Annotated in this window: 61 protein-coding genes and 2 pseudogenes (1 of these 63 running past the window's edge); 27 read left to right on the top strand and 36 right to left on the bottom strand. The window is 42.9% G+C overall.

All coding sequences use genetic code 11. The features are described from left to right. Both E0698_RS06130 and E0698_RS06125 read left to right on the top strand, forming a co-directional pair. On the top strand, positions 1–1476 hold the 3' portion of the coding sequence (locus E0698_RS06130) for an aminotransferase class V-fold PLP-dependent enzyme (protein ID WP_192510952.1). 33 nt of this gene lie to the left of the window's left edge; the window shows 1476 of its 1509 coding nt (coding positions 34–1509); its start codon lies beyond the left edge, outside the window; it ends in the stop codon at positions 1474–1476. 60 nt (positions 1477–1536) lie between these two features. Beyond that, a complete protein-coding gene (locus E0698_RS06125) occupies positions 1537–2067 on the top strand; it encodes a DUF1036 domain-containing protein (RefSeq protein ID WP_238353879.1) in 531 nt (176 codons plus the stop codon). 154 nt (positions 2068–2221) lie between these two features. Here the strand turns inward: E0698_RS06125 and E0698_RS06120 are convergent, their stop codons facing one another. Next, entirely contained in the window at positions 2222–3274 is a 1053-nt protein-coding gene (locus E0698_RS06120; protein ID WP_192510951.1) for an Atu2307/SP_0267 family LLM class monooxygenase, read from the bottom strand. Between the two features lie 248 nt (positions 3275–3522). On the opposite strand from E0698_RS06120, the gene E0698_RS06115 reads away from it, so the two are divergent. Next, a complete protein-coding gene (locus E0698_RS06115) occupies positions 3523–4278 on the top strand; it encodes an AIM24 family protein (RefSeq protein ID WP_192510950.1) in 756 nt (251 codons plus the stop codon). Positions 4279–4320: 42 nt separating this feature from the next. Here the strand turns inward: E0698_RS06115 and E0698_RS06110 are convergent, their stop codons facing one another. Both E0698_RS06110 and E0698_RS06105 read right to left on the bottom strand, forming a co-directional pair. Then, positions 4321–4662 (bottom strand): zinc ribbon domain-containing protein YjdM, encoded by a 342-nt coding sequence (locus tag E0698_RS06110; RefSeq protein WP_044648825.1) that lies wholly within the window; start codon positions 4660–4662, stop codon positions 4321–4323. Between the two features lie 257 nt (positions 4663–4919). After that, positions 4920–5786: an SDR family oxidoreductase gene (locus tag E0698_RS06105; RefSeq protein ID WP_192510949.1), complete on the bottom strand. Its 867-nt coding sequence runs from the start codon at positions 5784–5786 to the stop codon at positions 4920–4922. Between the two features lie 139 nt (positions 5787–5925). On the opposite strand from E0698_RS06105, the gene E0698_RS06100 reads away from it, so the two are divergent. Then, the gene (locus E0698_RS06100; protein WP_192510948.1) at positions 5926–6816 is read left to right on the top strand and encodes a diacylglycerol/lipid kinase family protein; all 891 of its coding nucleotides are present in this window, start codon (positions 5926–5928) and stop codon (positions 6814–6816) included. 18 nt (positions 6817–6834) lie between these two features. Here E0698_RS06100 and E0698_RS06095 read toward each other — a convergent pair whose 3' ends face one another. After that, positions 6835–7377 carry a hypothetical protein gene (locus E0698_RS06095; protein WP_134911837.1) on the bottom strand — a complete coding sequence of 181 codons (543 nt, stop codon included), beginning with the start codon at positions 7375–7377 and terminating at the stop codon, positions 6835–6837. Positions 7378–7472: 95 nt separating this feature from the next. Here E0698_RS06095 and E0698_RS06090 point away from each other — a divergent pair, with 95 nt between their 5' ends. Then, positions 7473–8387, top strand: coding sequence for a phosphatidate cytidylyltransferase (locus tag E0698_RS06090; RefSeq protein WP_192510947.1), 915 nt, complete (start codon positions 7473–7475; stop codon positions 8385–8387). 107 nt (positions 8388–8494) lie between these two features. On the opposite strand, the gene pdxR is transcribed toward E0698_RS06090, so the two are convergent. Next, positions 8495–9868: a MocR-like pyridoxine biosynthesis transcription factor PdxR gene (pdxR, locus tag E0698_RS06085; protein WP_192510946.1), complete on the bottom strand. Its 1374-nt coding sequence runs from the start codon at positions 9866–9868 to the stop codon at positions 8495–8497. Positions 9869–9977: 109 nt separating this feature from the next. Here pdxR and E0698_RS06080 point away from each other — a divergent pair, with 109 nt between their 5' ends. Then, on the top strand, positions 9978–10877 hold the full coding sequence (locus E0698_RS06080; protein WP_192510945.1) for a DMT family transporter: 900 nt from the start codon (positions 9978–9980) through the stop codon (positions 10875–10877). Positions 10878–10887: 10 nt separating this feature from the next. Here the strand turns inward: E0698_RS06080 and E0698_RS06075 are convergent. After that, a pseudogene (locus E0698_RS06075) lies at positions 10888–11031 on the bottom strand (HTH domain-containing protein); the annotation flags it as partial. 150 nt (positions 11032–11181) lie between these two features. On the opposite strand from E0698_RS06075, the gene E0698_RS06070 reads away from it, so the two are divergent. From E0698_RS06070 to E0698_RS06050, 5 genes are all read left to right on the top strand, one after another. After that, on the top strand, positions 11182–11910 hold the full coding sequence (locus tag E0698_RS06070) for an SDR family oxidoreductase (RefSeq protein WP_192510944.1): 729 nt from the start codon (positions 11182–11184) through the stop codon (positions 11908–11910). Positions 11911–11936: 26 nt separating this feature from the next. Next, positions 11937–12374 carry a MerR family transcriptional regulator gene (locus tag E0698_RS06065; protein ID WP_192510943.1) on the top strand — a complete coding sequence of 146 codons (438 nt, stop codon included), beginning with the start codon at positions 11937–11939 and terminating at the stop codon, positions 12372–12374. A 91-nt stretch (positions 12375–12465) separates the two neighbouring features. After that, on the top strand, positions 12466–13341 hold the full coding sequence (locus E0698_RS06060; protein ID WP_192510942.1) for a GNAT family N-acetyltransferase: 876 nt from the start codon (positions 12466–12468) through the stop codon (positions 13339–13341). Positions 13342–13656: 315 nt separating this feature from the next. Then, the gene (locus E0698_RS06055) at positions 13657–14811 is read left to right on the top strand and encodes an RDD family protein (RefSeq protein WP_238353878.1); all 1155 of its coding nucleotides are present in this window, start codon (positions 13657–13659) and stop codon (positions 14809–14811) included. Between the two features lie 224 nt (positions 14812–15035). Next, on the top strand, positions 15036–16076 hold the full coding sequence (locus E0698_RS06050) for a CdaR family transcriptional regulator (protein WP_192510941.1): 1041 nt from the start codon (positions 15036–15038) through the stop codon (positions 16074–16076). Here the strand turns inward: E0698_RS06050 and E0698_RS06045 are convergent. From E0698_RS06045 to E0698_RS06010, 8 genes are all read right to left on the bottom strand, one after another. Next, complete coding sequence (locus E0698_RS06045; RefSeq protein ID WP_192510940.1) at positions 16070–17230, bottom strand: glycerate kinase family protein; 1161 nt, start codon at positions 17228–17230, stop codon at positions 16070–16072. The two genes, E0698_RS06050 and E0698_RS06045, sit on opposite strands and share 7 nt — an antisense overlap. 21 nt (positions 17231–17251) lie before the next feature. Continuing rightward, positions 17252–18547 (bottom strand): GntP family permease, encoded by a 1296-nt coding sequence (locus E0698_RS06040; protein WP_192510939.1) that lies wholly within the window; start codon positions 18545–18547, stop codon positions 17252–17254. A 161-nt stretch (positions 18548–18708) separates the two neighbouring features. Next, positions 18709–19596 carry a class I SAM-dependent methyltransferase gene (locus tag E0698_RS06035; RefSeq protein WP_192510938.1) on the bottom strand — a complete coding sequence of 296 codons (888 nt, stop codon included), beginning with the start codon at positions 19594–19596 and terminating at the stop codon, positions 18709–18711. A gap of 324 nt (positions 19597–19920) precedes the next feature. Then, positions 19921–20298 carry a DMT family transporter gene (locus E0698_RS06030; protein ID WP_149094390.1) on the bottom strand — a complete coding sequence of 126 codons (378 nt, stop codon included), beginning with the start codon at positions 20296–20298 and terminating at the stop codon, positions 19921–19923. A 303-nt stretch (positions 20299–20601) separates the two neighbouring features. Next, positions 20602–21558: an endo-1,4-beta-xylanase gene (locus E0698_RS06025; RefSeq protein ID WP_192510937.1), complete on the bottom strand. Its 957-nt coding sequence runs from the start codon at positions 21556–21558 to the stop codon at positions 20602–20604. 188 nt (positions 21559–21746) lie between these two features. Beyond that, positions 21747–22061 (bottom strand): hypothetical protein, encoded by a 315-nt coding sequence (locus E0698_RS06020; RefSeq protein WP_192510936.1) that lies wholly within the window; start codon positions 22059–22061, stop codon positions 21747–21749. A gap of 207 nt (positions 22062–22268) precedes the next feature. Continuing rightward, positions 22269–23207, bottom strand: coding sequence for an alpha/beta hydrolase (locus tag E0698_RS06015; protein ID WP_192510935.1), 939 nt, complete (start codon positions 23205–23207; stop codon positions 22269–22271). Positions 23208–23231: 24 nt separating this feature from the next. Beyond that, positions 23232–24293, bottom strand: coding sequence for an LLM class flavin-dependent oxidoreductase (locus E0698_RS06010; protein ID WP_192510934.1), 1062 nt, complete (start codon positions 24291–24293; stop codon positions 23232–23234). 318 nt (positions 24294–24611) lie between these two features. Here E0698_RS06010 and E0698_RS06005 point away from each other — a divergent pair, with 318 nt between their 5' ends. Further along, the gene (locus E0698_RS06005; RefSeq protein WP_192510933.1) at positions 24612–25193 is read left to right on the top strand and encodes a TetR/AcrR family transcriptional regulator; all 582 of its coding nucleotides are present in this window, start codon (positions 24612–24614) and stop codon (positions 25191–25193) included. A 374-nt stretch (positions 25194–25567) separates the two neighbouring features. Here E0698_RS06005 and E0698_RS06000 read toward each other — a convergent pair whose 3' ends face one another. Continuing rightward, on the bottom strand, positions 25568–25861 hold the full coding sequence (locus tag E0698_RS06000; protein ID WP_134911822.1) for an alpha/beta-type small acid-soluble spore protein: 294 nt from the start codon (positions 25859–25861) through the stop codon (positions 25568–25570). A gap of 396 nt (positions 25862–26257) precedes the next feature. Further along, entirely contained in the window at positions 26258–27757 is a 1500-nt protein-coding gene (locus tag E0698_RS05995; protein ID WP_192510932.1) for a malate:quinone oxidoreductase, read from the bottom strand. Positions 27758–28145: 388 nt separating this feature from the next. Here E0698_RS05995 and E0698_RS05990 point away from each other — a divergent pair, with 388 nt between their 5' ends. Next, complete coding sequence (locus tag E0698_RS05990; protein ID WP_238353877.1) at positions 28146–28418, top strand: hypothetical protein; 273 nt, start codon at positions 28146–28148, stop codon at positions 28416–28418. Between the two features lie 69 nt (positions 28419–28487). Continuing rightward, entirely contained in the window at positions 28488–29933 is a 1446-nt protein-coding gene (locus E0698_RS05985; RefSeq protein WP_192510931.1) for a DEAD/DEAH box helicase, read from the top strand. Positions 29934–30073: 140 nt separating this feature from the next. Here E0698_RS05985 and E0698_RS05980 read toward each other — a convergent pair whose 3' ends face one another. Further along, positions 30074–30709 carry a hypothetical protein gene (locus tag E0698_RS05980; RefSeq protein WP_192510930.1) on the bottom strand — a complete coding sequence of 212 codons (636 nt, stop codon included), beginning with the start codon at positions 30707–30709 and terminating at the stop codon, positions 30074–30076. A 316-nt stretch (positions 30710–31025) separates the two neighbouring features. Here E0698_RS05980 and E0698_RS05975 point away from each other — a divergent pair, with 316 nt between their 5' ends. Beyond that, on the top strand, positions 31026–31913 hold the full coding sequence (locus E0698_RS05975) for a LysR family transcriptional regulator (RefSeq protein ID WP_192510929.1): 888 nt from the start codon (positions 31026–31028) through the stop codon (positions 31911–31913). 85 nt (positions 31914–31998) lie between these two features. Next, on the top strand, positions 31999–32946 hold the full coding sequence (locus E0698_RS05970; protein WP_238353876.1) for an NAD(P)H-binding protein: 948 nt from the start codon (positions 31999–32001) through the stop codon (positions 32944–32946). Positions 32947–33125: 179 nt separating this feature from the next. On the opposite strand, the gene E0698_RS05965 is transcribed toward E0698_RS05970, so the two are convergent. After that, positions 33126–33587, bottom strand: a complete 462-nt coding sequence (locus tag E0698_RS05965; RefSeq protein ID WP_192510928.1) for a phage tail protein — start codon at positions 33585–33587, stop codon at positions 33126–33128. A 185-nt stretch (positions 33588–33772) separates the two neighbouring features. On the opposite strand from E0698_RS05965, the gene E0698_RS05960 reads away from it, so the two are divergent. Then, positions 33773–34012: a hypothetical protein gene (locus tag E0698_RS05960; protein ID WP_192510927.1), complete on the top strand. Its 240-nt coding sequence runs from the start codon at positions 33773–33775 to the stop codon at positions 34010–34012. 405 nt (positions 34013–34417) lie between these two features. Here E0698_RS05960 and E0698_RS05955 read toward each other — a convergent pair whose 3' ends face one another. Beyond that, entirely contained in the window at positions 34418–36124 is a 1707-nt protein-coding gene (locus tag E0698_RS05955; protein WP_192510926.1) for a CocE/NonD family hydrolase, read from the bottom strand. A gap of 457 nt (positions 36125–36581) precedes the next feature. Between E0698_RS05955 and E0698_RS05950 the strand changes: the two genes are divergently transcribed. Continuing rightward, positions 36582–37259, top strand: a complete 678-nt coding sequence (locus tag E0698_RS05950) for a TetR/AcrR family transcriptional regulator (protein WP_192510925.1) — start codon at positions 36582–36584, stop codon at positions 37257–37259. 263 nt (positions 37260–37522) lie between these two features. On the opposite strand, the gene E0698_RS05945 is transcribed toward E0698_RS05950, so the two are convergent. The 5 genes from E0698_RS05945 to E0698_RS05925 all read right to left on the bottom strand — a co-directional run bounded on the left by E0698_RS05945 (position 37523) and on the right by E0698_RS05925 (position 40509). Then, positions 37523–38056, bottom strand: coding sequence for a YceI family protein (locus tag E0698_RS05945; protein WP_192510924.1), 534 nt, complete (start codon positions 38054–38056; stop codon positions 37523–37525). A 227-nt stretch (positions 38057–38283) separates the two neighbouring features. After that, positions 38284–38820, bottom strand: a complete 537-nt coding sequence (locus tag E0698_RS05940; protein ID WP_192510923.1) for a hypothetical protein — start codon at positions 38818–38820, stop codon at positions 38284–38286. A gap of 226 nt (positions 38821–39046) precedes the next feature. Then, positions 39047–39154, bottom strand: a complete 108-nt coding sequence (locus E0698_RS27615) for a winged helix-turn-helix transcriptional regulator (protein ID WP_202894798.1) — start codon at positions 39152–39154, stop codon at positions 39047–39049. 265 nt (positions 39155–39419) lie between these two features. Next, the gene (locus E0698_RS27610; protein WP_192511057.1) at positions 39420–39572 is read right to left on the bottom strand and encodes an S-layer homology domain-containing protein; all 153 of its coding nucleotides are present in this window, start codon (positions 39570–39572) and stop codon (positions 39420–39422) included. Between the two features lie 40 nt (positions 39573–39612). Next, entirely contained in the window at positions 39613–40509 is an 897-nt protein-coding gene (locus E0698_RS05925) for a LysR family transcriptional regulator (RefSeq protein WP_192510922.1), read from the bottom strand. Positions 40510–40644: 135 nt separating this feature from the next. Here E0698_RS05925 and E0698_RS05920 point away from each other — a divergent pair, with 135 nt between their 5' ends. Next, on the top strand, positions 40645–41655 hold the full coding sequence (locus tag E0698_RS05920; RefSeq protein ID WP_192510921.1) for an alpha/beta fold hydrolase: 1011 nt from the start codon (positions 40645–40647) through the stop codon (positions 41653–41655). Positions 41656–41677: 22 nt separating this feature from the next. Beyond that, positions 41678–42862, top strand: coding sequence for an MFS transporter (locus E0698_RS05915; RefSeq protein WP_192510920.1), 1185 nt, complete (start codon positions 41678–41680; stop codon positions 42860–42862). On the opposite strand, the gene E0698_RS27605 is transcribed toward E0698_RS05915, so the two are convergent. From E0698_RS27605 to E0698_RS05905, 3 genes are all read right to left on the bottom strand, one after another. Then, the gene (locus E0698_RS27605; RefSeq protein ID WP_443146900.1) at positions 42803–43054 is read right to left on the bottom strand and encodes an NADPH-dependent FMN reductase; all 252 of its coding nucleotides are present in this window, start codon (positions 43052–43054) and stop codon (positions 42803–42805) included. The genes E0698_RS05915 and E0698_RS27605 overlap by 60 nt on opposite strands. 229 nt (positions 43055–43283) lie before the next feature. Further along, the gene (locus tag E0698_RS05910; protein ID WP_192510919.1) at positions 43284–44357 is read right to left on the bottom strand and encodes an ImmA/IrrE family metallo-endopeptidase; all 1074 of its coding nucleotides are present in this window, start codon (positions 44355–44357) and stop codon (positions 43284–43286) included. A gap of 15 nt (positions 44358–44372) precedes the next feature. Further along, complete coding sequence (locus E0698_RS05905; protein WP_192510918.1) at positions 44373–44687, bottom strand: type II toxin-antitoxin system RelE/ParE family toxin; 315 nt, start codon at positions 44685–44687, stop codon at positions 44373–44375. Positions 44688–44816: 129 nt separating this feature from the next. On the opposite strand from E0698_RS05905, the gene E0698_RS05900 reads away from it, so the two are divergent. Further along, a complete protein-coding gene (locus E0698_RS05900; RefSeq protein WP_192510917.1) occupies positions 44817–45623 on the top strand; it encodes a sce7726 family protein in 807 nt (268 codons plus the stop codon). Between the two features lie 8 nt (positions 45624–45631). On the opposite strand, the gene E0698_RS05895 is transcribed toward E0698_RS05900, so the two are convergent. From E0698_RS05895 to E0698_RS05885, 3 genes and pseudogenes are all read right to left on the bottom strand, one after another. After that, the gene (locus tag E0698_RS05895; protein ID WP_192510916.1) at positions 45632–46711 is read right to left on the bottom strand and encodes a beta family protein; all 1080 of its coding nucleotides are present in this window, start codon (positions 46709–46711) and stop codon (positions 45632–45634) included. 542 nt (positions 46712–47253) lie between these two features. Further along, positions 47254–47412: pseudogene (locus E0698_RS05890) on the bottom strand (lysozyme family protein); the annotation flags it as partial. Positions 47413–47543: 131 nt separating this feature from the next. Then, positions 47544–48920, bottom strand: a complete 1377-nt coding sequence (locus E0698_RS05885) for a PIN-like domain-containing protein (protein WP_192510915.1) — start codon at positions 48918–48920, stop codon at positions 47544–47546. A gap of 705 nt (positions 48921–49625) precedes the next feature. Here E0698_RS05885 and E0698_RS05880 point away from each other — a divergent pair. Further along, entirely contained in the window at positions 49626–49817 is a 192-nt protein-coding gene (locus E0698_RS05880; RefSeq protein ID WP_192510914.1) for a hypothetical protein, read from the top strand. Continuing rightward, positions 49807–50079 carry a hypothetical protein gene (locus E0698_RS05875; RefSeq protein WP_192510913.1) on the top strand — a complete coding sequence of 91 codons (273 nt, stop codon included), beginning with the start codon at positions 49807–49809 and terminating at the stop codon, positions 50077–50079. Before E0698_RS05880 ends, E0698_RS05875 begins: the two co-directional genes overlap by 11 nt. Before the next feature lie 43 nt (positions 50080–50122). Here the strand turns inward: E0698_RS05875 and E0698_RS05870 are convergent, their stop codons facing one another. After that, the gene (locus E0698_RS05870; RefSeq protein ID WP_192510912.1) at positions 50123–50464 is read right to left on the bottom strand and encodes a helix-turn-helix domain-containing protein; all 342 of its coding nucleotides are present in this window, start codon (positions 50462–50464) and stop codon (positions 50123–50125) included. Positions 50465–50601: 137 nt separating this feature from the next. On the opposite strand from E0698_RS05870, the gene E0698_RS05865 reads away from it, so the two are divergent. From E0698_RS05865 to E0698_RS05855, 3 genes are read left to right on the top strand one after another with little or no spacing between them, the layout of a single operon-like run. Continuing rightward, the gene (locus E0698_RS05865; protein WP_192510911.1) at positions 50602–50796 is read left to right on the top strand and encodes a hypothetical protein; all 195 of its coding nucleotides are present in this window, start codon (positions 50602–50604) and stop codon (positions 50794–50796) included. Then, positions 50780–52030, top strand: a complete 1251-nt coding sequence (locus tag E0698_RS05860) for an ankyrin repeat domain-containing protein (protein ID WP_192510910.1) — start codon at positions 50780–50782, stop codon at positions 52028–52030. Before E0698_RS05865 ends, E0698_RS05860 begins: the two co-directional genes overlap by 17 nt. Positions 52031–52046: 16 nt before the next feature. Further along, positions 52047–52421 carry a hypothetical protein gene (locus E0698_RS05855; protein ID WP_192510909.1) on the top strand — a complete coding sequence of 125 codons (375 nt, stop codon included), beginning with the start codon at positions 52047–52049 and terminating at the stop codon, positions 52419–52421. Between the two features lie 164 nt (positions 52422–52585). Here E0698_RS05855 and E0698_RS27300 read toward each other — a convergent pair whose 3' ends face one another. The 5 genes from E0698_RS27300 to E0698_RS05835 form a co-directional block, all read right to left on the bottom strand. Continuing rightward, entirely contained in the window at positions 52586–52714 is a 129-nt protein-coding gene (locus E0698_RS27300; protein ID WP_273041349.1) for a hypothetical protein, read from the bottom strand. Positions 52715–52803: 89 nt separating this feature from the next. After that, positions 52804–54147, bottom strand: coding sequence for a hypothetical protein (locus E0698_RS05850; protein ID WP_192510908.1), 1344 nt, complete (start codon positions 54145–54147; stop codon positions 52804–52806). 350 nt (positions 54148–54497) lie between these two features. After that, positions 54498–55013, bottom strand: coding sequence for a hypothetical protein (locus tag E0698_RS05845; RefSeq protein ID WP_192510907.1), 516 nt, complete (start codon positions 55011–55013; stop codon positions 54498–54500). A gap of 288 nt (positions 55014–55301) precedes the next feature. Beyond that, entirely contained in the window at positions 55302–55559 is a 258-nt protein-coding gene (locus E0698_RS05840; RefSeq protein WP_202894797.1) for a hypothetical protein, read from the bottom strand. 226 nt (positions 55560–55785) lie between these two features. After that, the gene (locus tag E0698_RS05835) at positions 55786–56229 is read right to left on the bottom strand and encodes a hypothetical protein (RefSeq protein WP_192510906.1); all 444 of its coding nucleotides are present in this window, start codon (positions 56227–56229) and stop codon (positions 55786–55788) included. 411 nt (positions 56230–56640) lie between these two features. On the opposite strand from E0698_RS05835, the gene E0698_RS05830 reads away from it, so the two are divergent. Further along, positions 56641–57597 carry a recombinase family protein gene (locus E0698_RS05830; protein WP_192510905.1) on the top strand — a complete coding sequence of 319 codons (957 nt, stop codon included), beginning with the start codon at positions 56641–56643 and terminating at the stop codon, positions 57595–57597. Positions 57598–57671 lie beyond the last annotated feature (74 nt).

The following is a 57671-nucleotide window of genomic DNA, read 5'->3' as shown; positions in this document are numbered from 1 at the left end:
GCGTACCAGCCTTCTGGCGAGGCTTATTTCGCACGGTATCGGGAAGGTACGATTGGATATCGTCAAACCTTTGAATCTCCATACGGGCCAAAAAAGCTGGTGTATGCGGATTGGGCTGCCAGCGGTCGTTTGTATGGACCTATTGAGTCCAAAATAACTAACCATTTCGGTCCTTTTGTGGCGAATACCCATACGGAGTCTAATTTGACAGGTACCCTGATGACCCAAGCCTACGAAGAGGCAAAGCGAATCATTAAGAACCACGTTCATGCCAACGAACAAGACATCATTCTGTTTGCCGGGTCTGGTATGACAGGGGCAATAAATAAGCTTCAACGCATGCTGGGATTGAAATTACATGAAAAATTAAAGCATCACTACCCTATCGCTGAAAAAGAACGTCCCGTTATTTTTGTCACCCATATGGAGCATCACTCGAATCATATCTCCTGGGCTGAAACGATTGGAGACGTCGTGTGCATTCCTCCCGGTCCCGGTGGTACCGTTGATCCGGCAAATCTGGAACGTTTGCTGCTTCAATTCCGTCATCGCCCTATCAAGATCGGCGCTTTTACAGCCTGTTCCAATGTTACGGGGTTTGAGCCGCCGATTTATCAACTGTCCCGCAAAATGCATGAGCATGGCGGGGTGTGTTTCATTGATTTTTCTGCAAACGCTCCTTATGCCGCGATCAACATGCATCCCGCAGAGCCGCTTGAAAGATTGGATGCTATTGTATTTTCTCCCCACAAATTTCTCGGCGGCCCCGGAACAAGCGGTGTTCTCGTTATGGATTCGAAACTAAGCCTCAACCATGCCCCGGATCAGCCTGGAGGCGGTACGGTAAGCTGGACCAATCCTTGGGGTGGGTACGAATATAAAGACAATATCGAAGCACGCGAGGATGGGGGGACTCCTGCTTTTCTACAGGCCATACGAACGGCACTCTGCATTCGGCTAAAAGAACAGATGGGACAAAAGCGCATGTTGGAGCGCGAAAATGAACTAACGTCGTTATTGTTAAACGGGTTGGATAAAATACCAGGCCTGCACGTTTTAGGTGGAAGAAGCCAAGAACGACTCGGAATCGTTTCTTTCGTTGTTGACCATATCCACTACAATCTGATCGTAAAATTACTGAATGATCGGTTCGGAATCCAGGTCCGCGGCGGCTGCTCCTGTGCAGGAACGTATGGACACTGTTTGCTGGGTATCGACCAACAAACCTCTAATGAGATGTCAGACCTCATCCATGCGGGAGACCTATCGAGAAAACCCGGCTGGGTGCGCCTGTCCCTCCATCCCATGATGACGAATCAGGAAGTCTCCTATATCGCCTCTTCCATACGGGCAATCGTGGAAAACATCATGACCTGGCAAAAAGATTATACCTATCAACCAGAATCAAACGAATGGCGATCTATGAATGAACATAACAAAATAGACATCAGCAAATGGTTCAATTTTAGCGATTAGGAGACTCCTGTCCGTTTCCTTCTTTCAAAACGCTCATAGGATACATTGTATAATTACTATATGAGGAAAGAAGTGACGACAATGGGTCTTAATTTTCGCAACAGTACCAATGCGGCTATCTTTGTAGTCTTTGCCTACCCGGACTTCAGCTGTAGTCCTGTTAACTACTCTAAAGCAGGCTGGTACCGTGTTAACCCCGGACAGACTATCCAGGTGTGGAGCGGCTTCGCAGGAGGCAATACGTTCTTTTATTACGCTGAAGATGATTTTGGACGCCAGTGGCGGGGTTCATACTTCACTCAAGTTCCTGAGACGGCCTTCGATTGGTGCTGGGATACAGGCTGTACCACTTGTAGAAGCGTGGGACTGCGGAGAATCGCAGTTAGTCCGTTCGTCTTGAACTACACCATCAACTTTATAACGAGCAGTAGTCAAAGAAAACCTGCATCATCCACACTCCGCATGACACTGCCTTCCAAAGCAACCCAAGAGAAGCCTATTTTGCGCAGAGTCCCTGCAACACCTAAGAAACTAAAACAAGGGAAACCTCTATTGCAAAAACGCATCGCGCATAAAAAACGGACCAAATAAATAATTGGGTATTTCGCAAAACAAGCTAGCTAAGCCAAGCTAAAGAATTACCTTTTCAAGCACGCACATACAGATTATTTTAGAACCAAAAAAAGGAGCGACCTCATCCCCATGGGTCTGCTCCTTTCTCTTTTATCTATTGAGGTAAATCCACTTATTTACTCTCAGCTTCCCATTTGGATATTTCCTCGCGAACCCGTGGGGCTACCTCTGTTCCCAATAGCTCAATGGCTCTCATGACATCCTCGTGCGGCATCGTGCCTACAGGTACGTGCAATAGAAAGCGTGTAATGCCTACCTGCTTGCGCAGGTGAATGATTTTCTTGGCAACCGTATCGGGATCGCCTACATACAGCGCCCCTTCAAAGCTACGCGCGGAATCAAAGCTGGAACGAGTGTAAGGTCCCCATCCACGCTCTCGCCCAAGCACATTCATACTCTGCTGGGTGGAAGGGAAAAACTTGTCGGCTGCAAGCTCGGTATTTTCTGCGATAAAACCATGGGAGTGTGATGCAACCGGAAGTAATGATGCGTCGTGCCCTGCGTGCGCAGCCGCTTTTTTATATAGCTCCACAAGCGGCGCAAACTGCACAGGACTACCGCCAATAATCGCCAGAACCAATGGTAACCCGAGCAAGCCCGCGCGAACCACGGACTCCTGATTGCCTCCGCTACCAATCCATACGGGCAACGGGTCCTGAACCGGACGTGGATAAACGCCCAGATTATTGATCGCAGGCCGATGTCCACCTTTCCAGGTGACTTTTTCCGAATCCCGTATTTTCAACAACAGTTCGAGTTTTTCATCAAACAGTTCGTCATAGTTATCTAAGTCATAGCCAAACAGCGGGAAGGATTCGATAAAAGAACCCCTGCCTGCCATGATTTCAGCCCGTCCATTCGAGATACCATCCAGCGTAGCAAAATCCTGAAATACACGCACCGGATCATCTGAGGAAAGCACCGTGACTGCGCTGGTCAGCCGAATCCGCTGGGTCTGCGAAGCAGCAGCAGCTAGTATTACCGCAGGAGCAGATGCCGCATAATCTTTACGATGATGCTCTCCCACACCATATACATCCAGCCCTACCCGATCTGCAAGCACAATCTCCTCGACAACTTCACGTATTCGTTGCGCATGACTGATGACCTCGCCCGTTAGTGTATCCGGCGTTGTTTCTACAAATGTGCTGATACCTATCTCCACTTGCCCTACCCCCTACTTCAATGTCTCGTTCCCATCGGCTGCTTTGTAAGCAAACCATTTTAAAAACAGATATCTTTATTTTGAACTTTTTTTATAACTTTTTCAAGCCCTGCTTTCTAAATATGGAACCGGCTTAAGAGAACCTGAGGATTTTCCGCAGGAAACGATATCTTTCTGTCGAATAATTTAGGGAATAAAAGAGATTTCAATCCTCACAGCGTGAATACAACAAGGGGGCTCATACATCCATGGCTTTTGTCATCAATAACCTAAAGGATAACAGCAATGTTGCCATCGCAGACCAATTAGGTGGATTTACCGTATTGGAATACATCTCGGATTTAAGCTGCACCTCGGTTGCGGCTGCGGAAGCCAATTACTATATGAGTAAAAGTAACATGCGCCGCAAGCAGCTCATGATCGAAATCAACAATAGTGAAATCATGATGAAGGCGGGCGCCATGCAATATACGGTGGGCAGTATGGAGATGACTACCGGTGTAAAAGGCGTTGGAGGCTTAATGCGAAACTTGGTGTCCGGTGCTGTAACAGGGACAGGTGCCATTAAACCGCACTATAAAGGCACGGGTACCATCATGCTGGAGCCTACCTACCAATATATTTGGCTTATTGATGTCGACAATGATGATATTGCCATCGAAGACGGCTTGTTTTTGGCTTGTGACACGACGCTAGACATATCCGTCGTTGCACGTAGTAATCTTTCCTCTGCCGCACTGGGTGGAGAGGGATTATTTAATTTAAGCGCCCGGGGAAAAGGAGTTCTTGCCCTGCAAGCGCCTATCCCATCTGAGGAAGCCGTCGTTATAGAATTGCAAAACGATGTGCTGAAGGTGGATGGTAACTTTGCCCTCATGTGGTCCAATACCTTACAGTTCACCGTCGAAAAATCCGGGAAAACCAAAATGGGCTCGGCTGCTTCCGGCGAAGGTCTGGTCAATGTGTACAGGGGAACAGGAACCGTATGGTTAGCACCATTATAAACATAAAAAAGGAGAAGCCCTCGGCTTCTCCTTTCTTACATTTTAGTTCTTTTTCACAAACTCGGATTTTAATTTCATCGCTCCGAAGCCATCAATTTTGCAATCAATATCATGGTCGCCTTCCACCAGACGGATATTCTTTACTTTTGTGCCGATTTTCAGGACGGATGAGCTTCCTTTGACTTTAAGGTCTTTAATGACGGTTACAGAATCACCGTCCTGCAGAACGTTACCATTGGCATCTTTGATGACTTTTACATCTTCGTTATTTGCTGCTTCTGAATCGGAAGACCACTCATGAGCGCATTCCGGGCAAATGAAAAGACTCCGATCCTCGTACGTGTATTCTGAATTACATTCCGGGCAATTTGGCAAATTAGACATATTTGTATGTACTCCATTCATTATCAATTCTACACCTGTGATCATCCTATGAAACAAACCTTGCTCCAAGCCCTCCTTGGAGTTCCTTACAAGTATATTGGATAATCAGCAACGATTCCACTAATAGAGGAAATTAGTTTAGGATTTTCCTTTCCTTTTAAAATGATGATGATGATTGAAAAAGGATGCCCGCCTCGTTAGGTAGCATCCTTCATCATGAGCAGAATCATATATTGAAAATGTACTCTACGGCACGTTTATGCCTTTGTTTGCTCAACCAGCTCACGAATTCCTTGGCTAATCGGCGTAAGCGGGCGTTTCAGAAGCTTCTCGAAATCGTTGCTTACAACATCTAAAGCTCCTTCGCGAATGGCTTTTTGAATACCGACCACAATAGGGATTGCGGCTTCCGGTACGCCCGCACCAAGCATAATGTCGGCATACGCAGTATCGTCTACCTGCTGTACAGGCACATCCTTACCCAGCACCTCAGCAAGAATCGCCGCAAACTCTTCTTGGGTAATCGGCTTGCCGGAAAGCTCATATATTGTGTTTTCATGCCCTTCGCCGGATAATACGATTGCCGCCGCTTGCGCATAATCTGCACGGGCAGCCCAACCTACTTTACCGGAACCTGCTGAGGTCAGCCAGGGAGCCCCGGCCAGCACGGATTGAATCGTGCCTGCTTCATTTTCAAGATACCAGTTATTGCGCAGTAAAGAGTAAGGGATGCCCGATTCGCGAATGAACTCTTCCGTTATACGATGTACAGGTGCAAGGAACAAAGTGCTGTCGGCCGCATTGGCAGCGCTGGTATAAGCGATGAAGCCTACTCCCGCACGTACAGCAGCATCCACAGCAGCCTTATGCTGGCGGATTCTCGTATCATTATCGCCTTCTGCGGATATAATCAGCAGTCGGTCTACACCAGCAAACGCTTGGTCCAGCGTCTCCGGTTTATCAAAGTCGCCATGACGAACGTCAACGCCACGGGCACGCAAGTTTTCTGCTTTTTCCGGATTTCTCACGCTAACAATAAGGTCTTCTGCCGATACGGATGCAAGCAACGCCTCTACCACGATGGAACCCAGTTGCCCGGTTGCTCCTGTTAATGCGATTTTCATATGAAATCCTCCATTCAGATTTTATTTACCTTTCTATAGTAACTATAAATATGACGATTGTCTAATTTGGAGTCAAAAGGTCTGCTTTTCGGGTAAGGGTTAGTAATCCAAACTTTCTCCTATAGAGAGGAACATGTGTATGAAGCAAGCCATGATTATTGTAAATCCATCTTCTGGAAAAGAGAAGGCAGTCGAACATGTCAGAAACGTAGAAGACACTCTACGTGACAAAGGATACGACGTTACGATCAAGGAGACGGCAAAAGAACTGGACGCTGCGCGGTTTTGCACCACGGCGTGCGAGGAAGGCTATGACCTGGTCGTGTCCATCGGCGGGGATGGCACACTTCACGAAACGATCAACGGCCTTATGGATCAAGACCACCGCCCTAAGCTGGGTGTTGTCCCCCTTGGGACGGTCAATGATTTTGCCCGTGCCTTACAAATTCCGCTGAACCCCGAGCAGGCGATCCGTACACTCACTTCTTCCAGCGTAAAAACAGTAGATTTGAGCCGATTAAACGACCAATTGTTTGCCAACATTGTTGCCGCAGGCTCACTCGCTGAATCGCTGTCTTCCGTATCGTCCGACGATAAGTCCAAGCTTGGCGCTTTTGCCTACTTAAAAGAAGGAATTAAAGAACTCATCGGCAATGCTGCCCACCCTCTCGTCATACGTTATGATGAACAGACCTGGGAAGGGGAATCCCCGCTCTTTCTCGCTGCTTTAACCAACTCGGTCGGCGGATTCGAAAAACTGGCGCCCGATGCTGCTGTTGACGATGGTCTGCTTCACTGCTTTATTTTCAAAAACCTCAATATATTGAATACTGTGACGGCCAGCCTATCTTTATTGTTCGGCAGCCTGAAAGATCATAAAGATGTAGTTTACTTTACCGCAAAGCATGTAAGTGTCAGCTCCGCAGAATCGGTCAGTACGAATGTAGATGGGGAGGCAGGGCCGTCTTTACCCATCGAGCTTCGGATTTTACCACGTCATATTGAGGTGATTGTGCCGGAAGAGGTCTAAGTAATGCGGTGCTGGTCCTCAAGCTTGAGGATCATACTCGCTCAATTTTCCTTCATAAATCAAATGCAGTCGGTCGCTTTGCCGAAAATCGTCCGGCGTAATAAGAGCAGGCAACTTGTTCCATATTTTTATGCCGGATCGCTGTAAAATTTCTGCGACGAACTGCGAACAAAAATAGGAATTGCTGAACTCGACTGGTTCTTTGAGTGCAATACCAATCAAACCCAGTAAGTTATACATATATTTTTGACGACTTCGGATAAAGACGTGTAGGACCCGTTTCATTTTTTCGACTTCACGCTCGGTTACTTGAAGCTCGTAGATGACACATGTTGTATTCGGAAATCTGCTGTATGTACCTGTCTTAATATCCTCTTTCACGAAACCACCATCCAGCGGGTTGTTGGGGGTCTTTCTCCCGAAGCTGTATAACTCCGAAAGTTCCCGGTTGAAGGAAATGGAGGCATGATTGTATGGCGCCCTCGTATAGCTTTTAATGACTCTCGTAAGAAATGTTCCCGTATTCGTAAGCAAGATAAAGACGGATTGATCTGCTACCATTTACGAAATTTCCCCTTATCAAGTTTGAATTATTCCTTCATAATAACATAGGAACCCTAATGGAACCCTATTTCGCGATAAGTTGGTGAGTGGTAATGGACAGTTCGCTATTAACGTTAATCCTTATTTTTACAGCCTTATTGGTCATCCATCTGATTTATATAGTGGTAGTCAAAACACAGTCAGACAAAGACTATGCAGCTATTGGGCTTCGCATCAAGACATGGTGGGGTATGTTCTTTATCTTTTGCTTGGCAACACTTTTCAATCCGATCGTTTCACTGCTTTCCCTGATGGCACTCACCTTTTTTGCGCTAAAAGAATACTTTTCCATGATTAGATCCAGAAAAGCTGATCGCAGATTGTTTCTATGGGCATACTTGGCGATTCCCGTACAATTTTATTGGATTTATATCGGGTGGTACGGAATGTTTATTGTCTTTATCCCTATCTATGTATTCTTGCTGCTACCGCTCCCGCGATTGATTAACAAAGGAACGGTTGGTTTTTTGCGCAGTGTCAGCTCGACCCAATGGGGACTCATGCTGATGGTTTTCGGGTTGAGTCATCTGGCCTATTTTCAGTTTGCTACGCCGCAATACGGAGCGAAACTTGTACTTTTCCTAGTTGTACTGACGCAGCTCAATGATGTCGTACACTATCTAGCATCACTCTATTTCGGAAAGCGGAAAATCGTCCCGACATCCAATCCCAATATAACTTGGGAAGGCTTTTCATTCGCTTTTCCCGTAACCATAGCGGCTTCCTATCTCATCTATCCCTACCTGACGCCGTTTGACCTGAAATTTGGAATTATTTTCGGCATGCTGATCAGCTTGAGCGGTTTCTTCGGCAGCTTAACGGTTTCCGTGCTGAAGCGGGATTTATTAATCGGCGATGATGACAAGTTCGATGCTTTGAAAAGAAGCTATTTAAGCCGGGTGGATAGCTTGACCTACACCTCGCCCGTATTTTTTCACGTGATTCGTTATTTTTTTGACTTTATGTAGCGATTACATGGCTCAAACCTCTTATGAATAGGTGACCATAGAACACGATATCTTGTTATGAAAAAAGCAGCCTATCCTCACTTAAGGATAGGCTGCTTTTGCGTGTACTACCGTTGCAGGGCATTCCTAATCCTGCTAACCCCTTCACGAATTTCGTTTTCCTTTAGATGCCCGTAGCCCATTAGCAGTCGATTCCCTTCGAGCTGTGCCGCAAATACATTTTCGCTACGGAGATGTTCTAGCAAATTCTCTCGGAGTGGGAACTGAAACTCTGCTACCAAATGTAAACCAGCCGATCGGCCACATACCCGGTATTGCCCTGTAAAATGCTGCTCCAGGCTATCAAGCAGGACCTGACGACGCTTGGCGTACACTTTTTTCATCTTATGTACATGCTTATGAAGGAGTCGCTTCCTGATATACCGACTCAACACAATTTGCTCCAGGCTCGCCGTCTGGTAATCCGCCAGTTGCTTTAAACGGATAAAATCAGCGACTCGTGACGGGGGAAGAACAATATAGCCGATCCGCAGTGCGGGGAACAAAATTTTGCTAAACGTCCCGACATATAACACCCGTTCTGGATCCAGACTCTGCAAGGAGTGGACGGGCGCCCCGTCATACCGGAACTCACTGTCATAATCATCTTCGAGCAGCAGGCATCCTGTCCGGGCCGCATACTGGATAAGCTCGATCCGCCTTTGGATCGGCAAGATACCTCCCAGCGGGAACTGGTGCGAGGGTGTAAGATATGCCAGCTTGGGGTGTCTCTTTTGCGGCAGATCGGCTGTTATAACTCCCGAATCATCAACAGGCATGCTCCGCAGTGTGGCCCCTGTAGCCGACAGAATGCTTTTTAAATCTTCATTTGTCGGTTCCTCTACCAGAGCTTCGTCTCCAGCTGACAGTAACAGACGGGTGACAAGCTGAATCGCTTGTACTGCTCCGCTAGTGATTACAATATGTTCCGGTCTGGCTTTCACTCCTCTGGTGTGAACCAAATAGTCGGCCAGCTCCCTTCGTAACTCAGGCTCTCCAGCAGGGTCGCCATAGCCCAGTGCCAGATCAGGAGCCTCTTTGCATACGCTCTGAAGCAAGTCGGCCCATGATTTGCGCGGGAACAATTCCAATGCGGGGAGGCCTGTCCGGAAGGATATTACCGACACCTCATTTGAATATGAAGTATTCATTGCAGACGCAGACGCCTCGATAGGCGGTGCGGATACATAACCTGGAAGAACGGCCCCCTCGGCTACATAGGTACCTGAACCCGAGCGCGCAATGGCTAAGCCTTCGGCTAGCAGCATTTCATAAGCTTCGAGGATAACATTCCGGGAAACATTCAACTGTAAGGCCAGCACCCGGGTCGAAGGAAGTTTATATCCTGCATGCAGTTCTCCGGCTAGAATACGGTCCCGTATCGCTTGATACACCTGACGCAGCATCGGAACTGTCACATTCTTATCGATAGATAACCACATAGGTTGCCCCCTCAAGCGGTACTGTCAAAAACCTCTTCAACTGGATCTACAAGTGCCCAGTTTCTATTGCTACAGTATATATCAATATCTGTACAAGAGGTGAGATGAAATGAACAAACCAACCTTTTCGACTTACATGGAATTAGTGATCGCAACCTCCATTGTCGGCAGTTCTGTAGTAGTCGGTAAACTGGTCGTGATGCGGCTGCCTGTTTTTTTATCGCAATCTGCCAGTCTGGCCGTTGCCCTTCTGTTCTTGGTACCCATTGTATTCATCAAGAAATATTCACTAAGGATCAGCAAACGAGATGCCTTAATCCTGTTCATTCAGGCCCTGATCGGCATGTTTCTCTTCCGCGTCCTAATGCTGTACGGGCTGGCCTACGCCTCTGCTTCCGAAAGCGGAATTTTAACAAGCTTGACCCCAGCTATCGTTGCACTTCTTTCGTATGTACTGCTGAGAGAAAAGATTACGCTACGCCCCGGTCTCGGGATCGCCTGTTCACTGCTCGGTGTTTTGGCACTGCAAATACCTCACATATCGGCGCTCTGGTTCAATGCTCCCAACGCAACCTCGTTCATTGGCATGCTGCTTGTTCTGTCTGCTGTGTTCGGAGAAGCGGCACTGACGGTATTACGCAAGATGCTATCCAGCGATGTCTCTTCCCTGCTTGGGACTATGTATATAACACTCTTTTCATTCCTTATGTTTCTGGGTTGTTCCTTCGGGGAGGCCCGACAGTTCAACTTTAACCACGTTGGGGCAGGAGAGATTGGGCTTGTCTTATATTATGGTATCTTTGTCACAGCATTAGCCTACGTATTATGGTTTCGGGGCGTGTCAAGGGTATCGGCTAGTACAGCAGCTGTATACACGGGTTGTATTCCCGTCAGTACACTGTTGCTGTCCTATATCATCCTCCGTGAATCCTTCTCATTTGCTCATCTGGCTGGTGCAGGCTTTGTGTTTCTGGGCATCATGCTCATATCACGCGGTGAACGCCGCTGACTCACGCAAAGACTTTATATTTTTCAATTACTTTAAGATCGTTGCGGATCGTCTTTTCAGAGCAGTCGGTCAGATCCGCCAGATCCTGCGCTAACCACAACCGGTCCGGTTCAGTTAACAACATTCGTAAAATTTCCATTTGCCTTTTATTCATTCCATTCTCCCATCTTCCAAAATAAAGAATGTCTAGGGCATTTCGAGCTATATTTTTGCTGATTTTGTGTTGACTTTAAGTATACTCCAAGTAGTACATTTAAAGCATGGTGGCCGCCAAATTCAAGAATAATGAAAAGAGGAATCGTTCATGACTATTGGGAAAACAGTTCTTATTACTGGGGCCAACAAAGGCATCGGGTATGAAACAGCCAGACAATTGGGGGGTATGGGTTTTACAATCCTGATTGGCTCACGGAATGAGCAGAGCGGCCGGGAAGCGGTGGTTAAGTTGGCTAATGAGGGAGTAGAAGCTCGATTGATTTTGTTAGACGTGACGAATCAAAGTACGATTGATTCCGCAGTCCATCAAATCAAACAAGAATCCGGTTCCCTTGATGTACTAATCAACAATGCCGGCATATCTTTGGGAGGAGCCACTCCTCCAAGTCAGTTCTCTTTGGACGATTTAAGAGAAACGTATGAAACAAACTTTTTCGGTTTGGTCGCGGTGACGCAAGCCATGCTGCCTTTATTGCAAGAATCTCCATGCGGTAGAATCGTTAACTTGTCGAGTGGCCTTGGTTCGTTAACCTATAATAGCGATCCTGAGCACGAGCATGCCCAATTTAATTTGCTTGCCTACAATAGCAGTAAAGCAGCGGTTAATATGTTCACCGTCACCCTTGCCAAAGAATTCAAAGACTCGCCTCTCAAAATTAATTCGGCTGACCCTGGCTTTACCGCCACTGACTTAAATGGCTTTACAGGACCGGGTTCGGTACAACAAGCTGCTGCTGTCGTTGTTCGTTTAGCCACTTTAAATAATGATGGGCCGTCAGGAGGGTTTTTCGACGCGAATGGAGAAGTGCCTTGGTAATCGTTACAATTAAGGAGTGGGATACTTTGCAGGAAATTCCGGAGACCATAACCTCGATTAGTCAAGCTGCAGAACTAACAGGTTTAACAGAGGATACCATACGTTATTATGAGCGAATTGGCTTACTGCCTTATGCAGAGCGAAAGGCTAACGGACACAGGTTCTACAGTAGAGATCAGATTCTGGGGATTATCTTTTTAACCCGATTAAAAGCCACTGGAATGACCATAGAGGAAATGAAGCATTATCGAGAACTTTCGATGCAAGGCAACAGCACCATCCCGATCAGACACTCCTTACTTGAAAAACATAATCAGAAGATTCAACAGGAAATTTCCAGACTGATGGAAACCCAAAAAATTATTGAATATAAGCTCAACCATTATCGTGACATCTCTGCAAATCCCGATCTTGGCGATACTAATTGTAACCCTACAACACCCAGCACCAATCCCCTTTTTTAAGGGGTTATTTTCATTTTCAGTGGGAGATTGATGGAGCCCCCTTAATTCCCTATAATCCAAATATAGCATGAATTTCTAGGGGGGAATAACGGTGATCACCTATATGAGATGCAATGACGTCAGCATGGAACACATTTTTCAAGCATTTTCGCTTGGGTTCTCGGATTATTCCATTCGCCTGACCACGGATCAGGACGAATTCGCAGCACGTTTTTTTGGTCCAGAGGGTAATACACGGAATCACTCTTTCCTTGCCATGGATGAGGATCAACCGATCGGCTTAATTCTCGGTGGTGTCCGACAGTTCGACGGGTACAAGACCATGCGTTGCGGCACGCTATGCATCGCTCCGGCTTACCGTGGTCAGGGGATTAGCAACAAGTTGCTGGAATTACATAAACAAACAGCCATCTCCGCGGACTGCCAGCAGCTATGGCTCGAAGTCATCAAGGATAATCATCGGGCAGTCAAATTATATGAAAAGCAAGGCTACCAGGCACGCTATACGCTGAAATACTACAACGGCACTCTGCCCTCCATCCCAGCCGCTGCCCCCTCATCTTCGTATATTCTTAAGGAAGTTACATTTGATGACGTCGCAGCTTTTCGTAAGACCCTCACCGACTGTCACATCCATTGGCAAAGTGACACACCTTATTACGCCACCAGTACACAGGAAGCTTTTCTCGGCATCTACGAAGTGAATCAAACGTGCCTCGGCATGGTGAGCATGAGTGCTCAGGGTAAAATCAACTTTCTTTGGGTCGATCCTAAGCATCGCAACCAAGGATTAGGATGCGCCCTCCTTCATAGAGCAGCAAAGATCCAAAAGGTTGAGAAGGTATACATCTGTCTGTCCGACAATGACTCTCTTGAAGGCTTTATCCAAAAAATAGGTCTCTCCAAAGACCCCATCGAGCAATATGAAATGTGTATGCCGCTGAAGGTTGATCATGTTGTACAATGATCAACCTTCTTCCTATCCATGCTCCTTGCTTGATTCACCTACATCTATCATTTCTGAGAACGATTGATATACTCTGATTTGACCAATGCGCACATGTAAAGATCATCATATTTCCCTAACGTAAATTCATATTGGGAGAGGAGCCCTTCTTGCCGAAAGCCTGCTTTTTCAAGCAAACGCAAGGATTGTGCATTCTCTGGCTCTACTAGCGCCTGAATGCAGTTCAATGAGAGGAAGGGATATTTATAATAATTTCTTTGTTTATAGAATGTTTTCCTAAACATGGATTGTAAAATGACCGTTAATATAAGGAGTATGTTTTTAATTATTAAAGAAGAGGTGTATTTTTTGGACGAACAGCACATATCACACAATCCGCAGTCAACTGCAAGACAGATGTACATTCGGCATGGTCAAAATTATGGGGCAGACACCAATAGAATGGCCGAAATATCAAAAACGTACGGGAATTCTACTCTGCTTAGACGGTGGGGAGCAACGGTTTTTGATTTCATATTTTTTTTAATCGGGTATATTTGTTTTTTTATTTCTGTCATTCAAATAACGGATAGATGGTTTTTGCCTTTAGCGATTGCATCCCGTTGTATTCTGCTTATTGCTTTCTTCAGCTATTATTTGCTTTTGGAAGGTTACACAGGCTATACGCTTGGTAAGTTCGTTTTTCGTATTAAGGTGGTTAACGGGGAAGGAAAGCCTCCTGGTTTTCTTAAATCACTCATTCGTACGCTGCTCAGGCTAATAGACACCAATCCATTGCTAATGGGTGGGATACCTGCTGGTATCAGTGTGTTAGTAACTGCATCAAGACAACGAATTGGTGATTTAGCTGCGGGTACATATGTTGTAAAGGTACGGGATTTAGAGCCGATTAGCAAAAAGACAATGCAACGTTCGCTCTTTATATTTTTTACTGCAATGGTGATCTTGGGAGCCTCGTTTGTAAATGCTATTTTTATACTGGCAAACAATTACGTGCCTCCTGAAGCTCCAGTGAACAAGAAAGAGCAAAGCTATGTAAGTAAAGATGGACGATTTCAAATCACGGCCCCACTGGACTGGTCAACAGACCCGGACCGTGAAGGAAAAGCAGAGATTGCGATATTTAATCCGTACATTCAAAAGTCCGTTGTGGTACTATCCCACTCAAAAAAGCAATTGGGCAATATAACTCTCCAACAGTATGGTAAGAAAGCTGAAAATAACTTAACCAAAGAGTGGAACCTGTCCAGTGTAGGACCTGTCTCTAACACAACCATTCATGGATATCCTGCCCTTGAGTTCGTGATTAAAGGCAAGAAAGATGTGGACAAATATGTTACCCATGTAGCGATTATTGAGACCGAAAAGAATTACTACCAGGTGCTTGGATATGCACCAGCGTCTAAAGACGGCCGTTTAAAGAAAGAACTACACGACATTACCTATAGCTTCCGCGAGGTTCATCATTAGACTGCGTGGCTGGCAATAAAAAGGATAAGACACATAAAGCAGGTGCTTCCTTAGAGCCCTGTTTTTTTGCGTACAACGATTCTTCACATCTATGATAAAATAGGCTGACATGCTCGGCGACCTGCCTTATCATATTGTTCAGATGCACAATAAATTGAAAACCCTTTCATAAAGGTAGTCATTAAAATACACTATATCACTATAGATAAAGGAGGAATCCTGATTTGTTTCAGCTCTCCGAAAAACAAGCCCAAGACATCGTAGACAAAATGATGAAGGATATTCCATACAATATCAATATTATGAATGAACGAGGCATTATCATTGGCAGCGGCGAGAGTGAACGAATCGGAACCATTCACCAAGGAGCTGTTCAGGCGCTCGAAACCGGGAAAATGGTTGAAGTGTGGCAGGACGGCCACTATGAGAAAAAGGGAACCAATGAACCGATTGTCATTCATCATGAGTTAGTTGGTGTCATTGGTATTTCAGGCAATCCTGATGAAGTGCGTCCTTTTTGCAATATTGTTAAAACTACGGTGTCTCTCCTGATTGAACAGCGGATCTCATTGGAGCATCTGGCCCACGAAGCCAACCGCAAAAAATCTGTGCTGGAAATGTTGTTAAATCATCAGGGAGCCTACACGCAAAAAATAAAAAAAGAAGCAGCTCAATATCACATTGATTTGCTTCTAAAAACTTCGGCTGTATATGTAAAGTACCTGCCTGCTGATCCAGCTCATTTAGCCGAGTTGTCCAATATATTCATGCAGCATCCATCCTTTCGTATGGAGGAAGACTGCTATCTCATCCTAATACAAAATCAGGAGCCGACAGACAAACTGCTAGAGCCACTTGTGTACAGCCATCCCGATGTGCTGATTACGGTCAGCAGACAAGAGCACAACATTGCGGATGTTTATATGCAAGCCAAGTCAGCTATGAATGTTTTACTGGCTTTGCGCCCGCCTGTGCAAAAAATTTCTTTTGTGGAAGTCGAATTTCTGGTCAAATTGAGTCAAACGAACCTGACGAACACGATCTATCTGGTTAGCAAGCTGGAAGATACCGTGGATTTGCTGGATACGCTGCGAAGCTTTATTAACCATAACGGCAGTGTCTCCCTTACCGCAGATGAATTAAATATTCACCGAAATACGCTGCAATACCGCCTGAAGCGCATCCATACCTTAACGGGTAAAGATCCCCGGAATCTCCTTCAACTTTTTGAGCTTACGCACGGCTTATTGGCACTGTATCAATAACAATCTGTCCATTTCTCGCTGAATTGGAGTACTCTTGCGATATTCTCGCACGTACGCTCTACGTTTTGCGGCCCTTCGGCCAGCAGCTTATCCAGCTCCGATGCTCCCGGCACGATGCCGAACACCGCATCTATTCCTTCCTTGTACAACGTGTCGATCCCTTCCCCGATATAACCTGCCACCGCAATGACCTTTTTGCCAGACTGTTTTGCCGCCTGAGCTACTCCATAAGGAGTTTTACCAAATTTGGTCTGAAAATCAATACCGCCTTCTCCCGTCAAAACGATATCAGCAGTTGCGAGCTTTTGTTTTAAACCGGTGTATTCAATCACAATTTCAATGCCTTTTTGCAGTACCGCCTGAGTAAAAATCAGCAACCCCGCACCCAATCCTCCTGCTGCGCCCGCTCCCGGAAGATCGCGTACATCCTTGCCCAGTTGCTGCTTCACCACATCCGCGTAATGGGCAAGATTGGCATCCAATTGTTGCACCATTTCCGGGGTTGCCCCTTTTTGCGGGCCGAATACATAAGATGCCCCATGCGCTCCGCACAGCGGATTTGTCACATCACAGGCTACAATCAATTGCACCTGCTGCAAGCGAGCATCCAGTGATGAAATATCAATACTGGCCAGCTCACCCAGACTACCGCCGCCGCGCGGAAGAGTATTGCCTGTTGCATCCAGAAATCTGGCGCCCAGCGCTTCCGCCATTCCTGTACCGCCATCATTCGTCGCGCTTCCGCCAATGCCGATGATAATTTTTCGAATTCCCTGATTCAGACATTCACGGATTAACTCCCCCGTACCGTAGGTTGTTGTCTTTAACGGGTTTTTGTTATCCTTGTTAACCAGATGGATTCCGCTGGCGGATGCCATCTCAATCGCCGCAGTGGTGCCATCCCCCAGCAAGCCATATGCAGCAGTTACAGGTTCCCCGAGCGGCCCTGTCACCTCTATATAACGAATCTGCCCGCCTGTCGCATCCACCAGTGACTGTACCGTTCCTTCACCGCCGTCCGCCATAGGGACGTGGACATAATTTGCGGCCGGATAGACCTTGCGCAGTCCTTTTTCCATCGCGATACATACTTCTTTAGCCGTCATGCTTTCTTTAAAAGAATCTGGTGCCAGCACAAATGTCTTCTCTCTCATCTTTTCACCCCATCGTGAATATTAAAGTAAAAATCCATACATTAATGTTGCTACAATTGCCATCGTTCCACCCACAATAGCTTCGTAAGGGATAAGTCCCATCCGTTGTTTAATGCTCATTTTCATGCTGTCTGCCGTGACGTGAAAATAGTTGCCCTGTGGCAAGGAATCTATGACTGTAGCTCCTGTATGCACCATCACAGCAGCGGCCAACGGAGCTGTCCCCATGTTCAGAATTGCTTCCCCAAACGAGCCTGTCGCCAAAATAACTCCCGTCGAGGTGGACGCCGTGGCAGCTGCCATCAGAATACCTGCAAGCGGTGCCAAAAATGTACCGGAAACCCCCGACACTTCAATCAGGCCAACCACCTGAGCAGATAAATTGGAGGCAGAGATCAGACCCGCAATCCCGCCCGCACCGATCAAAATCAGCACGGTCGCCGTCATTTTATTCAGACCGGAGGCCGAATACTTCAAGATATTGCGCCCTTGTCCCATTGCCAGCATACCCACAATCCCAGCAATCGGCAAAATGTACATCGCATCCACCTTGAAATTCGAAAGTGCTTCAATGCCGGAGATGGAACCAATCGGGTTAATCATCAGCAAAATAACAGCCACCAGTGGGGCTACAATCGCCCGTCCCAACGCCGGGTATTTCGATGTATCGACATCACTGTCCATGATATCCTGGTCGGACACCTTTACACCTTTGATTTTCAACATAGATGCCACCAAAACAGTCATAATTAAACCGCATATCGCAGGGACCACACCCGCCAACATAACGTGGCTTAAATCCAGATTAAATCCGCGCGCCGCTGCAATCGTATTAGGATTGGGAGAGATGATGTTCCCCGCCTTTCCGCCTCCAGACAAGGCCAGTAGGAGCGCCAGCTTGGAAATCCCCATTTTGTTGCCGACCGACAATGCAATAGGTGCCACAATCAGCACTGCAACGGGAATAAATACGCCTACCGCCGTAATAATCATCGTCGCCAAGGCTAATGCGAGTATCGCTTTACTGCCGCCAAATTTCTTTACAATAGCCTGCGCAATTGTCTCCGCTGCCCCGGATTCCATCATTACGCCTGCCAATACACCTGCGGCGAGCACACGAATGACCGTCCCCATCACACTTTGCGTACCGTTTATTAACACGCTGATCGTCTGCTCCAGATTGGCTCCGCCCAATAAAGCGCCTACAATAGCTCCCAAAAATAAAGCGTAAACCGGATTCAGCTTTCTTAATATCAGAATAATTGCAATAGCCAGCCCTGCCAGAGCTCCTATCCAACTGATCGTCAATCCTTCCATCTGTCTAACCCCCCGGGCAATTTTTGATTACGCTTTCATTATATCGATTGCAGGCCATTAAAAATATTGAAGAACAGACGAAATTGATTGTGCATTTGCACATAAAAAAGTCCATGTTTCCCTTCCGGAAACTGGACTTATAATATTACTTATCCAAACGATTAATACATATGCTGATCCTTTATTCGGACCAGAACTTTACCAAAGCGTCCTCCTTGCTGAACAGGGATTCTCTTCCCTGCGTATGTCTTTCTTAAATAGGCTTCTGCTTTCTGTAGCGACTGTTCATCTGTTGGCATCCCGAAGAATGAGAACCAGCCTAATGTATGTTTTACCGCCTCGTCCACCGACATCATTACCGTTTGGGTTTCACGAGTAATCAGGGTTTGAAAAGAATAGCCATATATATTTAGTAGTTGGATGATATAGAACATATCCGAAGTTTGTACTGGATCTTCCTTGATTCCGACTACAGGGCGCAGTTCCTGAATCAGACTATGCTCCTTAGGTCCGGCAATCGTACTAATGTAACAAAACCGACTGGCACAGGCGAGCGCCTTCTCTACCATTTCCCAACCGAAAATGGCTGGACACATGGATGCAAACACCAGATCGAATTTGTTTTGCCATCCGTTCGTCTCAATAGACAACTCCTCAAATTGTTCCCGCACGATTTTAACGTTTCCCTTTATCGATGGCTTGATACTCTCCTCCATTAAGGCTGTCAACGGTACTGAAGGCTCAACGGCGGTAACATGGGCCCCTTCCTCTGCAAAAGGAATACTGAAGACACCGGAGGCAGCACCAATATCCAGGATAGAGGAGTCTTCAATGGTAACTCCCTGTGTCCTTAGCCATCCCATAATTCTGGCTGTTCTCTTTATTCCCTCTTCATTAAATGCCTGCTTGTGGAAGCTTCTTGCCCTTGCCATATCATCAAACGAATGAGCCGGTACCGTTCCCGCTCTAAGCATTCGATTTACACCGGCTTCCGGATCGTTTATCCAAGCAGCCTTCCATACTTCGGGATCAAATAAAGACTGGGTCATTAATTAGACTTCCCTTCTACTAAATAGATTTTAAAGTCTACTAATATCTACAATGATAAAAAATCATGTCATAAAAATTTAACCTGACGGTCCTTGTTGAACTCCTTAATCATAGAACTCTTTAATTATAGAACTCCCTCCTTCCGTATGGTGAATATGAAACACTCTACAATCGACATTATAGACTTATTATATCCTCAATTCAATCAAAAAAATTTAAATGACTAAAAATCATACCGTCACGCCGTGCGGAACAAGAACTTTCTCGACGAATGCCCTTATGCCTTCAAGCGTGTTTGTATCCTCGGCCCGAAAATCTTTATCTCATTTTTGAACGATTGGACTAGTTGCTTCTGTTGTAGCTTTTGCCTCACCATGTCCTGCACCAAATAGGTTCAGTACCACCACGCCAATAACAATTAAAGCAATACCTGCGATACTTCCTGTATTGATTTTTTCTTTCCAAATCAATACTGAAATAAGCGTTGTAGCAACAGCTCCTACACCTGACCAGATGGCATAAGTCATATTTAAAGGAAGCGTCTTAAGGGATAGGGAGATAAAGAAGAAAGAGATCACAAACGCAACAATTGTGAATAGAGTCGGATACAATCTGGTAAAACCTTCTGAAGCTTTAAGCATTGAAGTTCCAATAAGCTCACCAACAATAGAGATTGACAAAAAAGATAGGCCATTATTCATTCTCCTATATATGTCTTTAATTCTTTCATAATTTCTTGCCTCATTTGTTCATCTGGAGGAGCAAGCCCGAACATTTCCGCAAACCACAAATTATTTCAAGTGGGTTAAAGTTATGCATTTAGTAATTGCCAAGTGTGCTCTATATATTCGTGCATATAGGTTAAAAAGAAAAAAGCCTTGGGAGCACATCTTTTCACCCAAGGCTTAAGCTTTAAAGTCGCTCTACAAAAGACTTAGTCAAGTAAACGTCTCCCCCGCTCAGCAAAACTCCCACATCTGGGGTTTTTGGCATCGCCATTGGCACTAGCTGCCCAGATATTGTCTCAACCATTGGAGCGCGGGACGTTCCGAGCCGTTCGTATTCAGCAGATGTGTATTCGATATCCAGGTTTGCCCCTGGATGTATCCCCAGAACGTAACTCCCTTCACCGCGGAATGCTGCCATAATACCGGGAATTTCTCCTTGTATCTGGCAAGCTGGGTATTGTCATCACCGGTTATATCCAGTTCCGACACATAGATTGGCAATCCTGTTGCCGCTAACTTGTTCAGTACAGTGTTCATCGTGTTAACTGAGACAGTGTCCATGCTGAACTGGTGGCATTGAATGCCAATTCCGTCAATCAGGCCTCTACTCTTGAGCTGATTAATAATATTGACATATTGGTCGGTTAATGAAGGGTCGTTGATAATTCCATATTCATTTATAAGCAGCTTGGCATTTGGAAAAGCTTGTCTGGCCTGTTGGAACGACCATATTACCCAATCCCATCCGGTCGACCCGTCACCACCAATCGCATTGCGGAAGGACGGCTTCTGATGCAGTGGCTCATTCACCACATCTACAAACGCCGCATTCGGATAGCGCTGACCGGCAGCTTTAATCCACTGAGTCACTTCCGCCTTCTGATCAGCAGCCGACAGTCCGCCAATCCATCCTGGCTCCTGGGCGCCCCATACCAAGGTGTGAAACTTGAACGGAAATCCATTATTACGGGCATAGTTATAGGCGGTATCTGCCTGCGACCAGTTCATATTGTTACGGTTGCCTTCAACCGAGCCCCACTTGGTTGAATTCTCCGGCGTCACCTGATTCCAGTACGTTCCGTAACTAGGAGGGACACTGCCGGCAATGACATTCCCGAGGAATTTGTTTCCCTTCGCCAGACCAGCATCAGCCTGATTTACCAGAACAGAAGATAACAACACACCTGCCAACGCTAAACTGCTCACCAACTTGCCTACTTTAACTCTCAACATATAATCTCCTCCTCACACGTATTAGGTTTAATACCTCGAATTAAATAAGCGCTTACATTTACAATTATAATAATGAATGGTTATTTTTTGCTACATGTGAAAATAAAGATTTAACCCGAAAAACTTTACATCCTTTGCGGGACAGCCAAACATCTGCGATCCTTTGCTATACATCGTTTCAATTAAATCTAAGCGAAAAATTGCTTCTGCAGATTTAACTGAAGCCTATCGGCTGCCTGCTCTACATCCACGTGTACGATGACTGTCTCAGGCAGTTCGGTCTCAATGGCATGTGGTGCCGTTCCATCCACGATTCCTGCTTTTAAATTGTTTATAATTACTCCGTCCAACGAATCGTTATCCGCTGCGCAATGAAAAATCCATATCTCATAGCCTTGCTGTGCCATATGCTCTCCAATTTCTCGAATAAGCCTTGATTTCCCCGTACCAGGGCCTCCTTTTAAGACAAACAAACGTGTAATCCTTGAAATGACGAATTTCATTCCCTACCATCTTTGATAACTGAGGAATTTGCAAAAATCCAATAAGCGACTTTGAATGAACAATATATAGATCGAAATGGTCTAGCTCGTCTATATATTGTACTAGGGGGCGACAGGAATCGAATTTTGCAAAATCCTGAACTGTGTATTACAAAGGGGCTATCTCCCCAGTCGTTTCAGACCTTTGGAGACAGCTCCTTTAATAGTTTAAGGATTAAGCGCTCTTGCAATCGCGTCCACATAACCTTGGCTGGCAAGCTGGCTTACTTCTGCTTGCGGAACCATCCCTTCAAAGTTGTGGAATGTGCCGGGATACAGATGGAATTCGACGTCTACACCCGCTTGGGCAAGGCGCGTCGTATATTCAATCGTCTCATCTCGGAACAGATCGAGCTGGCCTACGCACGTATAGGTCGGCGGCAGGCCAGCCAAGTTTTCCGCTCTCGATGGCACCGCATATGGGGACACCTCGCTGTCTTCGGTACGATCGCCCAAGTACATGTTCCAGGCCGCCAAGTTGTTCGTCCGGTTCCATGGTGCATTATCGGCCGTAATTTCATGACTTGAGGCCGTAATATTGCGGTCATCGATCATCGGATACAGCGGCATTTGGAAAATGAGGGCTGGCCCGCCTTTGTCACGAGCCATTAAAGCAAGTGCTGCGGTCAGACCGCCGCCCCCGCTTGCACCGGCAATTGCGATGCGATCCAAGTCGATGCCCAGCAGCTCAGCTTCATCGGTCATCCACGTCAAAGCGGCATAACAGTCATCGATGGCAGCTGGGTAGGGATGCTCGGGAGCAAGTCGGTAATCGACCGATACGACGACGCATTTGGCCGCCTGCACGAAGCGTTCGCACAAAGCATCGTCCATATCAGGATGCCCCATCACATAGCCTCCCCCGTGAATCCACAGCATGGCCGGAAGCCTAACGTCAGTTCGCTGGGCAGGTTCGTAGATTTTGACTAATATCTCGCCTGCTACGCTCGGAATCATCCGGCTTGTCGTGCGTACGTGCTCCGACTGCTCAATGGGAGGACTCGACAAATAGCTTCTGCTCAGTTCTAAATTTTCTTCCAGTTGAAAGCCAGGAAATTGTGCGATTACCGACCTTAATTCTGGTAACAAACGATTTTCAAAATCCATGCGAATCACTCCTATGTTTGGATTTTATAATCTTTTTTCCGTCTCCGCTTCCCACTGGGCTATTTCCTTCCGAACTCGGGGTGCTACCTCTGTTCCCAGCAGCTCAATGGCCCTCATCACCTCGGCATGCGGCATCGTGCTTAACGGAACATACAGCATAAAGCGTGTAACGCCTACATGTTTGCGAAGGTGAATGATCTTCTGGGCAACAGTCTCAGGATCGCCAACATACAGCGCACCTTCAAAGCTGCGCGCGGCATCGTAGCTAGAACGATCATAATGCGCCCAGCCTCGCTCCCTGCCTAATCTATTCATACCTGCCATCGTAGAAGGGAAATATGTATCTGCAGCTCGTTCATTATTCACTCCGACAAATCCTATCGAGTGCGATCCAACCTTAAGCTGCGATTCGTCATGACCAGCGTGCGCTGCTGCTTTCTTATAAAGCTGGACAAGCGGTGCAAAATTCGTAGGATTTCCGCCAATGATCGCCAGCATCAAGGGCAGTCCTAACAGACCTGCACGGATAGCAGAATCCTGCCTGCCACCGCTGCCAACCCATATCGGTAAAGGATTCTGAACCGGTCGTGGATACACGCCCAAATTGTTAATCGCTGGCCGATGCCCGCCCTTCCAGGTTACTTTTTCGGACTCCCGTATTTTAAGGAGCAATTCCAAATGTTGTTCAAACAGTTCATCATAGTCATCCAAGTCATAGCCAAACAGTGGAAAAGATTCAATAAAGGAACCCCGGCCAGCCATAATCTCCGCACGTCCATTCGAAATACCATCCAGCGTAGCAAAATCCTGAAAAACGCGAACGGGATCAGCTGAAGAAAGCACTGTCACTGCACTGGTCAGCCGAATCCGTTTCGTCTGCGCTGCAGCCGCTGACAGCACAATTGCTGGTGAAGATGCCGAATAATCCTGCCGATGATGCTCACCTACCCCAAACACATCAAGTCCCACTTGATCAGCAAGGATAATTTCCTCGACAACTTCGCGCAATCGCTGTGCGTGACTTATCACTTCACCTGTCTGAACGTCAGGCTTTGTTTCTACAAACGAAGTAATACCTATCTCCATGGTCCATCTCTCCAATTCTAATAGCTTTCTTTGTATGCCAATTAAATACCGATAAAATATCATACTGATCGGTAAAATATTTTTCCCAGTAAATATAACTCATCAAAAAGAATAATGTCAATAAATTTAGTAAAAACACTTTGATTTATCTTCATATCGATATCTCCTCGGTGCGATAAACCAAACTGCATTTGACAATCTAACAGGCTAATTATAATATAATAACATACTAATTGGTACGCAAATAAAGACTCCTGTCAATTATGATCAGAGTCATTGAATTAAGAATAAAATCAAGAGTAATGAGAGGTATTGATTATGGGACGAATCCGCGAATTTGACGAAGAAAAAGTATTAGATGCAGCTATGCAAATATTTTGGGAGAAGGGATATGAGGCTACCTCATTAAGTGATTTAACTTCCAGAATGGAAATTCAACGCCCCAGTATATATTCAGCTTTTGGAGGCAAAAAAGAATTGTTCGAAGCTGCGCTGCGCAAATACATGATGTCCCGTGCTGCTCTGATCCGAACCAAACTTCAAAGCAACCCATCTGTAAAAGAAGCATTTAGAACTTTTTTTGAAGGTGTGGTCGAGGAGGAATATGCAGAAAACCCTAGAAAAGGATGCTTTTGCATCAATACAATGGTTGAACTTGCACCTCATGATGAGAAATTTGAAATTCTTACAAGGGAACATCAAATGTACCTATCGGTTATATTTCAAGAAACCATTGAACGAGGTATACAATCAGGCGAGCTTGAGATCGGGCTCGATGCGAAGGCTGTATCACAGGCGTTAGTCGTATCGTTAATTGGACTGACCGTAATGATAAAGTCTCGTCCAGAGCGATCCTTTATTGATAACACGATAAAGGTGACACTTACACTTCTTAAGTAATTTGGAGTGAATTCAATTTTTACGAATAGGAATCACTATACGGCAGTACAAAGGGCACCCGATCGGGTGCCCTTTCCAACTTCCACTTCTCATACTCCAACTTTAAGCCCTCTTGAGCGTAGGAGGATACGTCGTACTTTTCTCTTCATCCTCAGCCTTGTGAGCAAGCCGCTTTGGGTTGACTTCTTGACTAGAGCTGTATGATGAGTCCAAAGTTCATCCTTCGCCTATAGAGCAAGATGACTTCTGCAGTGTAATGGTGTCAATGCTTTCATAAGATGCAGCAGACACTTCAGAATTTGCTGTCAAAAAAGGCCATACGAATGTGATACAAACGATCATTACAATAGCTTTTTCCAATGCATGGCGTACTCCTAGTTGTCTTCAGGACTGTCCCTGTTCGCTAATTGCTCTTGGGCGAGACGGATCATTTCCCGAACCATGGAACCGCCAATTTTGCCGCCTACATGGCCCACTGATTCCGTAGTCAGACTGCCATTGTCACCTGGATGCAGAGGTACACCAAGCTCCTTAGCAACTTCGTATTTTACGTCGTCCGGATGATTCGGATCAACGGCATATCCTTCCTGCCTCATTACATCTGCTTTGAAAGCCTGCATTCCCTGTTCCACCCCTGGCACCGCATATTTCCTCCTTCTTCTTGCCATCTTGATGCACTCCCCTCGATGTCTTTTTCCCTAACATGCCCGGAAGCACAAAATTTCATCCCGCTTCCACTTCGGTGCAGGTTACAATCGTTGGTTGCTTCGGCAACGAAAAAGACTGAGAATCCTCTCAGTCTATATAGCATGCTAATCTAATCCTCTCATTGGCTATAAATAAACATCACTTTTTGCATTAAATCTGCGATCATTATTTTCACCTTAAACCGTTTGGTATGACACATTATCTGCATCTAAGGATAATATGGATAATTGAGCAAGGAAAGCACTGATACCGAAGGAAAGGTAAAAGTACGGTAAAAAGGATATATCAATATATCAACGAACTGCTTCTAAAGAAAGGAATACAAGCCCGAGATATCCTTGTTTCTACATCCAAAATTAACGATGAAGCGGTTCTTTTTCGCCCAAACCCAGCGCCTGCGTTGTGAAAGCATGAATTTCTTGGAAAAGCTCTGGGTTTTCCGCCAGTGACACGCCATGAGAAGGAATCATTTCTTTTATTTTCGGTTCCCACTCTTTCATATGTTGTGGGAAGCATCTTTCTAATACTTCCAGCATAACGTTAACAGCAGTAGAAGCACCCGGAGAAGCGCCGAGCAATGCAGCTATCGAGCCATCAGCGGCACTAACCACTTCCGTACCAAATTGAAGGGTGCCTTTACCGACCTCCGTATCTTTGATCACCTGCACACGTTGACCCGCTACCACGATCTCCCAGTCCTCGATATTGGCGTTCGGAATAAACTCGCGTAATTCTTCCAGGCGCTTTTCATTCGATAACATCATTTGCTGGATCAGGTATTTGGTCAACGCCATCTCTTTTACACCTGCTGCCAACATCGTGAAGAGGTTATTTGGTTTTATAGAATAGATCAGATCCAAATTTGAACCCGCTTTCAAGAACTTTGGTGAGAAGCCAGCAAACGGCCCAAACAACAGTGCTTTTTTGTCGCCGATATATCTTGTATCCAGATGCGGAACAGACATGGGAGGAGCACCAACCTTAGCTTTACCGTATACTTTTGCATGATGCTGCGCGACAACTTTAGGATTGTTACATACCATAAATAGTCCACTTACCGGGAATCCCCCAATATATTTGGACTCAGGAATACCGGTTTTTTGTAGTAAAGGCAGACTTCCGCCCCCACCGCCGATAAAGATGAATTTCGCAGTATGGTATTCGATTTTACCGTTATCAAGATTATGCACTTTGACTTCCCACGAGCCATCGCTCGTGCGTTTAATATCCTTAATACTATGCTTGTATTTGATCTCGACGTTTTTACTTTTTAAATGGTCAAACAACAAACGTGTTAAAGCACCAAAGTTGACATCTGTTCCCGAGTCGATTTTGGTTGCCGCGATCGGTTCATTCGATGTGCGGCCTTCCATGATCAGCGGAATCCATTCTTTCAGCTTTTCAGGGTCATCGGAAAATTCCATTCCTTGAAACAGAGAAACGTTTGATAGCGCTTTAAATCGCTTTTTTAAAAAAGATACATTTTTTTCTCCGCTTACCAAACTCATATGAGGTATTGACTTGATAAAGTCCTGCGGATTACGAATCAAATCGCTGTTTACAAGAAAAGACCAAAACTGTCTTGAGAGCTGAAACTGCTCATTAATGTTTACAGCTTTACTAATATCTATAGATCCGTCAGCTTTCTCGGATGTATAGTTCAGCTCGCAAAGTGCAGCATGGCCCGTACCCGCATTATTCCATTCGTTAGAGCTTTCTTCTCCTGCGTTTGCGAGTTTCTCAAACACTGTGATTTCCCATTCCGGTGCTAACTCTTTCAGCAATGATCCCAGAGTCGCGCTCATGACTCCGGCACCAATTAAGATAACGTCTGTTTTTTTCTGTATGTTGCTCATAAAAACCTTCCTTATCTCTTATATTTGCAAAAAAGAGCAGGCCCTCCTGCTTAGGTGATACAAGAAGAAGGCTCCACTCAGGAACATACCTTTTCTGTCTCTATTATAACTAGTTTATAGTCTTTTAAAAATTATATCGACTATTATCTACTAATTATAAACCATTTCGTTATGAAAAAAAAAAGTGATAAATCGCCCACAACTTATTATACAGGACTAATTCGACATTCCGCTCTACTATCCTTGTGGTACGGTTCACCGTACTTGCTTAACTAGTAAAGCGATGACCTGAGCCAAGGAGTCTCTTCATTTTTTCTTTTGTTGAGTCATCCAAAGGAATATTGATCGTAACTTGAAGGTCAACAGAGTCCCTGGCCTGGAAAGAAAGATGCCCAAAACGAAGAGAACCAACAATTGGAACCAAACAGCTCTAGTAGTCATTGATCTTCAAAAATGGATTGGTAATCAGTACCTCCCTATTCTGCCGAGCAGGTCATTGCCAACTCAGCCAAACGGGGCTAATCAGTTTCGTGACCAAGAGGCATTTGTGGCACTCGTGCATGTCGCTTGGGATACAATCACTGCGATGTCTGTAACGGCAAGCTTGGGGGAATCATTGATATGTATTAGAGTGAACCTGAATATAGAGTATACTATATGAGTATAAGTTCGATACACGATGACATTCTATATGTATAGGTATTCAAATACAGCGCAGAAGAGGTTGAAAATGAGTCAAAAGCATTTTTCAGATTACCCATTAAGTGAAGAAATTGTACGAGCGCTGAATAGCTTGGGTTATGAGACGCCCACCGAAATTCAGACGGAAGTCATTCCAGTTGCGCTTGAAAAGAAGGATCTTGTCGCCAAATCGCAAACAGGTAGCGGCAAAACAGCGGCATATGGTATTCCACTTTGCGAGTTAGTAGATTGGAATGAGAATAAACCCCAAGCTTTAATCCTGACGCCAACCCGTGAACTCGCATTACAGGTCACCGAAGACATCACGAATATTGGACGCTTTAAGCGGATAAAAGCAACGCCCCTTTATGGCAAACATCCTTTTCATATACAAAAGGCCGAGTTAAAGCAAAGAACGCATGTCGCTGTAGGTACGCCAGGACGTGTACTGGACCATATTGAACGAGGCACGCTATCGTTAGATCGGATTGCCTATCTCGTGATTGATGAGGCTGACGAAATGCTGAATATGGGCTTTATCGAGCAAGTTCAGTCCATCATCCAGGCTCTGCCTGATGACAGGGTTACGATGTTATTCTCCGCTACTTTTCCTGAAGATGTAGCCAAACTGTCGCGTAAATATATGAACAATCCTGTTGAAATTGAAATAAAAGCGACTGGTATAACGACAGCCACGATTGATCACTCTCTTATCCAGGTGAACGAATCGGACAAGCTGGCACTGCTGCAAGATCTGCTCATTGTTGAGAATCCTGACAGTTGTATTATTTTCTGTCGTACGCAGGAGAATGTAGATACATTATTCAGAGCATTGGCTGATCTCGAATATCCATGTGACCGGATTCATGGTGGAATGGAGCAGGATGAGCGATTCGAGGTGATGAATGCGTTCAGAAGGGGGCAATTCCGTTACTTGATCGCAACAGATGTTGCCGCAAGGGGGATCGACATCACCAATATCACCCATGTCATTAACTACGATATTCCCCTTGAGAAGGAAAGCTATGTTCATCGCACGGGACGTACGGGACGTGCAGGCAAGACAGGGAAAGCCATTACCCTGGTCACTCCTAAGGATAGCAAACGATTAGCCGATATTGAAGCATATATTGGATTCGCTATTCCGAAAGTAAAAGCTCCCTCAGAAGAGGCTGTGGATCTCCGTAGAGAAGATTTTGAACAGAAGTTACATGTCAGAACTGAACTCAAAAAAGATAAGCGCGAGCAATTAAACCAACAGATTATGAAGCTGAACTTCAATGGCGGCAAGAAGAAGAAACTCAGAGCTGTCGACTTTGTTGGGACAATCGCTAAGCTGGACGGGGTAAGCGCAGACGATATCGGGATTATTACGATTCTTGATAATGTGACAGATGTTGAGATTCTGAATGGCAAGGGCCCACTGGTACTGGAGATTATGAAGAATACGACCGTAAAAGGCAAGCTGTTAAAGGTGCGTAAGGGGAATAGGTAGAAGCTACACGGCATGAAAAATGGCTGAAAGCAATTCAGTGGATGTGAATCTTTAACCACGGAGAGATCACCTTTTTTGAATAGAGGTCGATCTCTCTTTGGGCTGTTTTTCCGATGCGGGGTAGATATTCAATCATTCTGTCATTGTTCAGCATCTAGCTTCCCTTCCCGCACAAGAAGATGAAGAACACGTTCCACCATTTTTCCCAGCGGTATAATTAGCGCTTGGTTCACGATTCTGAGCTCTTCATGCACAGACAATAGGGCAGCCTTCTTAAGAAATGGGTTTGATATTAGATTGGGATGGGTTCCGTTATAATTTTTCTTCGCAACGAAAACCGGAAACCGGAACAAAGAAGTGGTATGCAGCAACCCCCGATGCTCCTGAAACAATTCTCCGCAGGACGATATGTTCAACTGCCGATGAAGATCAAGTGCATTAAGCATGTCGATCAAATGGATTCTCATTGTTCCCGCGAAATTTGCTGCTTCTTTCGCTTTTCTACATACCTCCTCATCTGAAAGGCCCTTTTCCAGGCCTGCTTTTGCTTCTTGTATAGCTATTCTCATTTGTCTCCAACCGGGCGTTAGCCCAATAATGACCACCTTGGCAGAAGGATTAATGTACTCATTATGCGGCGCGTAGTACATTTCAAGGAGCCCATTGCGCTCCATTAAAAAATCATCAACCAGCAGGTCTTCTTTGGATAGCAATGTAGCCTTGGGGAGTAAAAGCATCGCCTGTTTATACTTTTTTAAATGATTAGAAATAAGCATACTATCTTCCCCCTACTCCGTTCAATGAACTTGCAGTTATTTGTGATAAGGTTTATCTTATCCGTTTTTAGGATAAACTCGGATGCTCCGGTACATTAACAACGGGTCAGCAGATACACAAGTTCACATTTTGCATGTCTGCTTGGCGTGTCTAAGAATCTGTAAGCGTGATATCTTTACTTAGCAACGCGCGCCAATAAGCTGACATTACCTCCAAATTATGAACCGCCGGTTTGCCATTAACATTAGGGTATGCTGGCTTGAATTTATGGCGGGAACGTAAGGTATAATAAATTTCATACAATTGGAGGTACACATGAATCTAAAAAGGGTAAAATATTTTATAGATCTCGTTGAATGTAGAAACTTTACAGAAACAGCAAAGAAAAATTTTGTATCGCAGACTACAATTAGCCAACAAATTGCCGCACTTGAGAATGAGTTCAACATTCAGTTAATTGACAGAAAACAAATTCCGATTGAACCCACAAAAGCGGGATGGCTGTTTTATGCAGAGGCCGTCGTGCTCTGGAAGCAATATAATCATATGAAAACAAGCATGGAAAATTTCCAGAAAAATAATACCCAACTATTGAGCATCGAATATGCTGCGATCACAGATATCCAAAGCTTGTTAAAATTCATTCCTTCATTTAAAGAAAATCATCCAAAGATTAAACTTGAATTAAATAAAGTATTGCTAAAGGATATCGCTGAGTATCTGCAAAAAGGAATATATGACGTGGCCGTTGCCTTTGACTCAGAGTTTAAAGGGAAAGAGGAAATCCTAACCCATACATTATATAGCGGACGATACTACGCGGCTGTAAGTAAACAACATCCCCTCTTCTGTTTTGAATCCATCTCAAAGGATCAATTATATAAGTATCCGCTTGTTATGCTGAATCCAATGGTTATTGGAGACTCCTATTATTTAATGATTCAACATGCCATGGAAGATGGTTATCAGCCCAACATCCTTCGAACCGCAGATGATGTCGAGACAGAGCTGTTTTATATCATTACAGAGAATTTAATTGGCTTTTTTCCAGATAACTATGATCTTGCTGACCTGAAGGAAGAGGTCCGATTCATTCCCATACATGATTCACACCATACTTTTAAAATCGAAATAGGCTACTTAAAAAATAATTCTAATCCGGCCTTATACTCATTCCTGCAACAAATACAAAATTCGTTTTAGCAATAGCCCATAAGTTTTTTGTGTTATACATTGTTATTTTTTTCACATAATATATAAGTGTAGATCATTTCAGCAGGGAGTGACGATGAGCATGGGTAAGTTATTATTAACCGGTGTAGATGGCAATCTGGGCAGACAAGCGGCTGAATATTTATTAAAAATAGTGGAAAAAGACCAAATTATTTTTTGCGCATATGATCCAGCATCTTTACAAGAATATGCAGATCAAGGCATTGAAACGCATGTGACCAATTTTAATAAAATAGACGGTCTTGCAAAAGCTTTTGCTAATGCAGATAAGCTTGCTTTAATCTCCATGCCTTTTGTGGGGGTAAAACGCCAAAATGCACACAAAAACGTCGTCGATGCGGCGAAAGAAGCTGGAGTAAAGCAAATCATTTATACTTCATTGGTTAATGCGGCTGATGAATCCAATCCAAGTGTTGAGAAACTGGACCATGTATATACCGAAGATTATATCAAAAGTGTCGGGTTAGATTATATTTTCCTGCGTAATTCGCAATATGCGGAAGCCATGGTTACCAATTACTTCACCTATGTGAAGTCTGACGGCGTGTTGAAAAATAACCAGGGTGACGGCAAGATGGCCTATATCTCACGGAAAGATTGTGCAAAGGCTGTCGCTTATGCATTAGCAGCAAGCAATTATCATGAGGCGATATTAAATATAAATGGCCCTGAATTAATAACAATGTCCGACTTTATCAAGATTGGAAATGAAGTAACGGGTCATCATATTGCCTACAAGCAGATCACGGATGAAGAAAACTACGCCATATTTGATGCAATGGGTGTTCCCAGAACAACGGATGGCAAATTTGCGGAGGACTCCGAAGCCCCCTTCTCTTCTGAAGGTATGGTTACCTTTGGACAAGCTATTCGCTTAGGGAAAATGGATATATTTACGGACGACTTTAAAAAGCTGACGGGCCAATATCCCGTAACGGTGAAATATATGTTTGAACATGTGAATGAGTACCAAGTGGGGGAAAGACACTCCAAAGATAATTAATCCAAGTCATGATAAATTTTGCGGAGAGATCAGAAGCTGATTTACGTCCGAAGAGTGGGCTGCCTGTATCGGCAAGATTTAGGGCCATCCTTTTGTGGGATAGCCCTTTCTTTGATCTCGCATCTTTTTTTGCAAATAGAAAAAGTGGATGGATTTCTCCAATTGCGCTTTTGCTTACTTTAATATTCTCCTTTAATTACAAAAAACGAACCCCGAATCGTTCCTGCTAGTTTTGACTTCTGCCTAGCAAACTTAAACTTCCCTTCTAACTCCTTTGGTACCTCCATCCCCTCAGAAAGCTTAAAACCAACGGCTCGCTTCTTAGGGTCATCAACCGTATACATGACGTTGACCTCAAGACCATCCTCATAAAAGACGTAAGCAAATTTAATATTTTCCACTTGAAAACGTGACGTTTCTAAAGGTTTGGCCGCAAACTCAATATCACGCTCTTTCAGAATTCGGTTCACATAATCAAGGGTCTCCTGGCTTTCACTAGCTGAAACAACCGTAAATTCATGCTTGTATTTGTTCATAAAGTAACGGGCTTCATTAGCACGCAAACCAGCAAGCGCTTCTACTACAGGTGAAGACTCTAAGCCAACCGTAGACACATTATTAAAATCAACGATATAGGACATTTCCATCTCTCCTTTTATCTCATTATTCCCAAAAAAACTTGCTGCTATTTATGTTACGGTTCTGCGCTCACAACTTACTGGTACACTCCTCCGCCGTTATCACGTAGAAACTCATCTGTTTACATTTTATGGATAATACTGTATATATTCAAAGCCAATATGAAAGACAGAAAAGGAGGATCTGCATGCACAGAGTGATCAAAATCAGATTTACGCTCTTTTACGGTGAAGCGCCTGAAGCAAAATGTTACGGGTACATGGAGTTGAATCAGGATGGCAATATGATCGCGCTCTACAATAGGTACGGTGAGGAAATAGACATGTATGGACAACACGAATTTGTTAGGATACGGACACTTGGCAAATGTGATGACGAAGACCGTGATCATTTTTATTCATTGTTAGAAAGTGATGGTGTAGGATAATTTGCACGATAGGCTGACGATTCCGTTGCCAAGGCACTACGGAAAGTCAGCCTTTTGATTTTATTTTGCCTTGTAGAGTTGAGCGGCACGTTATCATAGTCCCCAAATCTCATCTTGTCAAGAAATAATGTGCGAATGAGCGACATAGTGGGGGAGCCCCCCTTATGCCTTCGAAATATGAATGAATTTCTGAGTATGATGAGCGACTTCGCTTTTTCCAATTCAGCCCGCTTCACTTAGAATGATCTTCAGGCGATGTGGGATAAGCGATATACAAACAATGGACGGAACGTAATGAACAATCGGGAGGTAGAAGATGGACACTATCGGAAGCTGTTCTGGAGTCGGCTGGCTTTTAGTATTTGAAAATCATGGGCGTTGGGAAGTATGTCAACTTGAACTCAGTTAGGGTATGATCGACAGCAACAAATAAGAATCAAATTCATCCCCTGTATATAGAGTAATGTCTGCATCCCAAACCCTGTCATCCCCCGTCTGAGTCAGCAGTGCGCAGCCACTTTGATTCTGGCTTCCAATTTCCAGGAGCAATCGGTTTCCTTTAGCTACAACAATTGCGCTATCCCATATCTCAATATCCAAGCAATAGACTTCTCCTGGAACCAGCTTTTGAACCTCATCGAAGGTGTAATAAGGCTTATACTCCGTGGATAATTCATCATCAGTTTTACGTAAGGAAGCGCGCAGCCAGCCCTGGCTAATTGGGAATTTCTCTGTTAGTGCTCCTGAGTTAACGACCTCATTGCCTAGTGAGTCAATATTTCGCAAAGATACGAAAATGTCCATATCATCTGTAGTTGACGATGCCCACAAACGGAGCTTGATAGGCCCGAGAATTTCTGTTTCGTTATCAAACGGATCGGTTTCAAACAGAACACGCTTTGAATTGTTTTCCTCTCTCGAGAATTCTTTCACCATAAAAGGCTTTGACCAGTGCTTTGACTCGCACTCCTTATCGCCTTCATAGCAAAGCTGGGCCTTGGCTTGCGGAGGCTCTTGCGAAAGCAGATTCGAGCTTGCATCAAGGTAAAAGCGGGTCCATTGGGTGCGCTTAAGCGGATACTCGTTCTCGTAGCGCCATGTGTAGTTATTGCCTCCGCGAGGAATGGCAAGCTTCACTTTCGGTTCCCTCATTATGCCAGTATCGAGTCCTTTAAGCCAATAATCCAGAAATTTTTTCTGCAGTTCCCGACCCTGAGCGGTGTAAAATGCGCCAACATGGCTCCCGATATGTACTTCAAGCCACTTGTGCTCTGATACCGCATTCTGAAAACCCAGGAAATTTCCACGGGTATGCATTCCGGCGCTAAACCAGTTGCTTGCGGATAATAAAGGCACCTCTACTTTACTCAAATCAGAAAATCGATTCGTCCACGATTGATCACGTAATGGATTGTTTTTTACCATCTCCGGGAAATCAGCGCGATTGGCTTGCAATTGTTCTTCCGAGAATTTTCCATCGGGATTGTATTGATGCGCCAAAACTCCGTTCTTCCACCAGAATGAAAGAAAACCGTTCGCCTGGATTCCGCCCGGGTAACAGAATTCTGCATAATAATCTACTGTACCTTCCCAAGGTATGATACAAGCTAAATGAGGAGGTTGTTCGGATGCCACGGCCCATTGACTCATAGCCAAATAGGAGATGCCCAGCAGCCCTATCTTTCCATTGCTCCATAGTTGCGTTCCAGCCCATTCGATTGCATCATAATAATCCTTCTTCAAAGCATTTGATAATATATCCAGCTTTCCTGGAGAATTACCGATACCACGTTCATCTACTCGCAAGACAGTATAGCCTTGTGGCACCCAAAATTCAGGATTTGGTGTTTCCCAACTAATTAAGGGCCCTTTATCCTGCGAGTGTGTATATTCTATTGCGATCGTTGGATTAGCAGGAGCAAATTGCGAGAAATGCAGATCCTTTCCATACGGACACATCGTCATGATTACTGGAAAACTCCCATCCACATTAGGCTGATAAAGATTTGCGGCGAGATAATTCCCGTCTCTCATAGGAATCTGTACTTCTTTCCAAGTAAGTTCATAAAAGTGATTACTTCTTTCGTTAATGTCGATAGGTAGTGGATTCATAGCTTGCCTCCATTTGATAGTTTTTCTTCAAACCAGTCAATCAATAAGCAGCGTGCTTCTGTATCCTGTTCAATCGCATTGTGAACTTTCCCTGGATATACTACTAGGCTCTTATCCTTGCTGGAAACCTCGTCATAGAACTGTTTAATTCCATTAACATCAAACAGGATATCTCCTAGGTCTCTTTCTGATTTCTTGCAAGTGGATTCACTCCCTCCAATAATTATTCAGAAAAGTTTTAGTACAAATGTACTAAAACCAGTATATTCCTGCAAATGCAGTAATTCAACTCTGGCCTTTATTGGGAATGGCATTATTGGCTGAGGATTTTCGCAAATTATCTCTCGAATTCTTCCGTATTCTTAATCAAGCTACTTATTTCAGCTTGAAGGAACAATTTATGATATAATGCTTTTGATTTCAAGTGCATAGCACAAACGCTCTAAAGGAGATAGACATGGATATTAATTTAAGAGATAAGATCCTTGAGACTTCAATTGAATTATTTAATAAAAAAGGATATGCATATGTAACATTGAGGGATATTTCCGATGCGTTAAATATAAGTCCTGGTAATTTGACATACTATTTCAAAAAAAAACATGATCTTATGATCGGTGTTATGGCAATGCAGTATGAAGAATACCAAAACTTAAATTTCTCAGCGGAGGTTTCTATCGAAGGGCTAAATCAGCAGTTTTTAATTCTTAATGCATTCCGTAAAAAATATTTCTTTTATTTCTCCAGTTTTACAGAATTGCCTAAGTTGTATCCGGAGATAGCTAAAATGCAAATTAAGGTTGTTAATGATTTCTATACGCTTTTTACCAACATATTTAAGGGGTTTATTAATAAAGGAATTATGAAAGAAGAATTATATGCCGGGCAATATGAAGATTTGTCTATTTCTTTACTATCGATAAATATGTATGGCACACAGGAAATAATTCTTCTCCAAAAATTTCTTCCAAAGCTGAAAAATATCTTGTCCATCCTATGGAGCCTTATACTGCCTCATCTAACCAAAGAAGGAATGGCCATGTATTGTCGGATAACGCAGGTTGATAAAACTCTTCCCCCCAAGCTATGCTACAAGCCAGATCAATCGGGTGGAGGCTTGGAAGGCTCAACATGAGGCCGCCAAGGCATCTACGATCTGACTAAACACACGGCAAGGCCGAAGTCAGTCTCAACTTCCCGGTGGGCTTATTGAACAAGTGACTCGTAAGTATTACGAGTCACTTGGCTTGGGGGTGGCTTATGATGTCTACTTTGAAATTGGGGCCATTCTCCAAACCTAAAAACTCGCCCCTACTTATGATACGGTTCACCGCCATTTTTGTAACGGCAAGTTTTTGAATAAGGACCATCCCGATAAAAGGATGACCTTTAGGATTGCTAATCTATTCTAATTGCCTCGATATAAAGCTCGATTCTCACTTCATTTCCGACGACAATCCCACCCTTTTCCAGATGCGAGTTGAATGTCAAGCCAAATTCATTGCGTTCGATACTGGCTGTTGAATGAAATCCTACACGTTCCCGGCCGCGAGGGTCTTTGTTTAGTCCTTCAAAAACGGTATGAAAAGTGATGGGTTTTGTTACTCCATGCAGAGTTAGATTGCCCGTAAGCTCATATTGCCTTTCGCCAGCAAGGACGCATCTGGTGCTTTGAAACGTAATGGTTGGATACTTGGCTGCATGAAGGAAGTCGTCGCTCTTCAGGTGTTCATCTCGTTGCGATTGGCGAGTTGTGATACTATTTGCATCTATGGAAGCCTGAATACCCATGGTTGTTAAATCGTTGGGGTCAAAACTCAAGATCGCTTGGAAATGCTCGAATACTCCTTTAATTCTACTAATCATTAAATGCGTCACCGAAAACTCAACGGAACTGTGGTCCGGATCCACTTCCCAATTGATATTGCTCATAAATAAATTCCACCTCTATGATAAGATTTTGAGAAAGGTCGCCCCCTCTCCAAACACTGCGCTATTCGCATACTCCTAATGTACAAAAAAGCTACTGACAACGGGATGTCAGTAGCTTTTTTGCATTTTAATTGGCTTCCTCGTAAATCCGATTTCGAATGTTCAGGCTCCGCCACGTCATAATTAAATCGAAGGTGAGCCAGGGCTTAAAGTCCGCAGGTATACGATTATTCGTTATCCGGCGTGGCCGGACCGGCCGGGGGCATCAAGCCTTGAACGGCGCCGAGAAACGGGCGAATGGACTTGATCATGCCGTAGCCCATCTTCACGACCGGGACAAATTTCTGGATCATGCCGAACAGCCGCAGGCCGCCGCCGAGCATACCGCCAAGCCCTCCTGCGCCCGCAGTGGCGCCGCCAAGCCCGCCCAGGCCTCCGAACAGCGAGCCCATCATCGGCAGGAATGCAGACACCTTGGCGTCCGGCTTGCGGGAGCGCGAACGGCCAGACGGTTTACGCGCGCCGCTTCTCCGGTTGCCGAGACGGGCGCTCGGGGCATGCGAACCGGCTCTGCGTTTGAGAGATCGGGAGTCTTGCTTCCCGGAAGAAGCGCGTGGGGAGACTCCCGCGCTGGCAAGTACCAACCCACCGTAATTAACGTCGGTGATGTAGCCGACGTAAGTCTCTCCGCTGTGCAGGGTGACATAGACCGGACGGCCCTGAAATTTCTTAGCCCGTGCACGCATCTCTTTCGATTGTGCCATGGAAGTTCACCTCGCTCACTGATTATAATTCAGTTTACGCCAGGGGCGGGCTGCCTGCTTGTGCGAATGGGGCATGCGCACGCCAAAAATCGCTTGATGGGCTTGTCGTCATCGGGGCTTTAGCCTGCTCAAAACGTTGGAAGCAAAACTAGCCGTTGCCAGTAGTTCGACTGGTTATTGCGTTCTTTTTCCCATTCATGCAACACTTCAAATATCGAACTCAGTGTCATTCATATTCCGTGATCTTATAACAGACTTTAGGCGGTATTTCTGAATATACCGTCCGTTCAACGAGACTGTCAGTAACCAATTCTTTCAACGCTTCTGACAGCACCTTATCCAGACGTGCAATGCAATATTCTCCCTATCTTCATGCTTTTTAGACATAAAATACAAAACCTCCATGAGTCTTTGCACCGAACTAGGTAGAATATATTTAAGTGCTTTTCATTGTGGGTAACGAATTTGCATTCCTATCACTTATGATACGGTTCAGCTTAACAGGTCTATCGGCGAAAAATCCAGTGCGACGAAACACTCTGTCGACATTTTAGCCGCATACAAAATAGCATATACCGTTTGACCAGTACCTGCCGAATTCAAGCGACTCTATTCTTATATTCTAAATCTAGCGAATGATCAAGACTGGCATTCAGCATGCGTAGGATCATGAGTAACGATTCAGATCTAGTCGCATTAGCGTTCGGTTTGAATAAACTGTCCAGCGTACCCTTTACGATCCCATGTCGGATAAAATATCATTCTAATTGCACACCTGTGCGCGAAATCTCTTTAGGTGTTATTTTTCAAAAATGTTTCTCTGGTCAAGCTCAAAAAGGCTTCGATTGCAGGCGAGATCCACTTCTCTTCATGCCAAAACATTTGGGTTGCAAACGATGTGGCGGTCAAATCCCACGGCAACGGAACCAGTTCTCCCCGATTCACTTCTCCTATCACGGCCATTTCAGGCAATATGGCAATGCCCATTCCTATTTTCGCACATTGTTTAATAGCCTCAGCACTGTTAAACTCCAATTCGGTAATTCCCCCCATGCCCCTCTGTGAAAGACTTCGATCAAAAAAAGTGCGATAGGAACATCCCTTCTCCGTCAACAAAAAGGTCTCGCCATGAAAATCTTCAATGGCCAATGCAGTATGTGCAGCCAAAGGATGATCTGGTGATACCAATAGATAAAAGGGCTCATCCAGCATTTTTTCACCGCAAAATCCTGTCTCGCCCTTGTCCTCATCCAGCATGAAAATAATGTCAGCGTCCCCTTCACGCAAGCTCTGTTTGAGGTTCGAATTAGCCAGCGGTCGAAACATTAACCGAATCCCTGGATAGCACAAACGAAACTGGCGCAATACAGCCGGCAGCCGGTACGTACACAACGTTTCATCGGCACTTATGACTACCGTACCCGTCAATTCGCCGGATTGCTTGACGGCATGTTGTGCTTCTTCAACCACACTCAATATGTTATCTGCATAGCGCAGGAACGTTCTCCCTGCATCGGTCAAAGTCACATTTTTACCCAATCTGTCCACCAACTTGACACCCAATTCTTCCTCTAAGGCCTTCATTTGCATCGTAACCGTTGAAGGGACATAGTTCTGCACTTCTGCAGCTCGGGTAAAGTTGAGTGTGGAAGCAAGCGTATAAAAGGTTTTTAATTGGCGCAATTCCATCGAGTTCCCGCTCCTTAATTCAAGAAAAATGAACGTTCTATTCATAAACGTTTCTTTGACTTAACAATAGCAGCATCGTAGAGTGATGACAAGGAAGGCAGTGCATACTTTTAGCTATGGAAGGGAGTTTTTTATATGAGAGATTATGAAATTTATGAACTAGGAGATGTTCTGCTGCAATCCGGTGACACTCTGCCAAATGCCATTCTCGCCTACAAAACATACGGCATGCTAAATGCAGCCAAAAATAATGTGATTGTATATCCCACCTGGTTTGCCGGCTTGCATACTGATAACGAATGGTTAATCGGACCTGGCAAGACACTGGATCCAGAAAAATATTTTATCATCGTCCCTAATATGTTGGGCAATGGACTCTCCTCCTCGCCAAGCAATACGCCATCGCCCTATCATCAAGCAAATTTCCCACTGATTTCGATTTATGATAATGTGCGACTGCAGCATCAACTGGTGAATCAAAAGTTTGGTATTGCAGAAATCGCCCTCGTTGTAGGTTGGTCACTAGGCGCTGTGCAGACCTTTCAGTGGGGGGCAAGCTATCCCGATATGGTAAAACGAATCGCTCCATTCGGCGGAACTGCCATGACCCGGCCACATGCAAAGGTTGTATTTGAAGGAATGATCGCTGCCCTTCAGGCTGATTCTGCTTGGAAAAATGGCTTTTACACGCAGAAACCCAAAACGGGATTGGCAGCCATGGGTCGAGTCTACGCAGCTTGGGGGTTCTCTCAGGCTTATTATCTAGAGCAGCTCTATCAGAAAGAGGGCTACCACACACTGGAGGAATATCTCGTCGATTACTGGGATCAAGTATTTTTGACCTTTGACGCTAATGACCTGATCACCATGTTACGTACCGGAATTACAGGTGACATTAGCGCTAATCCGACGTATAACGGCGATTTTGACCTTGCATTAAGCAGGATAACAGCACGGGCCCTGGTTATGCCGGGAAGTACAGACCTTTTCTTCCCTCCCCAGGATAGCAAAGTTGAAGCACGACATATACCAAATGCATTCTTCCTCCCGATTGAATCCAAGTGGGGGCATTGCGCAGGCATTGGACAGCATGAACCAGATTCCGTATTTATAGATAAAAGTCTAAAAAGTTTCTTGCTTGAATGAAACTGAGGAGGAGCGGATTAAATTGAAAAATAAATTGATTATATATATCCTAGCACTTGCTGTTTTTCTAATCGGAACCATTGAATACATTATTACAGGAGTCATTGAAATGATCGCCGTGGATTTGAGAGTATCTACTTCCGAAGCTGGTTTACTGGTGACTGTATTTGCTCTCGCAGCGGCCATTGTTGCTCCGATTCTGATTGCACTAACAATAAATATGGATCGCAAGAAGCTACTGATGGCTGCCCTCAGTGTGTTTATTACCAGCAACGGACTCATGCTTGTAAACCTTTCTTACGAAACATTACTATGGGTACGAATTATTCAAGGGGCTAGCGGAGGAATCGCTACCGTAGTAGCCATGGCAGTAGCGACACGACTCGTCGAAAAAGAAAGAAGGGGCAATGCCATCGGTATTATTTTAATGGGGCTCAGTAGTTCATTAGTTCTGGGTGTTCCAGCTGGCACATTTTTTAGCGAGATGTTTGGATGGAGAGTTTTGTTTATTTTGATCGGTATAATAAGCGTTCTTCCATTGTTTATCATCTATAAAAAGGTTCCTGCAATCAGAGAAGAAGAAGCTGTTACCCTCAGGATGCAGCTCTCTATTTTAAAGGATTCAAAAATTGTAACTGCCTTGGCTATTACTTTATTTTATATTGGTGGTTACTCTACGCTCTTTACTTATATTACACCTTTCTTGCAAGCCGCATCCTCTCTTTCCATAACCGAAATTAGCGGTGTTTTATTCCTAGCGGGAATTTGCAGCTTCATCGGATCCAAAGTGGGTGGACAATTGGCAGATACAAAGGGATCAAAATTCACAATTTGTATGGGACTCCTGTTACAGGGAGCAATGCTCCTTTTATTCACTCTAGCTGGTGTCAATATCATTGTATTAATCTTAGTTTTAATGATCTTTATGTTAGCAACCTGGAGCATTTCCCCTGCTCAGCAGCTATTTTTGGTCACTCTGGTACCTCGAAATCCAGACATTGCCCTGAGCGTAAATACTTCCTTCATCCAATTTGGTTTTGCGCTAGGATCTGGATTAGGCGGCCTTGTCATCAATCGTACCTCTGTTCTGAATTTAAATTGGGTAGGTCTGGCTGCTGTAAGCGTTGCATTACTTCTTGCCATCTTGCTATTCAAAAAAATGAGCAGTGGGATTGGAACGTCTACTGTTACTAAAGAAAAATATTAAATAGCTCCCTCTTTCTACAATCCCAGCATTCAAATACAAGTCATTTTTTAACACACCGGGCACGCCATTCCCATATTCCGATGTACATAAAAGTACATCATTTGCCTCCCTAAGCTGTGTCCGTAGTTCTCTTACCGAAGCAGGTCCTTCATCGGAATCGAGATCAGGGTTGAAATGCGGGAGATCGCCCAATCCTTTCCTTGGAAAAAAATTCGCCCTACAAATGATACGGTGAACCTTACCACAAGTAGGGCGAATTTTTCAGCCCCTCCATTAAGATATCTTGTGAGAGGTATGTAGGAGGACAGGTCACTTCAAGCAACAAAAAAATACATTCTTATGACTTAATTTCGAAATAAGAATGTATTCTTTAAGTTCTAATTTACAGTGATCCATTAGCATTTAATATGCAATGTCCACATTATCTGTTCTTTAAAAAATTTAATTTGTCAAACCCAATATAACCATCGTGTTGTAATCTTGCTACAACGATACCCGGAAGGACATTTTGAGTTTGTGCAAAAGCATATACACCTTGTTCGTCTAGTTTATTAGTATCAACGAAATTTTTATAGTCGGATTTGTCGATAAAAAAATCTCTAGCGAATTCATTTGCTTCTTCTTCTTTTGTATCTAATGTATGCTTTAACTCAGATAATTCGTCTTCAAAAGTAATAATTAGTCGATCAGGAGTATAGTGTTTTATAAGGTGACCAATTTCGTGCATCAGGGCGAACCATATATGATCATGAGTTTTAAATCTCCCACTAAGATAAATTGCGGGATGTTTTTTATATGTTGTGAGGGCACCTCGAACTTTACTATTATCAATTGCATTAATGAACACTAGATAAATACCAAGACGATTTAATAATTTCCTAGTACTTTTTAATGAGCTTTCATAATCAGAATTTAAAGCAAGGAGTTTAAACTTGTCTAAGGATTTCATAAGTACTTCTTTGCTATAATTGGTATCTGATAAGTCTTTATTCTGAATTTCAACTTCTTCTCTAGCTAGATTAAGCCAAATAGCAATTGATTCTTTTTCTCCACCATCTTCCATAAAGTCCACATTCAGATTAGAATAAGTTGTATCAAATTGTTCAAAACTTGAAATTCCAAGAAGTTTCATCATTTCCTTCGCCTGCCTTGTTAGATCCCAGTCTAAGCCACCAAATACAGTGTTAAACTTGAATCTTCTTGCATAGCTTTTTAACTCATCAATGGCATACGATTGAAATCCAATTTCTCTCCTATTTAGAAACTCACTATACTTATTATCATAGTTCAACCAGTAGGAAGCCGGGATACCATTAATAACCTCTTCTAACTTATTGGCTACTTCTTCAGTAATCATATTTTTTCCGTTCAGTAAGTTATTGAAATATTCTTCACTTATTCCGATTTGTTTGCAACATTCTTTCGTACTAACTCCGATATCATCCAAATACTCTTTAATGATTGAACCTGTGTGTACAATAAATTCGTCACCCATTGCTAGGCCTCCTTTCTAATGATAATCTTCGACGGTTATTATTTCTACATTACGAATTGTTTTTAAGTCGGTCGACTCCCAGTCTCCAATAGGCCTTAGTACAATGCGATAATTTTTAGAGACGTCAATTCCCCAGCAATCATTATAATCTCCACTTAGTTTATGCCGATTGGGTGGAGGAACGTGCGGAATTTCATCTAAATTGTTTGCAGCCCTTAATTCAGACATCCTGTTGATCAACTTTTTATAGAATGCCGTGTATTCCCGCTTTATCAAGCGTTCATTGGTTAGTACTTTTTCAAGCTTAGTACTCGTATAAGAAATGTTCATCTGTATTCCCCTTTTACATAAAAATAAACCGGAAAAATGATGATACGTTAATGTATCAGGTGAATTTATGAAGTGTGGACTAACAATTGAAATAATTTTATAATTACTATAAGAATGGAGTGTAGCATTATGTCTAAGAAAAATAACTATTTTGAATATGCAAAATTATTATCAAATCAGTATTCAACATTCCTCAGCAACGCATCTGTTGAACATAAAGTATTAGAGATATTTGATGGTCAGTTGCCTAGTCAGTTTGATGATGACTTAACAATTAGGGAATCTTTAAACAAATTTCTTCTACATCATTATCCGAATGAGACTACTATTAAATCAACATTCATAAACAATGTTCTTTTGAAGACAAATAACCACGTTTCAATATTCGAATTAAATGTTGGTAAAAGCAGGCTTGATTTGTGTAAAATAAACGGAATTAGTAAAGCCTATGAGATAAAGACCGATTTAGATACTCCTAGAAGATTAAATCAGCAAATGACTGATTATTTCCAAGTTTTCGATGAAGTATACCTCATATGCTCGGAGAAAAATCTAAATATCATGCTGCCTCATCTTCAAAAAGAATGTGGTGTTTATACCTATAACGTAACCAAAAAAGGTAGATACATTTTCAAAAAATATCGCCAAGCAAGCACTTCAAATTATATTTCTTCCTTAGCTCAGTTGTCTGCTTTGACAAAAAAAGATTTATTTTCATTCTTTAAATGTCCTCATTTAGAGACCAAAGATGCAATGATCAACTTCATAATTAACAATAAAACAGATAAAGAAATAAATAAATTATTTAAGCTTTGCTTAAAAAACAAATTCCGAGAAAATTGGGGTTTTTTAGTTGATAATAATTCAGATATTTTAGAGATCGATTACCAATGGTTCTTCAAGAATCTATTATCTCCGAAAATAGTATACCTGTGAAGAGTATACTACTTTCGGGACTGCTGATGAATATATCTAGATAAAGTAATATTGTTCCATGTCGCCCAAGATCCAAACTTGATTCTCATATCCTTTATTCTTTTTATAACTACACAGTTGTCTTCCTTATCAAGAAAATCTAATCTCTTGAGAATTTCAGTTCTCACATAATTATATCCGGAAACACCCATATTGGTGTCATTGTTAACAATTGAATAGAAGGCATTTTCTTCTTTTACGAAAAGTAGTCCTAAGGCTGCTCCCTTCCCATTTCCTCCAGAATTTGAGGGCAAATCATCCTTCAATCCGCCAAAGTCCCCAAAACCTTGGAAACCGTAATTTTTATAGAGGACAGCTACTTTATTATCAATTTTGTTTGTATAGTCTAAATTCTCGTAGTCACCATTCTTGTAACTCCGTGATCTCGGGGAATTAAGGAGGATTTTACTTGCTTTGGTCTCCATTTCTTGGAACTCTTCTAATTCGATAAACTTAGAATCAACGCGCTGACTTCTAATATCTAACATCAGATAGTCTTCCCTCGTTAAATTAACTTCTAATAATTCTAAATAATCCTCTATAAAATTGTCTGTTATTCTTATTGCTATTGAGGGGTTTTCCTTCCTTAGCTCATTTATAAATTCAAGTAATTCCCTTTCACTCACCTTAAAACCATTTTTTATAGAAACTACAGGAATCAAGTTCTTGAAATGTCCTATCTGAAGGACACGTTGCTTGTAGTAAGTATAGTCCCTGCTTAATTTAAACGATAACTCCATGCCTTTAAATCCTTTATTATCGTATTCTTTCTCACTAAATCTAAAGAAGTCAACGAAGGCTTTCTTTCCCTTAAGTCGTTCCTCAATACCTCTTAAAGTGATAATATCTTCTTCGTATGGTTCTAGTTTTATTTTTGATCTATTTTTATTTCCTGGTTTCTTTTCAAAAATATATTCACCAGTAACTTCATCAGTTTTATAGCGAATCAAATACTCATCCTTGATAACTTCTATTATAGGGGTGATTGAATCCCCAAAGTAATTATTCATATCTTTAAGTACTCTTAACTCTTCATCTCGGTTTTTCATGATAGGACAGTACATAAATTTATCCTCCTACGGAATAATTAACTATCACCTTTTCACCCTTATATTCAATATCTATAGTACATTCAATTCTAATTAGAATTTCCGATAGAAACCCTTACGTAAACAAAACTAAAGAACTAATGGTAACACAACATTTTTTATGTCTATTATCCCATTTTTGTGTTTATACTGAGAATCCTTAGTCTAATACTACCACAAAACAAGAAATTATATGCAGAGAATTACATCATCACAGGAATCAACAGTGTTGACATAAGCATGTTCAACTCAATGTTTGACATTATGTATTACCTGATTATTTTCTATTTTCGAAGCGCTTTAAGAAAATTGAAGTATTACACTTGTAATCATCTTTAATCTATCAATTGGAGAACTAATGTATTTATTGAGGTATTGAGGATAGGATGAATTCAAACGAATTTTCGACAAAATTGAGTTTAGATAATCAGGAAATTGAGTTGGGTTTCCTTTCTTATTTCAACATGACTTATAACTAATGACTATAAAATTTGTAATAAACCAAATTTCATTTTTATATCATACTTTTGAATACTAGATTTGTACACGGCGGCAAAATGCTGAATACCTACCTTAATGGAATATTCAGGATCACTTATGGTATTGGGTGGTAACCCGAGTGATTCAGAGCCTTGAATCACGTCTAAATGTGTGCCGCCGGACTACTGCATACAAATAATTTCGCCCTACTTGTGGTACGGTTCACCCCGTTGGGTGTTTCGGCAACGGGAAAAAGCCGCTCATATAAAAGCGACTTCTTTAGCAAATATGAACCTCTATGTTTTTGGAACATTTAGTGCCGATCATCATCTGGATCATAATCATCATAGCCTGAATCCTCGTAATAATCGTCATCTTGTTCTGGTTCATCAGGCTCATAGTCATCGCAATCTGGCTCTTGTACTTCTTCCTCATCTTCTTCACGTGGATCACTGGCTTCTTCAACATCGATATTATCAAAATCAATTGCTCCTAAATCAACCTTAATAGTTTTATAATTAGTCTCATTTTCTCCTTGCTCTACTTCGATATTGAATTGTAAGGTCATATTAACTGTTGCAGAACCAGAGAATTCAAAATCTTCTCCATCTGAATGTATTACATAATCATAATAACATTGAAAACTAACACTAGCTTCCGCAAGCATACAATCTTCTTCTTCGTCTTCATAAGAAATAGCATTTATATCTATAGATTCGATTGTATCAAGCCTTATATAATCAGCATCGGCATAGCTCTTCAATTCATCATTCAACTCGTCTTCAATGTGAGAGCGCAAATCGCTATTCATTTTTATCTCAATAGCATTAACAAGCTCTTCATCTTTTTCTAAATTATCTAGCAAAAAACTTAGATCTTTATTAAAACATAAAGATCCATGCCTAATTAAATCCTCTAACAAGATTATATCAAACTCGCTTCCTGGACACTCTCTTTTTACCTCTTGTTTAAGCTCTGTTCGAACCATTCCAGTATTTTGATCGAACCAGTCCGACTTACCATCTCGAGTTATAAACATAAAAGATCTTTTTTTCGATTTTGGTAAGTACTTGAGAATCTGTTTCCATATTATTAAATCCCCATATTTATTCACCTTTTTATTCTTATCTTTATCTCCAGGAGGAATATTTTTTTCATATCGATCTACTCCTTCTACTTCTATAGCTTTAATTTCATTTTCTGAGAATCCTTCTCCTACATTAGAGAAAATTTGTTTATAAAACAACCCTATAATTCCAGATTTTATAAATTCTCTATTTGTTTCACTTAATTGCGAACCTTTTTGACTGAATTCTTGTAATGTTTCAATAAACATTCTATCAATGTTTAAGTTAAACAAGACTTCTGAAAGTAAGGAGAAGCCTGAACTTTCTAATTTTGACCTTTCAGAATCAATACTATTTTTTAGTCGAGTTATACTTTCATTTAGGTTTTTTTGGAAACCTTTTATACTACTCATTCCAGTAAGGCTGTCTTTTTTATTGTTAGTTTCAAATTCTTCTTTTACCTTTTGTGGAATCCAAATGCTATCTTTTTTAAACATAAATATATCAATTAATTCTTTTGCATACTCTGAGTGACATTGTCTCAAAAATAACAAGGTACTTGTATCTAATGCAATTTCCGAATTGTCCCAATGGTATTTAAGCCGCTCTTCATTAATTCTCATTCATCCTAACACCTCTTTTACTTAAATATTTATCTTAGGATATCACACAAGCAAGTTACTAAGAAGTGACTTTGACTTTGCCCCTTTACTTTTTTTGATTTCAATAAAAAATAAACCCTAGAGCCTTTGATCCAAAAACCAGCTCTAGGGAGGTGAAAAAATGACCGCTAATATGGATGCTTACGAAAAGCTTGTCAAACGTGTCTGGACCTGCGAGGAGACCAGCAATACAATCTTGTATCTGCTCTTCCAACGTGGAAATGCGATCATCCTCTAGACTTGTCGGGAGATTCTGGCGGCGATGCAGCAGTTCCGCGAGAATCCCCAGAACGACTTCATTAATTTTCGCTTGGAGAAGTCGATGATTTCCTATCAGAATGCTGAGCAACAACGTGGAAGGGAGACCGTCGAAGGGTAAGAGGACCCGATGCCCCACCGCCTATTTATTCTAGCTCTCTTCCCACCCAAATACCGTCTGCATCACCTTAAGCGCTATTGTATGATCTGATGAGGGACGTTCGGTTAGCAGGGGGTGAATTTTGGCCAGTTCGTCGTCGGTTCACGCTCCCGATAGTAAAAGAGAACAGGAAAAGCGACCCGACGATATGGTGTTTACATGGCTAAGAAGCCCTGACCAATACTTTTCTCTAGCTTTGATTGGGAAGCGATGCAGAACATATCTCTACCGCTATGATTTACTTCTTTATGGAGTCCGATACGGATCTTATGTATACACGCACAGCACTGTTGGCTCTTTTTGCAAACGAAAACGACTGGTCGGATGAAAATCTTACAGATCAAGCAACGGCTTGGATCGTCCAATGTATCAATGCTACTCCAGCCGGAAACATGTCTGAAATTGGATTAGGTCAGGGAGGTGAGAAAAATGTCCGATAACATGGAGATTAACGAGCAATTTGTTCTGGAAGAAGATGAACTGGTTAAGCGTATTTTTACATGCACCGAAACATCAGCTATGGTATTGTACCTGTTTTACGAGAAGGGCCAAACGTTGGATGCCAAGACGGTCGAGGATATACTGAGTTCCATCCACAATATACAGCAGGACTTGGAGACGGAATTGCTGCATCTAAGAATCGAAAAGACCATAGTAGCTACACGCAACAAAAAAGAATTCAAATCCAAAAAGAAGGATTAAGAACCCAAAGCAACAACAAAGCCTCAATCGACTGGATTGAGGGCTAGTTGTATTTGGACAGTTCCCAATTGAATATGTTCTTTATAACGTGTAAAACCATAGCCTTATCCTGCTCGGAACGGGAAGATAACAGTTCATTGATCTGTCCCAGTTCATCCTGTTGCTCTGCCGGGTCAATGTAACGGAACAAATGCTCCATAGATATGCCCAAGCCAACTACGATTTTTTCCAGACTTTCAATGGTCACATTCTTTTCGCCACGTTCCACCTGACCAATGTAATTGGTATGTAGGCCTGACAGTTCCCCAAGCTCTTCTTGGCTTAACTGCTTTTCTTTTCGAATCTGACGGATACGATCTCCAAGTTTTATAATAAGCTCTGACATATAATGAAACCACCTCAACACAAGCTTATAGGAGGCAATCACTTTACTTAACACACTATAAATGTTACTTGACCTAATAAAAACATTTAATGATAATATAATTAGGTAAAACCAACTAATCTAGGGGGATGAAAAGTATGAGCCAACCGAATGGAGAAGAATTGGACCATAAAACTTATATTATGATTAACCACTCCAATGGAGCCAGAATTGAATGTACCCAAAAGCTTTTGTTCAAGTGGATTGCCAAAGGCTTTGAAATTGAAGAAATTCGAGGGATAAACTTGCACCCTTTGCACAGCGAAGGGGAGAAGCATGACAAAGATAAATAGACTGGTAATTTTGGTATTAGCATTGTCTATTACGGGGTGTAATACAGCTCATGTTACTTCATCTGCTCCCACTTCTACACCTGCATCAGCCGATACAGTTTCCGATACAAATGAGATTCTAAAAGGAATTACGATTAGTGACTATTTCCCTAAAGATACCACCTACACAAGAACATATCATAGCATGATCGGTACAAATGGAAAGGCGCTTTACTCCACTACAGAATATACAGAATTCATCGGTTCGAACGAAGACTCGGAAAAGTACATTATTCATATGTCGGATACAGAAATATCAAGTCATAAAGCTTCTGGTAAACATGCCATTGAATATACAGTCAGCAAAAATTTGATTCAACGCAATCATGGAATTTTCCTGTCCAACGAACGAGAGTGGAAGAACCAAGATAGTGTATTTCAAATTACAGGAACAGGTATTAACATGTCTACAAAAGCGGGTTCCTTTTCAAACTGCATCGAGGTGACGGAACAAGTATATAGCGAGGGGAAAGTTTTTGGGGCTAAGAAATCATACTATGCGCCTAATGTAGGACTAATCTTTTCCAAAATGAAGGCAGACTCTGATAACTACGTCCCTTATGAAGAGTTGGTATCAAACACAAACTCGCAACCTGTACCGAATAAATCATCTAAAGAAATTAGCACAAACATACAGCCGGGATATCAAATTCAAAACTCACCTGCGAAATCCGCACCTCCTAGTGAAGACGAAGCAGAGTCCAGCCAAAATCCCCCTCTCATTAATGCCGCTATTACAGGGGATGTGTCGATCATTCAATCACTGCTTGCACAGGGAGACGATCCAAACGGGACTAACGTCTTAAACATTACTCCACTTATGGAAGCTGCAAGAAATGGGCATTTACAAGCAGTCCAAACTCTTTTGAACGCACATGCTGATATTAATCTGCCTGCTGCCAATGGGGAAACGGCTCTGATGTGGGCTGTCGATGGAGGATTTAAAGATATTGTTGATATGCTCTTACAGCATGGAGCTAACCCGGATGTTCAAGGCGAATTTTATCGAACCGCTTTAATGTCGGCGGCAAAGAATGGCTTCACGGACATTGTAGCTGCCCTTTTAAAGGCCCATGCAGACCCAACATTGCAAGATGATTCTGAGGATGGCAAACACACAGCCCTACAATATGCAGTACAGGCAGGCCACAAGGATATTGTTAAATTGCTCAAAAATGCTAAGGACAAAAAATAACAAGTGGAGGTTCGCTATGTCTGATCCATCCGACTTTTTACAAAAGAAACGCCAAGCTCAACAATCTACAAGTGCAGATCATCATTATGGAACTGAGGTTCAAAAAGATATTCAAGCTTTGCAAGAATCTCTTCGGAAGTCGGATGGGCTGGAGGTTTCATCTCAACAGGCCCTACAAATTGCTGCCGACTTCTACAGAAAATATCCTGCCTTAATGGAGTACGTAGGAAGCAATGAGTACCTTTTCAGACACCGTAAAGTACAACTCAGTAAGGAAGCCAAGCCAATCAAAAAACTAGTCCCTACGGTTCAACGACAAATTACCAGCAAAGAAGGTCTTGAACCCCAAACAGAGTCTGATTATGACTTCCATAAAGATGTCCTAGAATAAATCACAGTCGATATAGACTCCTCACCCCTTTTTCCAACTTATCATTAAATAGACCATTCTCCGTCCGAGCTTGTTAATCAAGGTTTGTCTCTCACCTGCCAGTTCGAACGGAGATTTTGCATACACGATGCTACTGATGAAATCGGAAAGGGAATGAACCCTCGTCAACTTTGTTTTAACGACTGATCATCCTCATCAGACCTAGAGTTTGGCTTCTGCATTTCCTCCAACAAAATATCAGCCAACAGGCTAACAATGATGTTGTACGCTGCTTGATTTTCATTAGTATTCAAAGTGCTACCTCCTTACTCGCTATATATTAATAAAGCGAGTAAGGGCAAAGTTTACTCCTAAATTGGCCTTTTTGTTGAAATAGGTGAATTTAAGCGTTTTTTAAGTAGTCTTCTACTGCTTCTCTCCACTCAACTAATTGACCCAACAATTTTGTGTTCGATTCAACTTGACGAAATATTCCTTGATACTGTCTATATGTCTCATTCCACTTAGATTCATCATGATTAGAAAACCATTCTCTAAACTCGGAATGTGTCCAAAGATAGTAAGGGGAATAAGATTCCCAGTCTTGGCGCAATCTTGCCTGAGCATAATCATTTTTGAACTCAGGTGCATCTGAAATTCCCGATGTTCGTTCCTTTATAGCTTCTACGCCTTGCACAATCTCATAATACATATTTTCCTGTTTAGATCGTTTCTCCTTGGACATCAGACGCTTTAAAATCCGCCCCATTTCTTCATATTCCTCTTCTTTTTCTATATTTTCAGTATCACCGTTAGATGGGCCCTCTTCGCTGTTTTCTTGGCGCTTCTCAAGAAATGGTTGAGCATCTCGAATCTGACCAAAGGGTATATCTAATGTCCCAATAGCCGGCTTATACAAACGTTTGATTTGATAAATGCCTTTTTCCAGTTTCCAAGTAATTAGCTGCTGATCTGTCAAATCATTAAGGTATTCTTCCAATCTGGTTATCGCCCTTGGATGGTTTCGGTCATCTTTGCTATTAATCAGACTTAATAACTTGTCCTGACGTCGATAAAAATAATGGTTAGGCATTGACATAACGGTATAAAACAGGTTTTTAGCTCCGTTATTCAATTGAGCATATGGAAAATGTCTAATTACTATAAAGTTACCACATCGTACATTGTGCATAAAATATCTTCCCCAACCTGTGCTAAACAACAAAGCATACTCATTTACTCTTTTTCCACTGTCCGAATTGCCAATTCCCAGCTCAAATAAATGACCCTCAATGGAGCAAGAGCGGGAACCTTTTTCGTTCCTCACATGATATTGAGCTTTGATCTTAAGCTCCTCCAGCTTTTGCAGAGAATGGGTGATCTGACGGGTGGGCAAATCATGTCTGGACATCTGCAATAGTTCACGAATACGACCGGGTGTGATCAAGATCAGCAACTCCTCATCCTCTGGAAGCCCATTTTTTGCATTTACAGAATCATAGCCGTCTTCAAATACATAATGAGTAATCACTGCCCGCAAAATGTCCAAATCGCTTTGAGTTATATCCTCAAATGTCCCGTCCACTGCTGGACGATATAAGGTAACCTTTGATTTATCAACTGCCTGATATTCATTAACTGGAGGCAACGTTCCACGTGATGGCCTTCCCCGTAACCCACAGATACAAAGCGTGTCCAATGCACGTTCACTGTACAGTACCCATGACGAATTCTCTTCTTCCTGCATGATTTTCCTCCAATCGACATGATTAAAAAACACTCAATCCCCTCTCGCTTAACGTACTCTTTTTCCGTTTATTGAAATTAAGCGGAAAAGCGAGTATATTAAGCGGATTATAGAGGGAATTGAGCGGAACGAAGAGGAAGTTAAGCGAACTTTCCCCTCAATAGATATACTGACGGGGCTCATGTTGACAGCCAAAAGAATTTAAAAAGAAACCTAAAAGAATATTTAAAAGAAATACTCAATACTCTTTGATACCCTGTATCTGCCGTTTCACGGCAGGGAGGGGCTGGCGCCCCTCTACATTTCAATATAGCCTGTTATACTAGGACAGTTTAAATCTTGAGGCCCTATTAGTCCTCGGCACGTTTTATTCCCATAGTACTATGCCAGTTATCTAAATCTTTATATAAATGCATATGATCTGGTTCTCCTTCGCCTAAATATACGCCACTTATTGGAATTGCGGATTTTGCATATTCCCCGGGTATCTCCCCAATAGGGAGAGCCTGCCCGTAAAATCCTCCGCTCATCTGCATACTATAACTTTCAGTAATCCATCTTATTCTATCCACGCAATACTCCTCAACAATATCAATCATCAACTGGTTATCTAACCATGCCAAATAATACTCGCTATAAGGTTGATTTATATATATGGCACTCTCGGATTTAGGTAATTCATTTTTATATAAACGTGCGTTATTAGACCACGCCAACCCTACATAACTGAGTTTTACAGGTACAGGCAATATAGGACTCAATGGTCCGTGCCCCCACTCTTCACCTGGTAATTGCTGTTTCCACTGTTTGAATGGTAGATCAAAGCAGATCCATGTATTTGAAGGTAAATTAATAGTATTTTTCACTTGAAGTCCTCCCCAAAATTAAATTACAATAGCTTATACACAGTAGCAGCATCGTCATGCTTGCAGTCCACATCAGTTATCCTCCGGAAGACATCCTTATTATTACACACTTCCAAAACCAGCATCTGGCTCAAATAAGCCGTATTTAGCCAAATAACGCCTTCTAGCTAAATTAGCTCCATAAGTCTATATGAAGAACTGCTAACTTTCCTATACACCTCTTAGGAATATCTATAAAATTGATTCTAAATACCCACAAATATCATTAAAAATGATTCTTGTAGACTACTAAATTCCCTTAAAATCCTCAACTTTCTCTTCTATAATCTGTATTTTCTTCTCTAGTTCCCCTACTTCAATTGCCTTTAACATGATATTTGCCAAATATCCAATCGCGTTGGCGCTCTTGCTATCAATCTCATTATTCCGCAAATCATTGATGATGCTATTCAAAAGACGTTTCACATCTCCGGCATCCTGTACATGAATATTCCGCTTCTTTGCCTTTTTCCCGTTCTGAACAGGCATACGCACTAAGTTATCCATAGCCGTCTCTCCTATCGCATTATATATGTCACGCCACAAAATAAATATTCTAGGTAAGCTTCCTCAATTGAATAAGTATATTCATTTTCAAAATTAAAACCTTCTCTGGATTGAGGGCGAGAGCAGGTGAGGGGTGTCAATTAGTTGCTTTTCATCTCTTTCGTATGATTCCTCCAACAATTGGCCTATGAAAATTCCTAGCAGAAAAGCTCCAAAATCGCATTTTTTATCCCCGATCATTTTCAGCTTCTTCTGTTCCCTGATCGCTGAATTGCCTCCATTTGATCTCCAGACAGTAAAACTCCATCGCTAATTCAGGACTACCCTTTAAAATAAATTCCTTATAGATTGCTATTTCATCGACTGGTGGTACACCCACTTCATCCAACAAATAATGCAAATAGGCAAGCACAATATCAGGATATATGTGACAAGCATACTGTCCTTCCGAAATATAAGTCATCGGATAATCGGCATTGATTTCTTCATACTCTAAAAAGACCATAAGCCGTTGCCGAGAAGCCTTGTTATCCAGTGGGAAATGCCCAAGCACATCCTCAAGGTCATATTGCAGCCACGAAATCTTTCTCCGAATCTCTTCAAACTGTTTCTGCTCAATTTGATCAATCCCTTGTTGTATCTTTCTTAGCTTGGAGCGAATATTTGCCATGCTTAATCCTCCTCACTATTTGTCGAAATCGTTGTGCTGACCCATACGCCAAGTAGATATAAGACCAACCCATGTAGTCTTTCACATACATAAAAGTTAGATATCCTCTTGAATCCCTAAATATCCGTTTTTGCCCTCTATAATGGCCCATACTTAAATCCCCCCATTTTGCTTAGTACTCTTAAAAATCCGGTCACGGCAAACATTTTTCAATTCCCACTTTTCCTAACCCAGAGGATGGCATTCTCACACTCCGTCCCTAATCCTTTAGGGGTCAACTTTTAATTTCTCAGTTCTTTATATGTAGAAAGCCATTTCAACACGGGTTTGAGATCAAAACCGTTTCTCGAAAAAATGGTTTTTCAAAAGGGCTTCTCCTTCATTGGAGATAAGCATACAGGGGGAATTGACGTGGAAGTTAAAACGATTGCCATATATGTACGCGTAAGTACCGAGGAACAAGCAGAAGAGGGGTTTTCTATCCAAGCCCAGTTGGAAACATTGCGTCAGTATGCGAAAAAAGAGGGCTACCACATCTATAAAGAATACAAAGACGAAGGCATTTCAGGCAAAGCTGTGGATAACCGCCCTGGTCTGAAACAAATGCGTGAAGACGCCAAAAAAGGCTTGTTCCAACAGGTAACTGTATGGAAGATCAATCGCGTATCCCGTAAGCAATTGGACCTGTTAATGATTGTAGATGAGCTTAAAAAACACGGGGTTGCTTTCCGTAGCTACACGGAGCAATTTGAAACGGAAACCCCGATGGGGCAATTTGCACTGCAAATGATGGGTGCTGTAGCTGAACTGGAACGCAATCAGATCGTGGACAATGTCAAAATGGGCATGAAGCAACGAGCCAGACAGGGGAAATGGAATGGCGGTGTTGTGCTTGGTTATGACGTTGTGGAAGTGAAGGGAAGTACCCAGCGTAAGCGGAAAGAGACTAAATTAGCTGTGAATGAAAAGGAAGCCAACTTAGTACGCCGTATTTTTGAGTATTATGCCAATGGTAAAGGTTTAAAAGCTATCACCAATGAATTGAACCATCTGGGATACAAAAGCAAGCATGGTAGACCTTTTAGTGTAAATACGATTAAGACGATTTTATCCAATCCTCTGTACACAGGGAAAATACGATTTAATAAGCAAGAAGACTGGAATATAAAAAGACGTAAGGGAACTAATCCAACACCTATTCTGGTCGAAGGAGAACATGTGGCGATCATCACAGATGAGCTGTGGGAGCAAGTACAAAGTAGATATGGCACAGTTAATAAGTATCATAACCGTGTGTTCTTTGGCAGTTTTCCTTTTACGGGTGTCCTGCGCTGCCCTCAATGTGGACATGGCATGGTATCTCAATGATGCTAGACTAAAAAGTGGACATCGAGAATCGAGAATGCGAGAATAAAATCAAATTCATTCGAGGTGCGTCCCTA

This window comes from Paenibacillus sp. 23TSA30-6, assembly GCF_014858585.1.
Taxonomy (GTDB): domain Bacteria; phylum Bacillota; class Bacilli; order Paenibacillales; family Paenibacillaceae; genus Paenibacillus.
The sequence above is the reverse complement of the archived record's forward strand: the minus strand, read 5'-3'. Positions and strand labels throughout refer to the sequence as shown.

Excerpts from the sequence above, each read along its gene's own strand:
- E0698_RS06125 (WP_238353879.1), top strand. The coding sequence starts at position 1,537 with ATGAGGAAAGAAGTGACGACAATGGGTCTTAATTTTCGCAACAGTACC.
- E0698_RS06115 (WP_192510950.1), top strand. The coding sequence starts at position 3,523 with ATGGCTTTTGTCATCAATAACCTAAAGGATAACAGCAATGTTGCCATC.
- E0698_RS06110 (WP_044648825.1), bottom strand. The coding sequence starts at position 4,662 with ATGTCTAATTTGCCAAATTGCCCGGAATGTAATTCAGAATACACGTAC.
- E0698_RS06105 (WP_192510949.1), bottom strand. The coding sequence starts at position 5,786 with ATGAAAATCGCATTAACAGGAGCAACCGGGCAACTGGGTTCCATCGTG.
- E0698_RS06100 (WP_192510948.1), top strand. The coding sequence starts at position 5,926 with ATGAAGCAAGCCATGATTATTGTAAATCCATCTTCTGGAAAAGAGAAG.
- E0698_RS06095 (WP_134911837.1), bottom strand. The coding sequence starts at position 7,377 with ATGGTAGCAGATCAATCCGTCTTTATCTTGCTTACGAATACGGGAACA.
- E0698_RS06090 (WP_192510947.1), top strand. The coding sequence starts at position 7,473 with ATGGACAGTTCGCTATTAACGTTAATCCTTATTTTTACAGCCTTATTG.
- pdxR (WP_192510946.1), bottom strand. The coding sequence starts at position 9,868 with ATGTGGTTATCTATCGATAAGAATGTGACAGTTCCGATGCTGCGTCAG.
- E0698_RS06080 (WP_192510945.1), top strand. The coding sequence starts at position 9,978 with ATGAACAAACCAACCTTTTCGACTTACATGGAATTAGTGATCGCAACC.
- E0698_RS06070 (WP_192510944.1), top strand. The coding sequence starts at position 11,182 with ATGACTATTGGGAAAACAGTTCTTATTACTGGGGCCAACAAAGGCATC.
- E0698_RS06055 (WP_238353878.1), top strand. The coding sequence starts at position 13,657 with ATGTTTTTAATTATTAAAGAAGAGGTGTATTTTTTGGACGAACAGCAC.
- E0698_RS06045 (WP_192510940.1), bottom strand. The coding sequence starts at position 17,230 with ATGAGAGAGAAGACATTTGTGCTGGCACCAGATTCTTTTAAAGAAAGC.
- E0698_RS06040 (WP_192510939.1), bottom strand. The coding sequence starts at position 18,547 with ATGGAAGGATTGACGATCAGTTGGATAGGAGCTCTGGCAGGGCTGGCT.
- E0698_RS06035 (WP_192510938.1), bottom strand. The coding sequence starts at position 19,596 with ATGACCCAGTCTTTATTTGATCCCGAAGTATGGAAGGCTGCTTGGATA.
- E0698_RS06030 (WP_149094390.1), bottom strand. The coding sequence starts at position 20,298 with ATGAATAATGGCCTATCTTTTTTGTCAATCTCTATTGTTGGTGAGCTT.
- E0698_RS06025 (WP_192510937.1), bottom strand. The coding sequence starts at position 21,558 with ATGTTGAGAGTTAAAGTAGGCAAGTTGGTGAGCAGTTTAGCGTTGGCA.
- E0698_RS06020 (WP_192510936.1), bottom strand. The coding sequence starts at position 22,061 with ATGAAATTCGTCATTTCAAGGATTACACGTTTGTTTGTCTTAAAAGGA.
- E0698_RS06015 (WP_192510935.1), bottom strand. The coding sequence starts at position 23,207 with ATGGATTTTGAAAATCGTTTGTTACCAGAATTAAGGTCGGTAATCGCA.
- E0698_RS06010 (WP_192510934.1), bottom strand. The coding sequence starts at position 24,293 with ATGGAGATAGGTATTACTTCGTTTGTAGAAACAAAGCCTGACGTTCAG.
- E0698_RS06005 (WP_192510933.1), top strand. The coding sequence starts at position 24,612 with ATGGGACGAATCCGCGAATTTGACGAAGAAAAAGTATTAGATGCAGCT.
- E0698_RS06000 (WP_134911822.1), bottom strand. The coding sequence starts at position 25,861 with ATGGCAAGAAGAAGGAGGAAATATGCGGTGCCAGGGGTGGAACAGGGA.
- E0698_RS05995 (WP_192510932.1), bottom strand. The coding sequence starts at position 27,757 with ATGAGCAACATACAGAAAAAAACAGACGTTATCTTAATTGGTGCCGGA.
- E0698_RS05990 (WP_238353877.1), top strand. The coding sequence starts at position 28,146 with ATGCCCAAAACGAAGAGAACCAACAATTGGAACCAAACAGCTCTAGTA.
- E0698_RS05985 (WP_192510931.1), top strand. The coding sequence starts at position 28,488 with ATGAGTCAAAAGCATTTTTCAGATTACCCATTAAGTGAAGAAATTGTA.
- E0698_RS05980 (WP_192510930.1), bottom strand. The coding sequence starts at position 30,709 with ATGCTTATTTCTAATCATTTAAAAAAGTATAAACAGGCGATGCTTTTA.
- E0698_RS05975 (WP_192510929.1), top strand. The coding sequence starts at position 31,026 with ATGAATCTAAAAAGGGTAAAATATTTTATAGATCTCGTTGAATGTAGA.
- E0698_RS05970 (WP_238353876.1), top strand. The coding sequence starts at position 31,999 with ATGAGCATGGGTAAGTTATTATTAACCGGTGTAGATGGCAATCTGGGC.
- E0698_RS05965 (WP_192510928.1), bottom strand. The coding sequence starts at position 33,587 with ATGTCCTATATCGTTGATTTTAATAATGTGTCTACGGTTGGCTTAGAG.
- E0698_RS05960 (WP_192510927.1), top strand. The coding sequence starts at position 33,773 with ATGCACAGAGTGATCAAAATCAGATTTACGCTCTTTTACGGTGAAGCG.
- E0698_RS05955 (WP_192510926.1), bottom strand. The coding sequence starts at position 36,124 with ATGAATCCACTACCTATCGACATTAACGAAAGAAGTAATCACTTTTAT.
- E0698_RS05950 (WP_192510925.1), top strand. The coding sequence starts at position 36,582 with ATGGATATTAATTTAAGAGATAAGATCCTTGAGACTTCAATTGAATTA.
- E0698_RS05945 (WP_192510924.1), bottom strand. The coding sequence starts at position 38,056 with ATGAGCAATATCAATTGGGAAGTGGATCCGGACCACAGTTCCGTTGAG.
- E0698_RS05940 (WP_192510923.1), bottom strand. The coding sequence starts at position 38,820 with ATGGCACAATCGAAAGAGATGCGTGCACGGGCTAAGAAATTTCAGGGC.
- E0698_RS05925 (WP_192510922.1), bottom strand. The coding sequence starts at position 40,509 with ATGGAATTGCGCCAATTAAAAACCTTTTATACGCTTGCTTCCACACTC.
- E0698_RS05920 (WP_192510921.1), top strand. The coding sequence starts at position 40,645 with ATGAGAGATTATGAAATTTATGAACTAGGAGATGTTCTGCTGCAATCC.
- E0698_RS05910 (WP_192510919.1), bottom strand. The coding sequence starts at position 44,357 with ATGGGTGACGAATTTATTGTACACACAGGTTCAATCATTAAAGAGTAT.
- E0698_RS05905 (WP_192510918.1), bottom strand. The coding sequence starts at position 44,687 with ATGAACATTTCTTATACGAGTACTAAGCTTGAAAAAGTACTAACCAAT.
- E0698_RS05900 (WP_192510917.1), top strand. The coding sequence starts at position 44,817 with ATGTCTAAGAAAAATAACTATTTTGAATATGCAAAATTATTATCAAAT.
- E0698_RS05895 (WP_192510916.1), bottom strand. The coding sequence starts at position 46,711 with ATGAAAAACCGAGATGAAGAGTTAAGAGTACTTAAAGATATGAATAAT.
- E0698_RS05885 (WP_192510915.1), bottom strand. The coding sequence starts at position 48,920 with ATGAGAATTAATGAAGAGCGGCTTAAATACCATTGGGACAATTCGGAA.
- E0698_RS05880 (WP_192510914.1), top strand. The coding sequence starts at position 49,626 with ATGGAGTCCGATACGGATCTTATGTATACACGCACAGCACTGTTGGCT.
- E0698_RS05875 (WP_192510913.1), top strand. The coding sequence starts at position 49,807 with ATGTCCGATAACATGGAGATTAACGAGCAATTTGTTCTGGAAGAAGAT.
- E0698_RS05870 (WP_192510912.1), bottom strand. The coding sequence starts at position 50,464 with ATGTCAGAGCTTATTATAAAACTTGGAGATCGTATCCGTCAGATTCGA.
- E0698_RS05865 (WP_192510911.1), top strand. The coding sequence starts at position 50,602 with ATGAGCCAACCGAATGGAGAAGAATTGGACCATAAAACTTATATTATG.
- E0698_RS05860 (WP_192510910.1), top strand. The coding sequence starts at position 50,780 with ATGACAAAGATAAATAGACTGGTAATTTTGGTATTAGCATTGTCTATT.
- E0698_RS05855 (WP_192510909.1), top strand. The coding sequence starts at position 52,047 with ATGTCTGATCCATCCGACTTTTTACAAAAGAAACGCCAAGCTCAACAA.
- E0698_RS05850 (WP_192510908.1), bottom strand. The coding sequence starts at position 54,147 with ATGCAGGAAGAAGAGAATTCGTCATGGGTACTGTACAGTGAACGTGCA.
- E0698_RS05840 (WP_202894797.1), bottom strand. The coding sequence starts at position 55,559 with ATGGATAACTTAGTGCGTATGCCTGTTCAGAACGGGAAAAAGGCAAAG.
- E0698_RS05835 (WP_192510906.1), bottom strand. The coding sequence starts at position 56,229 with ATGGCAAATATTCGCTCCAAGCTAAGAAAGATACAACAAGGGATTGAT.